This window comes from Stakelama portus (assembly GCF_003171655.1).
Classification (GTDB): Bacteria; Pseudomonadota; Alphaproteobacteria; order Sphingomonadales; family Sphingomonadaceae; genus Sphingomonas; species Sphingomonas portus.
In genome coordinates, this window is record NZ_QFZL01000004.1 from 1 (window position 1) to 57671 (window position 57671).

The 57671-nt window shown below is 64.8% G+C and carries 49 protein-coding genes and 1 tRNA gene (1 of these 50 running past the window's edge); 27 read left to right on the forward strand and 23 right to left on the reverse strand.

Annotated elements, in window-relative coordinates; translation table 11 throughout:
* Positions 1 to 80: 80 nt before the first annotated feature.
* The gene (locus tag DKB74_RS11410) at positions 81 to 1334 is read right to left on the reverse strand and encodes an NACHT domain-containing protein (RefSeq protein WP_161956852.1); all 1254 of its coding nucleotides are present in this window, start codon (positions 1332 to 1334) and stop codon (positions 81 to 83) included.
* 190 nt (positions 1335 to 1524) lie between these two features.
* Positions 1525 to 1615, reverse strand: a tRNA-Ser gene (locus DKB74_RS11415).
* 96 nt (positions 1616 to 1711) lie between these two features.
* Here DKB74_RS11415 and DKB74_RS11420 point away from each other — a divergent pair.
* A complete protein-coding gene (locus DKB74_RS11420; protein ID WP_109808311.1) occupies positions 1712 to 2572 on the forward strand; it encodes a peptidylprolyl isomerase in 861 nt (286 codons plus the stop codon).
* A gap of 16 nt (positions 2573 to 2588) precedes the next feature.
* On the opposite strand, the gene DKB74_RS11425 is transcribed toward DKB74_RS11420, so the two are convergent.
* Genes DKB74_RS11425 through DKB74_RS11440 form a run of 4 tightly spaced genes read right to left on the reverse strand, consistent with a single transcriptional unit; the run spans position 2589 to position 6063 of the window.
* Positions 2589 to 3170 (reverse strand): ABC-type transport auxiliary lipoprotein family protein, encoded by a 582-nt coding sequence (locus DKB74_RS11425; RefSeq protein WP_109808312.1) that lies wholly within the window; start codon positions 3168 to 3170, stop codon positions 2589 to 2591.
* A gap of 7 nt (positions 3171 to 3177) precedes the next feature.
* Entirely contained in the window at positions 3178 to 4146 is a 969-nt protein-coding gene (locus tag DKB74_RS11430) for an MlaD family protein (protein WP_109808313.1), read from the reverse strand.
* Between the two features lie 7 nt (positions 4147 to 4153).
* Positions 4154 to 4957, reverse strand: coding sequence for an ABC transporter ATP-binding protein (locus DKB74_RS11435; protein WP_109808314.1), 804 nt, complete (start codon positions 4955 to 4957; stop codon positions 4154 to 4156).
* Positions 4954 to 6063: an ABC transporter permease gene (locus DKB74_RS11440; RefSeq protein ID WP_109808315.1), complete on the reverse strand. Its 1110-nt coding sequence runs from the start codon at positions 6061 to 6063 to the stop codon at positions 4954 to 4956. The genes DKB74_RS11435 and DKB74_RS11440 overlap by 4 nt, the downstream gene beginning before the upstream one ends.
* A 61-nt stretch (positions 6064 to 6124) precedes the next feature.
* Between DKB74_RS11440 and DKB74_RS11445 the strand changes: the two genes are divergently transcribed.
* Both DKB74_RS11445 and DKB74_RS11450 read left to right on the forward strand, forming a co-directional pair.
* Positions 6125 to 6820, forward strand: coding sequence for an HAD family hydrolase (locus DKB74_RS11445; protein WP_109808316.1), 696 nt, complete (start codon positions 6125 to 6127; stop codon positions 6818 to 6820).
* 168 nt (positions 6821 to 6988) lie between these two features.
* The gene (locus DKB74_RS11450) at positions 6989 to 7234 is read left to right on the forward strand and encodes a hypothetical protein (protein WP_109808317.1); all 246 of its coding nucleotides are present in this window, start codon (positions 6989 to 6991) and stop codon (positions 7232 to 7234) included.
* A 6-nt stretch (positions 7235 to 7240) separates the two neighbouring features.
* Here DKB74_RS11450 and DKB74_RS11455 read toward each other — a convergent pair whose 3' ends face one another.
* Genes DKB74_RS11455 through DKB74_RS11465 form a run of 3 tightly spaced genes read right to left on the reverse strand, consistent with a single transcriptional unit; the run spans position 7241 to position 12922 of the window.
* On the reverse strand, positions 7241 to 8503 hold the full coding sequence (locus DKB74_RS11455; protein ID WP_109808783.1) for a DUF445 domain-containing protein: 1263 nt from the start codon (positions 8501 to 8503) through the stop codon (positions 7241 to 7243).
* Between the two features lie 31 nt (positions 8504 to 8534).
* Positions 8535 to 11699, reverse strand: coding sequence for an efflux RND transporter permease subunit (locus DKB74_RS11460; RefSeq protein ID WP_109808318.1), 3165 nt, complete (start codon positions 11697 to 11699; stop codon positions 8535 to 8537).
* Between the two features lie 29 nt (positions 11700 to 11728).
* Complete coding sequence (locus DKB74_RS11465) at positions 11729 to 12922, reverse strand: efflux RND transporter periplasmic adaptor subunit (protein ID WP_109808319.1); 1194 nt, start codon at positions 12920 to 12922, stop codon at positions 11729 to 11731.
* Between the two features lie 232 nt (positions 12923 to 13154).
* Here DKB74_RS11465 and DKB74_RS11470 point away from each other — a divergent pair, with 232 nt between their 5' ends.
* Positions 13155 to 13415, forward strand: a complete 261-nt coding sequence (locus tag DKB74_RS11470; protein WP_109808320.1) for a GlsB/YeaQ/YmgE family stress response membrane protein — start codon at positions 13155 to 13157, stop codon at positions 13413 to 13415.
* 101 nt (positions 13416 to 13516) lie between these two features.
* On the forward strand, positions 13517 to 14248 hold the full coding sequence (locus tag DKB74_RS11475; RefSeq protein ID WP_109808321.1) for an SIMPL domain-containing protein: 732 nt from the start codon (positions 13517 to 13519) through the stop codon (positions 14246 to 14248).
* Positions 14249 to 14311: 63 nt separating this feature from the next.
* On the opposite strand, the gene DKB74_RS11480 is transcribed toward DKB74_RS11475, so the two are convergent.
* The 3 genes from DKB74_RS11480 to DKB74_RS11490 form a co-directional block, all read right to left on the reverse strand.
* A complete protein-coding gene (locus tag DKB74_RS11480) occupies positions 14312 to 14575 on the reverse strand; it encodes a GlsB/YeaQ/YmgE family stress response membrane protein (RefSeq protein WP_109808322.1) in 264 nt (87 codons plus the stop codon).
* Positions 14576 to 14774: 199 nt separating this feature from the next.
* A complete protein-coding gene (gene sciP / locus DKB74_RS11485; protein WP_109808323.1) occupies positions 14775 to 15074 on the reverse strand; it encodes a CtrA inhibitor SciP in 300 nt (99 codons plus the stop codon).
* A 104-nt stretch (positions 15075 to 15178) separates the two neighbouring features.
* Complete coding sequence (locus tag DKB74_RS11490; RefSeq protein ID WP_109808324.1) at positions 15179 to 15460, reverse strand: hypothetical protein; 282 nt, start codon at positions 15458 to 15460, stop codon at positions 15179 to 15181.
* Positions 15461 to 15578: 118 nt separating this feature from the next.
* Here DKB74_RS11490 and mnmA point away from each other — a divergent pair, with 118 nt between their 5' ends.
* Positions 15579 to 16688 (forward strand): tRNA 2-thiouridine(34) synthase MnmA, encoded by a 1110-nt coding sequence (gene mnmA / locus DKB74_RS11495; RefSeq protein WP_109808325.1) that lies wholly within the window; start codon positions 15579 to 15581, stop codon positions 16686 to 16688.
* 178 nt (positions 16689 to 16866) lie between these two features.
* Here the strand turns inward: mnmA and pdxH are convergent, their stop codons facing one another.
* A complete protein-coding gene (gene pdxH / locus DKB74_RS11500) occupies positions 16867 to 17457 on the reverse strand; it encodes a pyridoxamine 5'-phosphate oxidase (RefSeq protein ID WP_109808326.1) in 591 nt (196 codons plus the stop codon).
* 90 nt (positions 17458 to 17547) lie between these two features.
* On the opposite strand from pdxH, the gene ku reads away from it, so the two are divergent.
* The 10 genes from ku to DKB74_RS11550 all read left to right on the forward strand — a co-directional run bounded on the left by ku (position 17548) and on the right by DKB74_RS11550 (position 29559).
* Positions 17548 to 18408 carry a non-homologous end joining protein Ku gene (gene ku, locus DKB74_RS11505; RefSeq protein WP_109808784.1) on the forward strand — a complete coding sequence of 287 codons (861 nt, stop codon included), beginning with the start codon at positions 17548 to 17550 and terminating at the stop codon, positions 18406 to 18408.
* A 6-nt stretch (positions 18409 to 18414) separates the two neighbouring features.
* The gene (ligD, locus tag DKB74_RS11510; RefSeq protein ID WP_109808327.1) at positions 18415 to 20838 is read left to right on the forward strand and encodes a DNA ligase D; all 2424 of its coding nucleotides are present in this window, start codon (positions 18415 to 18417) and stop codon (positions 20836 to 20838) included.
* A 103-nt stretch (positions 20839 to 20941) separates the two neighbouring features.
* Positions 20942 to 23428, forward strand: coding sequence for a circularly permuted type 2 ATP-grasp protein (locus DKB74_RS11515; RefSeq protein WP_109808328.1), 2487 nt, complete (start codon positions 20942 to 20944; stop codon positions 23426 to 23428).
* A complete protein-coding gene (locus DKB74_RS11520; RefSeq protein ID WP_109808329.1) occupies positions 23428 to 24318 on the forward strand; it encodes a transglutaminase family protein in 891 nt (296 codons plus the stop codon). The genes DKB74_RS11515 and DKB74_RS11520 overlap by 1 nt, the downstream gene beginning before the upstream one ends.
* A gap of 87 nt (positions 24319 to 24405) precedes the next feature.
* Positions 24406 to 25359: a DnaJ C-terminal domain-containing protein gene (locus tag DKB74_RS11525; protein WP_109808330.1), complete on the forward strand. Its 954-nt coding sequence runs from the start codon at positions 24406 to 24408 to the stop codon at positions 25357 to 25359.
* Between the two features lie 7 nt (positions 25360 to 25366).
* Complete coding sequence (locus DKB74_RS11530) at positions 25367 to 26323, forward strand: YihY/virulence factor BrkB family protein (protein WP_109808331.1); 957 nt, start codon at positions 25367 to 25369, stop codon at positions 26321 to 26323.
* Positions 26320 to 27123 (forward strand): enoyl-ACP reductase FabI, encoded by an 804-nt coding sequence (gene fabI, locus DKB74_RS11535; protein WP_109808332.1) that lies wholly within the window; start codon positions 26320 to 26322, stop codon positions 27121 to 27123. Before DKB74_RS11530 ends, fabI begins: the two co-directional genes overlap by 4 nt.
* Positions 27120 to 27656: a GNAT family N-acetyltransferase gene (locus tag DKB74_RS11540; RefSeq protein ID WP_109808333.1), complete on the forward strand. Its 537-nt coding sequence runs from the start codon at positions 27120 to 27122 to the stop codon at positions 27654 to 27656. Before fabI ends, DKB74_RS11540 begins: the two co-directional genes overlap by 4 nt.
* Before the next feature lie 283 nt (positions 27657 to 27939).
* Positions 27940 to 29019: a chorismate synthase gene (gene aroC / locus DKB74_RS11545; protein WP_109808334.1), complete on the forward strand. Its 1080-nt coding sequence runs from the start codon at positions 27940 to 27942 to the stop codon at positions 29017 to 29019.
* Between the two features lie 189 nt (positions 29020 to 29208).
* Complete coding sequence (locus tag DKB74_RS11550; RefSeq protein ID WP_145960960.1) at positions 29209 to 29559, forward strand: hypothetical protein; 351 nt, start codon at positions 29209 to 29211, stop codon at positions 29557 to 29559.
* 110 nt (positions 29560 to 29669) lie between these two features.
* Here the strand turns inward: DKB74_RS11550 and DKB74_RS11555 are convergent, their stop codons facing one another.
* Complete coding sequence (locus DKB74_RS11555) at positions 29670 to 30959, reverse strand: adenylosuccinate synthase (protein ID WP_109808336.1); 1290 nt, start codon at positions 30957 to 30959, stop codon at positions 29670 to 29672.
* A gap of 212 nt (positions 30960 to 31171) precedes the next feature.
* Here DKB74_RS11555 and DKB74_RS11560 point away from each other — a divergent pair, with 212 nt between their 5' ends.
* Positions 31172 to 32179 carry a fumarylacetoacetate hydrolase family protein gene (locus tag DKB74_RS11560; RefSeq protein ID WP_109808337.1) on the forward strand — a complete coding sequence of 336 codons (1008 nt, stop codon included), beginning with the start codon at positions 31172 to 31174 and terminating at the stop codon, positions 32177 to 32179.
* Between the two features lie 12 nt (positions 32180 to 32191).
* Here DKB74_RS11560 and DKB74_RS11565 read toward each other — a convergent pair whose 3' ends face one another.
* The gene (locus tag DKB74_RS11565; RefSeq protein ID WP_109808338.1) at positions 32192 to 32443 is read right to left on the reverse strand and encodes a hypothetical protein; all 252 of its coding nucleotides are present in this window, start codon (positions 32441 to 32443) and stop codon (positions 32192 to 32194) included.
* A 243-nt stretch (positions 32444 to 32686) separates the two neighbouring features.
* On the opposite strand from DKB74_RS11565, the gene DKB74_RS11570 reads away from it, so the two are divergent.
* From DKB74_RS11570 to DKB74_RS11580, 3 genes are all read left to right on the forward strand, one after another.
* Entirely contained in the window at positions 32687 to 33973 is a 1287-nt protein-coding gene (locus DKB74_RS11570; RefSeq protein ID WP_109808339.1) for a 3-methyl-2-oxobutanoate dehydrogenase (2-methylpropanoyl-transferring) subunit alpha, read from the forward strand.
* 80 nt (positions 33974 to 34053) lie between these two features.
* Entirely contained in the window at positions 34054 to 35058 is a 1005-nt protein-coding gene (locus tag DKB74_RS11575) for an alpha-ketoacid dehydrogenase subunit beta (RefSeq protein ID WP_109808785.1), read from the forward strand.
* Between the two features lie 2 nt (positions 35059 to 35060).
* Positions 35061 to 36404, forward strand: a complete 1344-nt coding sequence (locus tag DKB74_RS11580) for a dihydrolipoamide acetyltransferase family protein (protein WP_109808340.1) — start codon at positions 35061 to 35063, stop codon at positions 36402 to 36404.
* Between the two features lie 75 nt (positions 36405 to 36479).
* Here the strand turns inward: DKB74_RS11580 and DKB74_RS18705 are convergent, their stop codons facing one another.
* The 5 genes from DKB74_RS18705 to DKB74_RS19160 all read right to left on the reverse strand — a co-directional run bounded on the left by DKB74_RS18705 (position 36480) and on the right by DKB74_RS19160 (position 41009).
* Positions 36480 to 37424 carry a hypothetical protein gene (locus DKB74_RS18705; RefSeq protein ID WP_109808341.1) on the reverse strand — a complete coding sequence of 315 codons (945 nt, stop codon included), beginning with the start codon at positions 37422 to 37424 and terminating at the stop codon, positions 36480 to 36482.
* 95 nt (positions 37425 to 37519) lie between these two features.
* Positions 37520 to 38335, reverse strand: coding sequence for an SDR family NAD(P)-dependent oxidoreductase (locus DKB74_RS11590; protein ID WP_239987487.1), 816 nt, complete (start codon positions 38333 to 38335; stop codon positions 37520 to 37522).
* A gap of 31 nt (positions 38336 to 38366) precedes the next feature.
* Positions 38367 to 39026 (reverse strand): response regulator transcription factor, encoded by a 660-nt coding sequence (locus tag DKB74_RS11595; RefSeq protein WP_109808342.1) that lies wholly within the window; start codon positions 39024 to 39026, stop codon positions 38367 to 38369.
* A gap of 9 nt (positions 39027 to 39035) precedes the next feature.
* On the reverse strand, positions 39036 to 40832 hold the full coding sequence (locus tag DKB74_RS19155; RefSeq protein WP_239987488.1) for a hypothetical protein: 1797 nt from the start codon (positions 40830 to 40832) through the stop codon (positions 39036 to 39038).
* A gap of 27 nt (positions 40833 to 40859) precedes the next feature.
* A complete protein-coding gene (locus DKB74_RS19160; protein ID WP_239987489.1) occupies positions 40860 to 41009 on the reverse strand; it encodes a hypothetical protein in 150 nt (49 codons plus the stop codon).
* Between the two features lie 160 nt (positions 41010 to 41169).
* Between DKB74_RS19160 and DKB74_RS11615 the strand changes: the two genes are divergently transcribed.
* Together DKB74_RS11615 and DKB74_RS11620 are read left to right on the forward strand one after the other, a co-directional pair.
* On the forward strand, positions 41170 to 41589 hold the full coding sequence (locus tag DKB74_RS11615) for a PaaI family thioesterase (protein ID WP_109808787.1): 420 nt from the start codon (positions 41170 to 41172) through the stop codon (positions 41587 to 41589).
* A complete protein-coding gene (locus DKB74_RS11620; RefSeq protein WP_420822413.1) occupies positions 41586 to 41963 on the forward strand; it encodes a PaaI family thioesterase in 378 nt (125 codons plus the stop codon). Before DKB74_RS11615 ends, DKB74_RS11620 begins: the two co-directional genes overlap by 4 nt.
* 166 nt (positions 41964 to 42129) lie before the next feature.
* On the opposite strand, the gene pbpC is transcribed toward DKB74_RS11620, so the two are convergent.
* Both pbpC and DKB74_RS11630 read right to left on the reverse strand, forming a co-directional pair.
* Entirely contained in the window at positions 42130 to 44226 is a 2097-nt protein-coding gene (pbpC, locus tag DKB74_RS11625; protein WP_239987524.1) for a penicillin-binding protein 1C, read from the reverse strand.
* 170 nt (positions 44227 to 44396) lie between these two features.
* Positions 44397 to 50150, reverse strand: coding sequence for an Ig-like domain-containing alpha-2-macroglobulin family protein (locus DKB74_RS11630; RefSeq protein WP_109808346.1), 5754 nt, complete (start codon positions 50148 to 50150; stop codon positions 44397 to 44399).
* Between the two features lie 143 nt (positions 50151 to 50293).
* Between DKB74_RS11630 and DKB74_RS11635 the strand changes: the two genes are divergently transcribed.
* The 5 genes from DKB74_RS11635 to DKB74_RS11655 all read left to right on the forward strand — a co-directional run bounded on the left by DKB74_RS11635 (position 50294) and on the right by DKB74_RS11655 (position 56180).
* A complete protein-coding gene (locus tag DKB74_RS11635; protein WP_193504446.1) occupies positions 50294 to 51688 on the forward strand; it encodes a glycosyl transferase family protein in 1395 nt (464 codons plus the stop codon).
* A complete protein-coding gene (locus tag DKB74_RS11640) occupies positions 51685 to 52701 on the forward strand; it encodes a hypothetical protein (protein ID WP_109808347.1) in 1017 nt (338 codons plus the stop codon). The genes DKB74_RS11635 and DKB74_RS11640 overlap by 4 nt, the downstream gene beginning before the upstream one ends.
* A gap of 48 nt (positions 52702 to 52749) precedes the next feature.
* Positions 52750 to 53664, forward strand: a complete 915-nt coding sequence (locus tag DKB74_RS11645; RefSeq protein ID WP_109808348.1) for a sulfite exporter TauE/SafE family protein — start codon at positions 52750 to 52752, stop codon at positions 53662 to 53664.
* Positions 53661 to 54428, forward strand: coding sequence for a TIGR02186 family protein (locus DKB74_RS11650; protein ID WP_193504448.1), 768 nt, complete (start codon positions 53661 to 53663; stop codon positions 54426 to 54428). Before DKB74_RS11645 ends, DKB74_RS11650 begins: the two co-directional genes overlap by 4 nt.
* 75 nt (positions 54429 to 54503) lie before the next feature.
* Complete coding sequence (locus DKB74_RS11655; protein ID WP_109808350.1) at positions 54504 to 56180, forward strand: ATP-binding protein; 1677 nt, start codon at positions 54504 to 54506, stop codon at positions 56178 to 56180.
* Positions 56181 to 56244: 64 nt separating this feature from the next.
* Here DKB74_RS11655 and DKB74_RS11660 read toward each other — a convergent pair whose 3' ends face one another.
* On the reverse strand, positions 56245 to 57671 hold the 3' portion of the coding sequence (locus DKB74_RS11660) for a M23 family metallopeptidase (protein WP_161956853.1). The gene runs 79 nt beyond the window's last position; 1427 of the gene's 1506 nt are visible here — the last part of the coding sequence; the start codon falls outside the window, past its right edge; its stop codon occupies positions 56245 to 56247.

Genomic DNA, 57671 nt, shown 5'->3' on the forward strand with positions numbered 1-57671 from the left:
GCTGGGGCGACGACTTCCTAAAGCTCGCTTCACGCTTCGACGACGCAATAGCCGATTTGTAACCGGACGGACGTCCGGGATCAGCTAGGCATCGTCCGACGGGCCCAGTTTATGGGTTCACGGCCTAGATCTACAAAAGTTCGGCGGTTCGCGGTCTTGAGGATTTCATCCAATCCATCGAAGGCCAGATAGGCTTGACCGCTGGCGAGAAGACGCTCGACTACGGCCATTAGGACATTTTTGTCAGTGTAAGCAAAGCTTAGTAGCTCATTGGTGATATATTCCAAGATTGATAGTTGAGCGTTATTCAGTCGAGCACGCTCGAAGTCGCGCAAGACGATTCTGATCGGTACCACTACGCTTGCCGCAGCTGCGCCATCGTTGATCAGTTTTAAGGAATGGCTCCCGAGGTTATGGCAAATTGCCTGGAGTAAGGTGCTCTTCCCTCCTCCGGGATTACCAAGAACAACCACCCGGTGAAGACCGGTAATTTCGTCAATACTGACATTGGCAAACTGTTCTACCTGAGTTCTATCAGCTTGCAACAGTCTCTTCACTTTAACAGATGCAGAATGGCTTGATTCTATCCCAAGCATTTCGTCAATGGCCGGACGAATGTCCTCATGATTCCGAAGAGATAATTTTGGTGCGATGTATATTTTGGAAACCTCGACCTCCTTTCTCCCCTGGCTGGTCTCCACTCGAATGAATCTAGTGTCATTGGCCATGGCCCGAAGAAGCCTTGGTATTATCTCGCCGAGACATTTGCTCTCTATCGGCCTAGATATACCAACACGTATCGAATCAATTGAGGATTCAATTTCGGCAATTCTATCTATGATAAATTGATTACTTTGTTTGACGATCCTCGCTAAAACCGGGTCTTTACTTATCTGCGTGGTCGTTATTTCGTACGAGGTGGCTACTTCGTTATATATTGCCAAGGCTTCTCCCGCCTGCGCATCGACCTCTCGTTCGAACAATGCGACGAATGCCGCTTTGATGGCAGGGCTTCGCGCTCCAACAAGTGCGTCGTTAAACATCGCCGAATGCAAGCCGGAGGCCGAAAGGGCAGACAAAAATCCTGCAACACGCTCGTCATATTCGCCAAGCCAGGAGCCTTTGACGATGACAAAATCGCTCGCCGCTGCGGTGAGCATGTCATCGACATGTTGGTCAGATATGGCGTCCTTAATGCGCCGAAGCCGCGCTATCTTTTGGAAGATCAGTGAGGCGCCTTGCTGAACAGCAGGGGCTGTCAGTTTGAGAAGCGTGCCAGACGAAATCATGATTGCCACCCAAGCCCTGGAAACGAGTGCGGATAGAATAAACAAATTCTTCGCCGCGGCTAGACAAGATGGAGGCGCCATCGTTCATCCGTTTGGAGCGACGGCGCTCGTGTCGCTCTCCGCCGCGCCAACAAGGCGCCAGCGCATACGCTCAAGCACAATGTTGGTCATAATGTTGGTTCGTGGACCCCGGTAGGCACCAACATCTTGAAAAAAAATAATATTATTGGTTTGGTGGCGGAGCGGGAGGGATTCGAACCCTCGATACGGTTTTGCCGTATACTCACTTTCCAGGCGAGCGCCTTCGACCACTCGGCCACCGCTCCGCATGCGCTGGAAGGTCGTGTCCACTAGAAGCTGGCGCGCGCGAACGCAAGCAGCGGGATTGCGCCGGGCCGGACTGCGTGTCAGTCTCCGCAGCCATGTTCAGACCTCTTCACGCGCTCGCTGCGCTTGCCCTTCTCGCCGGTCCGCTTCCCGCCTGTGCGCAGCAAGCGACTCCCGATCCTGTCGCTGCCGACTGGCACGATATTCCCGATGACGAAATCATGGTCATCACGCTCACTGACGGGCGTCAGATCTTCATTCGGCTGGCCAAGCGATTCGCGCCGGGCCATGTCGCGAATATCGGCACGCTGATCAACGCGCATTGGTGGGACGGCGCGACCATCTATCGCGTTCAGGAAAACTGGGTGGCGCAATGGGGTGACGCGACCGAACAGAAGCCGCTGCCGCCCGAAATCCTGCGCCGTCCGCCTGCCGAATTCGAAATCGGCGCGTTCGAAGCTGCGCAGCGATTGCCGGTGCGCGACGCCTATTCGACTGCGTCGGGGGTGACCGCCGATGGCTGGCCGATCGCCACCGACGGCAGCGCGGCGTGGCTGACGCATTGCTATGGCTCGGTCGGCGTGGCGCGCGATTCGCTGCCCGATACCGGCACCGGCGCCGAGTTGTTCACGCCGATCGGCCAGTCGGCGCGGCGGCTGGATCGCAATTACACCGTGGTCGGACGCGTGGTCGAAGGGATGGACGTGTTTTCATCGCTGCCGCGCAGCGCCGCCCCTATGGGTGTCTATGCCACGGCAGCCGAGCGGACCGGCATCGCATCGGTGCGGCTGGCGAGCCAGTTCCCCGCCGATGAGCGCCCGCATTTCCAATATCGTGCGACCGATAATCCGCGCTACGCGGCGCTGATCGACAAGAAAATGAATCCCGACGCGCCGATGATCGCGACGGGGCTGGAGGTTTGCGATCTGGGGCCGGGGGTTCGGCGCCGGCCCTAGCCGCAGTCGCCAGTGATTATTTGCCGATCCAGTCGGCAACTTCACCGGCGACCTGATTGGCGGCCTGGTTCAATGCCTCGCCCACAGCGGTGCGATCGATTGCCGACACCGGCACGGTGGCAACGAAGCGGCGGCGTTCGAACACGGCGCTGTCCGCGCGACGCAGCGACGCGTCATAGATCACCGTCGCTTCGTTGGTGCGCGCGTCGACGCCAAAGGAGCGCAGTTCGCCGGTCAGCAGCGCGGCGGGTCGATCGATCGACTGGCGTTCGCTGATCGTCATACGCCCGGTCCGCGCCGTAACCGTATCGGCCAGCAGGCGCGCGAACATATCGGCGGGCTGCTCCACCCATTGCGCTTCCTTGACATAGGCGACGCTGGTGTCGCTCGTATGCACCGGTACGCGCACCGTCGCCAGTTCCTGCGGCGTTTGCGGGGTCTGGATCAGAATCGCCGCGCTGTTGGCGGAACCCTGAATTTCGCCCGCTGGAATCGTGGCTGCCGAGCTGAGCATCAGCAGCGCGGGCGGCGGTTCGGACCCGAATTTGATGCATGCCGTCAGCGGCAGCAGCGCGGCGACGATGGCAAGCTTCTTCATATCGGCCTCATTTCTTCGGGTCATAATCGGGCAGGCGCGGCGACGACAACAGCGAGCCGGCGCCTTCCCGGTCCAGCCGTTCGGCAATTTCGCCAAGCGCGATGGCGGTTCGGCGCAAATCATGGACCAGCTGTGTCGCCTGGGGCATCGTCTGTTGTGAGAATGCCTGAATACCCGGGCGCGCATCGCCGATCGCGGCGTCCAGATTCTCCATGCTCTGTTTTGCCGCCAGCACCGCCTGATTGAGGTTCTGCATCGCCGGATCGACGCTGTTGTCCATCACGTTCCGCGTCGAATCGGCTAGCGAACCGATCTGTTCGGCAGCGGCACCGATCCGGGCGACCGCCGTGCGCATTTCGGCGATGGTCGCCGCCATTTCCGGTCCGCGATCCGCCAGCGCGTCGGTCAGGCGGTTGGTATTGGCCAGGATGCCGGCAATCGACGCCTGATTCTTGTCGCCAAGCAGCTGCGTGAGCCGTTCGGTCAGGGTGGACAGCCGCTCGACGAGTTGCGGCGCGGAGTTCAGGATCGCGCCCAGGCCACCCGTCTTGGTGGGGATCACCGGCACGTCGAGCGGGCAGGCCGAGCGTGGATTTTGTCGGGGACAGGCGATTGCCGGAGCGCCCTTGATCGCGCCGTCGAGCTGGATCTGGCTGACGCCGGTAAAGCCGATGCCGTTGATGCTGGCGGTCGTGCCTTCCAGGATCGGGACATTGTCGTTCACCTTGATCCGCACGCGCACGAGCTTGGGATCGGGGGGCCAGAAAGCGATTTCCTTCACCTGCCCGGCCGGGACGCCGGAAAAGGCGACCGGCGAACCGGGGCTGATGCCGTCGACTGCCTGGGCGAAGAAAATGTCATATTCGCGGTCCGAGCCGTCGCCGAGCCGCGCGAGCCAGACGACGAAGATCGCCAGCACCGCCAGCAGGATCAGCGTAACGGCGCCCACGAGCACATGGTTCGATCGCGTTTCCATCAGTCCCTCATGCCCCCGCGGGCGCTTGCGCCCGGTCCGACCCGGCGATCGCGGCGCGACCGCGGGGTCCGTTGAAATATTCCTGGATCCACGGATGGTCCAACGCCAGCAACTCGTTGATGGTGCCCACCGCAATCACATGTTTGTCGGCGAGCACCGCGACACGATCGCAGATCGCATGCAGCGTATCGAGATCGTGCGTGATCAGAAACACCGTCAGCCCCAGTGTCCGCTGAAGCGATCGGGTCTGTTCGTCGAACGCCGCCGCACCGATCGGATCGAGCCCGGCAGTCGGCTCGTCGAGAAACAGCAGCTCCGGGTCGAGCGCAAGCGCACGGGCAAGCCCGGCACGTTTGCGCATGCCGCCCGACAGCTCGGCGGGATATTTGGGCCCGGCGTCGGACGGCAGGCCGGTCATCACCACCTTGTACGACGCGATTTCATCGAGCTGTTGCTGATTGAAGCCACGATAGAATTCGCGCAGCGGCACCTGGACATTTTCGGCGACGGTGAGCGTGGAAAACAGCGCGCCGCCCTGAAACAACACGCCCCAGCGTTTGCGGATCTCGGTCTGCTCGCCGGGGGTACCCGCCAGCATATCGTGCCCGAACACTTCGACCGATCCGGCATTGGGCGCCTGCAGTCCGATGATCGATCGCATCAGCACCGATTTGCCGGTGCCCGATCCGCCGACGACGCCCAGGATTTCGCCACGGCGCACATCCAGGTCGAGATCCTCGTGCACGACCTGATTGCCGAAGCTGTTTTTCAGTCCGCGGACGCGAATGATGATGTCGTCCTCGTCGCTCATATCCAGCCGACCCCGCTGAAGAAGACAGCGAAAAATGCGTCGAGGACGATGACGAGGAAAATCGCCTGAACCACCGCCGCGGTGGTGCGCGCACCGACTTGTTCGGCGTCGCCTTCGACCAGCATGCCCTGAAAACAACCGGCGATGGCGATGATCGCGCCGAACACCGGCGCCTTGATCAGGCCCACCCACAGGTCGGTGAGCGGCACGACTTCGCGAATGCGCTGAACGAAGGTGATCGGCGGCACGTCGAGCGAAATCCAGCAGAGCAGGCCGCCGCCGATGATTGCGATCAGCGAGGCATAAAAGCCCAGCAACGGCATCATCACGATCGCGGCCAGCGTGCGCGGAACCACCAGCGCTTCCATCGGCGAAACGCCGATCGTGCGCATCGCGTCGATTTCCTCGGTCAGCTTCATGGTGCCGATCTGCGCGGCAAAGGCGCTGCCGGATCGCCCGGCGACCATGATCGCGGTCATCAGCACGCCCAGTTCGCGCAGCGTGATGCGGCCGACCAGATTGATCGTATAGACTTCGGCGCCGAATTGTTTGAGCTGCACCGCCCCTTGCTGGGCAATGACGATCCCGATCAGGAAGCTCATCAGGCCGATAATGCCCAGCGCCGACACGCCGACGACTTCGAAACGCTGTACCGTGGCGTTGAGGCGAAAGCGGCGCGGTCGCGTGAACACGTTCCAGAATGCGATCACGGTCGCGCCCATGAAGCCGAGCAGGCCGTGCAGGGTGCGGAACGCGGAAATCACCGCTTCGCCGGTTTCCGCGACGATGCGCAGGAACAGGCCATAATCGGGAGCGGGCGCGACCACGGGCTGGTCGGCGGCGCGCGCCACTTGCTCATACAGTTGCGCTTCGTCGCCCTCCAGGCCGGATACCGGCACGTCGCGGGCAGTTGCGAAGCGGTGGATCATCCACGCGCCGACGGTGTCGATCCGGTCGACGCCTGCCAGATCGATACGATCGACCGGCGCGACGCCGGGCAGGCGTTCGGGCAGGTCGCCGATCGACGCAAGCGACAGGTCGCCCGTGAAGCGAAGCAGCGTTTCGCTGTCGGACTCAACCCTTTGAAAATCGGCCATGGCGGTCATTGGATGGGACATTGCTGGATTTGCGCTGGATCGGCAAGCGGATAGGCGCCACGATGCCGCAATGCAGTATATCGCAATCTATGACATGGACAAAACGATCACGCGCGCGCCGACCTGGACGACCTTCCTGGTCCACGCGGCAAAGCGCCGGGCGCCGTGGCGGCTTGCGCTGCTGCCGATCGCCGGGCTGGCGACGCTTGGCTATGGGCTGAAGCTGCTCGATCGCGGCGCGTTGAAACAGGTTACCCAGCGGCTGATGCTGGGCGAACGGGTGTCGCACGAAGCCGCGAGCGACCTTGCCCAAAGCTATGCCGATCAGGTCAGTCACACCAACACGCTCGAAGCCGCGCGCGAACGGATCGCGGCGGATCGCGCCGCCGGATACCGGCTGGTGATGGCGACGGCTTCGCATGGCTATTATGCTGAGGCGATTGGCGCGCGGCTGGGGTTCGACGATGTCGTTGCGACCCAGGCGCGGCGCAATGCGGAGGGGGATTTATTGTCGCTCATCGAAGGCGAGAACTGTTACGGCCCCGCAAAGCTCCGCATGGTCGAGGCATGGATGCAAAAAAGCGGCATCGCGCGGGGCGAGGCGCATGTCCGTGCCTATAGCGACCATGTTTCCGATGCGCCGCTGCTCGGCTGGGCGGATGAGGCGTTCGCAGTGAATGCGCATGGTCCGCTGCGGAAAATGGCAATCGAGCGCGGGTGGGAAATGCTCGACTGGCGAGGCGAAGGGGACGCTGTTGGTACATAGTGCCTTTCCGGTGGGGCGGGCGTACAATAGTGTGTCAGCGGCATTGCGAGTGGAATAGACGATGCGACAAGCATATGTTGTCAGCCTGAGCTTCATCGCGCTTCTGGTCCCTGCGGCGGCGGCAGCGCAAAATGTGGAGGGCCGGGCGTAACGCAAATCGCGCCGGGCGTGGCACGGATCGACGGCAGCAGCGTACCCAGCCAGCCGATCGACGCTGGTGAGCTCCAGGCGGCCATTAAAGCCACGCCATCGCTTCGTGTGATCAAGCGGCGGCTTGGCGAAGGGATTTCCTATCCCCGTCCCGACGGTGCCACCACCTATATGTACAAGATCCACGACACCGCGAGTGATGCAGATCGGGTCGTCATCCTCTTCGCCAAGCGCGATGCGATCGTCGACTATCTGATCGAGTAATTCGCTTTACAGCAATGTACCGAGTGTGTGGATCGCCACCCCGACCAGGCCGCCGACCAGCGTGCCGTTGATGCGGATGAACTGCAGGTCGCGGCCGACGGCGTTTTCCATGCGGCCGGTGATCGTTTCGGCGTCCCAGCTGCGCACCGTATCGGAAACCAGCCGGACGATCGCATCGCCATAATCGGCGGCGATGCCGACGGCGGCGCGGCGCACGAAGCGATTGACGGTGGCGGCCAGCGCGGGTTCGCGCTGAAGCGTCTCACCCAGCTGGCGCAGCGCCTCGCCCAGTTCGCCCTTGAATGCCGCATCGGGATCGCGCGCGAATCGGAGCAGGCCGGCGCGCGCCGATTCCCATATGCCCATCCACCACCGGTCGAGCGCGGGGTTTTCGAGCATTTCGACCTTGAAGCTTTCGACACGGCTTTGCGTCCGTTCGTCGAACTGCAGATCGGCGGCGAGCCTTGCCAGCCCCTCTTCGGCCTTGGCGCGCAGGGGATGGTGCGGATCGTCGGCCATGTCGGCGATCAGCCTGGCGAGGCCGTCGATGATCGCATTGGCAAGCCGTTCGTCCAGCCCGGTCCAGCGCATGATCGCGCCCGCGCGCTGATGCACCATTTCGCGAATCAGATGTTCGTTGGCGTCGAGCACGCGCGCCGCCCAGCGGATGATCCCGTCGAGCAGTGGCACGTGGCGATCTTCGGCAATTGCGCTGTCGAGCACGCGGCCGAGCGGCGTGGCGATCTTCATCGTGCGCAGCTGATTGCCGATCGCGCGCTTCGCCATCCCGCCCAGCCGGTCCTGATCGAGCGATTCGAGCATGTCGACCAACAGGCGCGCCGCGCCCTGCTGGACGCGCCCATGCGAGCCGCGCGGCTCGGTCAGCCATTTGCCGACGGCGCCCGCCACGTCGATCCTGCCCATGCGCCGCGCGACCACGCCGGGGGTGAGGAAATTGTCGCGCAGAAAGGTGGCGAGCGTGTCGCCGATACGATCCTTGTTGCGCGGGATGATCGCCGTATGCGGGATCGGCAGGCCGAGTGGATGGCGGAACAGCGCGGTTACTGCGAACCAGTCGGCCAGCCCGCCGACCATCGCCGCCTCGGCAAAGGCGCGGATATAGCCGATCGCGGGGTGCAGCCCCTGATAGCGCGTCGCGATGATGAAAGTGGCGGCCATCGCCACCAGCATGCCGGTGGCGATCCATCGCATGCGAACCAGCGCGGGGGGAGGCGGCTCGGCGGAGCGGAGGCGGGAACGAACTTTCATTCCCGCCTTAATACCCGAAACCGCCGCGAGTTCACTCCGCCGGGTGCGGTTCGTCGCCGCCCGGCTTGCCTGGATCATATCCGATACGCCCGCCCTGGCGCTGCTGCTCGATCTTGTCGGCGGCATTGTCGCCCGGACGATAGGTGAGCAGGCGCCGCGACAATTTCGGGCCGAGCCAGTTTTCGACACCCACCGCCAGGCTGAACGCCGCCGGGACGATGACGAGCGTCAGCACCGTCGAAAGGATCAGGCCGCCGATCACGACCACGCCCATCGGCGCGCGCCAGGAGGAGTCACCCGAAAGCGACAGCGCCGTCGGCACCATGCCCGCGACCATCGCGACCGTGGTCATCACGATCGGCTGGGCGCGCTTGTGTCCGGCGTCCATCAGCGCGCTGAACTTGTCGACGCCCTTCGCCATTTCCTCGAGCGCGAAGTCGATCAGCAGGATCGAGTTCTTCGCGACGATGCCGAACAGCATCAGGATGCCGATGAAAACGGGCAGCGAGAGCGGATAGCCGAGCGCCATCAGCGCGAGCAGCCCGCCCAGCGGCGCGAGCAGCAGCGATCCCATGTTGACCAGCGGCGCGATGAAGCGGCGATAGAGCAGCACCAGCACCGCGAAGACCAGGAAGATGCCCGAGCCCAGCGCGACGAAGAAGTTCTGGAGCATCTCCGCCTGCCATTTGGCCTGACCCACGGTCACTTCGTTCACGCCGACCGGCAGATCTTTCATCACCGGCAGTTCGTGGATCTTCTTCATCGCCTCGCCCGAAACATAGGCCTTGCCGGTTTCGGGGTCGGTGGCGAGGTCGGCGCCGACGACGATGCGCCGCTGCAGGTTGAGGCGCTGAATGCGCGTCGGTCCGGAACCGAAAGTGATGTCGGCGACGACGCCCAGCGGAACCGATCCGCCATTCTGAGTCGCGACCGGCAGGTTCTGGATCGTCGAAAGCCGCGCGCGCGCATCTTCCTCCAGCGCCACCCGGATCGGGATCTGGCGATCGGACAGCGAGAATTTGGCGCTGTTCTGATCGATGTCGCCCAGCGTCGCGATGCGGATCGCGCTTGAGAGCGCAGCCGTGGTGACGCCCATATCGGCAGCCAGATCGAGCCGCGGCCGGATGACGATTTCGGGCCGGTTGAGTTCGCCGGCGATGCGCGGCGCCACCAGTTCGGGCAGCGTTGCCATCTGATTGACCAGCTTGATTGCCGTTTCGTTGAGCAGCTTGGGATCCTCGCCGCCCAGCGTGATCGTCAGCTCGCGTCCGCTGCCGCCCCAGCCGCCCTGGGCATTGAAGCCGACACGTGCGTCCGGAATCGTGAGCAGATCGGGCGTAACCCGGCGAGTAAACTCGCTGCTGGTTTCGGAACGGTCGTCCTTCAGCGAGACGGTAACCCGGCCGCTGCCGACGAAGGAACGTTCATAGACGCTGGCGACATCGGGTTCCCTGGCCAGCCGCTCGGCCACGCGGCGAACGACGGCGTCGGTGTCCTCCAGCGTGGTGCCGGGGACCATTTCGATATTCGCCCGGACCTGATCCTCGTCCTGGGTCGGCTGGAACGTCATCGGCAGCGAAGCGAAACAGAAGATGGTGAGGCCGAACGCGACGCCGCTCCCGACCACGGCCGACCAGCGGTGCCGCAGCGTCCAGCGCAACACCTTCATATACATGTCGCTCAGCCAGCCTTCGCCATGCGAGCGATGGCCCTGCGCCTTGAGGAAATAGGCCGCGATCATCGGCGTCACCAGACGCGCGACGGCAAGGCTCATCAGCACCGATGCGACGACGGTCAGGCCGAAATTCTTGAAGAACTGCCCCGAAATGCCGGGCATCAGGCCGACCGGCAGGAACACCGCGACGATCGACATGGTGGTGGCGAGCACCGCGACGCCGATTTCGTCGGCCGCGTCGATCGCCGCCTGATAGGCGGATTTGCCCATACGCATATGTCTGACGATATTCTCGATCTCCACGATCGCATCGTCGACCAGCACGCCCGCGACCAGGCTGAGCGCCAGCAGCGTCATCTGGTTGAGCGTGAAGCCCAGCATGTCCATGAACCAGAAGGTCGGGATTGCCGAAAGCGGGATGGCGAGCGCCGAGATCAGCGTGGCGCGGAAGTCGCGCAGGAACAGGAAGACGACGATGACGGCGAGCACGGCGCCTTCGATCATCGCTTCCATCGCCGTGTGATATTGTTCCTCGGCGTAGCGGCTCCAGTTCGACAGAAGTTCGAAATGCACGCGCGGATTATTGGCCTCGAGCTGTTTCAGCTTGGCCACCGTTTCCTGATAGATCGCCAGATCCGACGCGCCCTTTGCGCGCTGGATGTCGAAGGAAACGACCGGCTTTCCACCAAAGCGCGCGGCGCTGCGCAATTCGCCATAGGAATCGCGCACCGAGGCGATTTCCGAAAGCCGCACAGTACGCCCGCCGCCAAGCGAAATCTGGGTCTGGCCCAGCGTATAGGCAGTGCTGGCATTGCCGAGCACGCGCACCGATTGTTCGAATCCGGAAATTTCCGCGCGGCCGCCCGCCGCGTTCAGGTTCACCTGACGAAGCTGCTGGTTCACCTGGCTGGCGGTAAGGCCATAGGCCTGAAGCTTGGCCGGATCGATCTGCACCCGGATTTCACGATCGACGCCGCCATTGCGGTTGACCGCCGACATGCCGGAAATCGAAAGCAGCTCCTTCGACACCGTATTGTCGATATACCAGCTCAGTTCCTCGACGGTCATGTCGGGGGCGATGGCGGCAAAGCTGGCGATATCATTGTCGCTCGCCGAATCGACACGGCCGATCTGGGGTTCCAGAATCCCGTCGGGCAGGTTGCCGCGAATCTGCTGCACGGCGCTGCGCACATCCTCGACCGCGCGATCGATCGGCGTACCGATGGCGAGCTGGACGACGGTGGTGCTGCTGCCTTCGCTGACGTTCGATGTGATCTCGTCGATGCCCTGCAGGCTGCGGACGGCCGATTCGACCTTCTGCGTGACCTGCGTTTCAAGCTCGCTCGGCGCCGCGCCCGGCTGTGAAATCGAAACCCAGACGACCGGGAAGTCGATGTCCGGACTGTTGTTCACGTCCATGCGCGAAAAGCTGAGCAGTCCCGCGATTGTCAGGAACAGGAACAGCACGATCGGGGGCACCGGGTTACGGATTGCCCACGCCGAGATATTGCGAAAGCTCATGGCATTGTCCCTGCGGAATTAACTCTGAATTACAGCTTCTTGAGCTCGGGCTTCACTTTCTGGCCCTCGTTCAGGAAGGCGCCGGCGGTCAGCACCACGCGCTCGGTTCCGTTCAGTCCCTCGACAATCGCGACGCCGGCGTCGGAAACCTCGCCGGTACGCACCGGGCGACGGACCGCTTCGTCCTTGTCGTTGAGAATATACACGAAGTTACCCCGTGCGTCGCTCTGGATCGCCGATTGCGGCAGCAACGGCGCGTCCGAAGCGCCGGCGATGATGCGGGCGCTGGCGAAACCGCCGGGGCGCAGCGCGGGATCATAGGACAGCGAGATGCGGGCGATGCCCTGGCGCGTCTGCGGATCGATGACCGGCGAGACCTGCCACACTTCGCCGTGGAAGGTGTGATCAGTGCCCACCGGCGTGACTTCCGCCGGAACGCCGACATGCAGCCGCTGAAGATCGCCTTCGGAAAGCTGCGCACGCAGTTCCATCTGGCCGCCCTTTGCGATGCGGAACAACGTGCCGCTGCCCGGGCTGACGACCTGGCCGGGCTCGACGCTGCGGGTAAGGATAAGGCCGGCTTCGGGCGCGCGAATGTCGAGACGGCGATTGCGTGCCTGTGCTTCGGCAAGCTGCGCCTCGGCAACGCGCACGCGCGCCGCCGCCGAATCGCGCGTGGCGGTCTTGCGTTCGACATCGGCCGCCGAAACGAAACCGCGACTGACAAGCTGCTGCGCGCGATCGAGTTCGGATTGCGCGATATCGGCGTCGGCGCGCGCCACGCGCACCTGTGCGGCGAGCGACTGGACGGTTTCGCTCTGCACCGAACGGTCGATCGTTGCGAGCACCTGCCCTGCGCGGACCCAGGCGCCCGGTTCGACCAGCACGCGAGTCACCATCCCGCCTTCGCCGACGACGCCGACCGGCATTTCGCGGCGCGCGGCCAGCGAACCGGTGGCCGAAATGGCGCGCTGGATCGATCGCCGTCCGGGAACCGCGACGGTGACCGTCGGAATCTGGCTGTCGGCCTGCGATTCGGACGCCGCGGCCTTTTCTCCCGTCGCCGCTTCCTTGTTGCCGCCGGAAAGCATCAGCGCCACGGCAACGATCGCGATCAGCGCAACGATACCCCCGATAATCCACCACCGCCGCCTGCTGCGGCGTTCTTCGCCGGGGAGCGCCATTCGATTGTCGTCACCGAACATCTGTGCCTCGTAATTCATGCGTGCATATCTCAAGCGTGCCGGCGGCTGCCGGAGACAGGATATCTGCTGTGTTAGATGAATAAGTCACCGACCGCAATGGTCGTTTTTCTAGCAGCGGCGCAATGCCGATAAACCGATGGTTTCGCAAGATACCGGATCGTTGCCGTCAAGAAACGGGTTGCAACTGCCGCGGCATCGCGCAACGCTTGCGAAAGGCTCTGCAACACGGGGCCGCAATCGGGAGGAAGATATGGAACGCGGTTGGTTTGGCTGGCTTCTGATCGGTCTGGTCGCCGGTGTCCTCGGCAAGATCATCATGCCCGGCAAGGATCCGGGCGGCATTATCGTCACGATCCTGATCGGTATCGCCGGAGCCCTGCTCGCAGGATTCGTCGCCCAGTCGATGGGCTATGCACTCGAAGGCGGCTTTGAAAGCTATGCGGCTGCGGTGGCCGGCTCGGTCGTGCTGCTTGCGCTGTATCGCATCGTGATGGTGCGCCGCGTGCGCTGACCGGAATTTCGTTCATCGGGCGTGCAAGCCCGAAACCCTAAAGCCCCGTGCGTGGTTTACCCAGACCCTGCACGGGGCTTTTTCATTTCCAGGAGAGAATAATGCGAACGATCATGGCTTCACTGGCGCTGGGCGCTGCAGCCGTCGCAATCGGCGCGGCGCCGGCGCGCGCGCAGGAAATGCACCATCCCATGGCGATGGGCGAACCTATGCAGGGCACGATACTCACGGTCGTGTCCGAAGGGCGGACGACGCGCACGCCCGACATCGCGACGATCAGCGCGGGAGTCGTCACACAGGCGCCGACGGCTGCCGAAGCAATGAGCCAGAACAGCGCGCAGATGGGCAGGGTCATCGCCGCGCTCAAACGCGCCGGCATTGCCGATCGCGATATCCAGACCGCCGATATCAGCCTTTCGCCGCAATATCGGCACGAGGATAATCAGCCGCCGGTGATTACCGGCTATCAGGCCGCGAACAGCGTTCGCGTGCGCTTTCGCGACATTGAAAAGAGCGGCGCGATCCTCGACCTGCTGGTGGCGCAGGGTGCGAACAACATCAACGGCCCCAGCCTGACCATCGATGCGATCGATAGCGCACGCGACGAAGCGCGGGTGGATGCGATTCGCACGGCGCGGGCGCGGGCGGATCTCTATGCCGGCGCGGCGGGCCTTAGCGTCGACCGCATCCTTTCGATCAGCGAAGGCGAAGCGCCGGGCAGTGGCCCGATGCCGGTTGCCTATATGTCGCGGATGGAATCGGCGGATACGCAAGTCATGCCGGGCGAACAGGACGTCACCATGACCGTGACGGTCCGCTTCCTGCTCAAGTGACGAAAAAAGGGGCCGCGAAACTCGCGGCCCCTTTTCAAGCGGGCATTGATTGCCGGTGCAGGATCAGCGCAGCGCGCCGCGACGCACCAGATTGACGATTGCCAGCAACAAAATGGCTCCGACCAGCGACACCAGGAACGTGGTGATGGTGATCGCACCGTCATTGATGCTGCCGCCGAACAGCCAGCCGCCGATAAAGGCGCCGACGATTCCGACGATGATGTTGAGGAAGATGCCCTGCTGAGCATCGGTTCGCATTACGATCGAGGCAAGCCAGCCGACAACACCGCCAACGACGAGCCAAACGAGAAGTCCAACAAGATCCATGTCTTAGTCCCTCCGTTTATGCCCGGCTGGTTCCGGGCTACCTTGCCCGGGGTCGTCCCGGGCTACGGAGGCTAAGACTCGCGACCAGGCCCCTTGGTTCCCGGCCCCGAAACGAACGGGCGCGGCGGGAACCGGGGCGTGTCAGGCGAAAAGGACGCATAACCGGGCTTTTCCGGTGCGATTCTGTTTGTGCTTTCCGTCAGAATTTCTGCTGACGTTCGTACAGCGAGCGATAATGCTGAATACGCGTGACGCGCAGCCCGGGCATGCCCGACCGATCGATCGCGCGTTGCCAGCCGGCGAATTCCTCGACGGTCAGGCCATAGCGATCACAGGCTTCGTCCACGGTCAGCAACCCGCCATTGACCGCTGCGACGACTTCCGCCTTGCGCCGGACGACCCAGCGGGTCGTGCTGGGCGGAGGCAGCGTATCCAGAGTCAGCGGCTCGCCGAGCGGACCAATGACCTTTGCGGGACGGATCTTCTGATTCTCAATCATTCACCAACCTCGATCGGGGCGGGGGGCCCCCTCTCTGATAACCGGAGACGACTTTAGGCACGCGTGATTCAACATTGCCTGAAACGGCAAGGTAAACAGCGTGTTCATTCGTGTTTCCAATCGCTTGACGCGAAACTGCGCGATGCGATGCGCGGCAGATAAGCCGCGCTCGATCGCAACAGCGCCAGCGCCGTCGGGCGATGAAAGGCACCGTGTTCGGGCGCAAGCAGGTCGACATGTGCTGCGGCCGCGGCAATCCGCGACTGGGCCGATGCCGTGGCGCTTGCTGCCTGCCGGGCCGCCACGCCGACCATCAGCACCGCCAGCTCCGTTGGCAGCGCGGTGACGGCGACGTTCCGATCCAGCCGGGCGAAACTCAGATCCACAAATACGCATCCGTTACTACTCGTCTTGAGCAGACATCAGTAGGCGCGAGTGCTGAAGGTCCCGTAAAGACCGAAGAAATTTTGCATCCCGGCATGCGAGACCCTATGTGCCGCGCCGATGAATGCCGTCGATTTCCAGCTTTCGGGGCCGCTTTCGGGGCGGCGTATCGTCGTCGCCATGTCGGGCGGCGTCGATTCGTCGGTCGTGGCCGCGCTTGCCGCGCGCACCGGCGCAGAGACGATCGGCGTCACGCTGCAGCTATATGATCATGGCGAAGCGGTGGGGCGCGCGGGCAGTTGCTGTGCGGGGCGTGACATTCGCGATGCGCGTGCCGTGTGCGACCGGCTGGGCATCGCCCATTATGTGTTCGACCATGAAAGCCGCTTTCGCGAATCGGTGATCGACGATTTTGCCGACGAATATCTCGCCGGTCGCACGCCGATTCCGTGCGTGAAGTGCAATATGGGCGTGAAGTTCACCGATTTGTTCGCGCTCGCCCGCGATCTGGGCGCCGATTGCCTTGCCACCGGTCATTATGTCCGCCGGGTCGAAGGGCCGGCGGGCGCCGAACTGCATCGCGCGGCCGATCCGGCGCGCGACCAGAGCTATTTCCTGTTCGCGACGACGCAGGACCAGCTCGATTTCCTTCGCTTCCCGCTGGGCGGCATGCCCAAGCCGCGCGTGCGCGAGCTTGCCGCCGAAATCGGCCTTGGCGTGGCGGGCAAGCCCGACAGCCAGGACATCTGCTTCGTTCCCGATGGCGACTATGCTTCGCTGGTGAAGAAACTGCGGCCCGAGGCCGAAACCGACGGCGATATCGTTGACGAGGCCGGCAACAAGCTGGGCGAGCATAAGGGGCTGATCCATTTCACTGTCGGTCAGCGGCGCGGACTGGAAATCGGCGGACAGGCCGAGCCGCTCTATGTCGTCCGGCTCGATGCCGCCGCGAAGCGCGTGGTGGTCGGGCCCAAGGCATCGCTGGCGGTGCAGGCGGCGCGGATCGAGGGGCTCAACTGGATCGGCGGCGATCATCGCGGGCCGCTGCTCGCCAAGGTGCGGTCGATGGCAAAGCCGGTTCCCGCGCGGCTCGAGGGCGACCGGGTGGTGTTCGACGCTCCCGAATATGGCGTCGCGCCGGGACAGGCCGCAGTGCTCTATGCCGGCGATCGCGTGCTGGGCGGCGGGTGGATTCGCGAAACCGAAGCGGCGCAGTCAGTCGCTGCCTGACTTCAGTCGGTGCGCGGAAAGCCGCCTGCGCTCACCGTGACGTAACTGCCCTCAGGATCGCCCGTGGATCGCCGCCGAGTCAGGATGCGAGCGGCATGACGGCGGCGCGATTGCCGGTGAACGGGCGATCGGCAAAGGCGTCGATCCGAACGCATGTCAGCTTTCCGGCCTGCTGACCTTATGGGAAGAGCAGCGTTTCGGACCAGTTTTCGCCGCCCGGCACGGTTTCGCGGCAGAACAGGCGGCGCTCATGCAGCCGGTGGGCGCGGTCCTGCCAGAATTCGATTCGTTCGGGGATCACGCGCCATCCACCCCAATGCGGGGGACGCGGCACATCCTGGCCTTCAAACTGTTCGGCCATCGCGTCGAATCGGCTTTCGAAGACGTCGCGGTTCGGCATTGGATGCGACTGGTCCGAAGCCCAGGCGCCAAGCTGCGAATCGCGGCCGCGCGTGGCGAAATAGGCATCGGCCTCCGCATCGCTGACTCGCTCGACCGGGCCCTCGATCCGGATCTGTCGCCGCAGCGACTTCCAGTGGAACAGCAACGCGGCGCAGGGATTGGCGATCAGTTCGTCGCCCTTGCGGCTTTCGCCATTGGTATAAAAGACGAATCCGTCCGGATCGTGCCCCTTGAGCAGCACCATCCGCACCGACGGCGCGCCGGAAGCATCGGCGGTGGCGAGCGCCATCGCATTGGCATCGTTGGGCTCGCTGGCCTGCGCTTCGGCAAACCATGCGTCGAACAGGGCAATCGGATCGTCCACCATGGCGCGCCCAATAGTTCGCCCTCGCGCCGGTGTCGAGGAACGAGTCCGCCGCCTGCGGATTGAATCGCGATTGCAACGAAGGAGATGCAGATGGCGGCGCGTGCCTATTGGCAGGGGCAGATCCGGCTGGCGCTGGTTTCGATACCCGTGGAAATCTATACCGCGACCAAATCGGGCGCGGCGATTTCGTTTCGCCAGATCCATGAGCCGACCGGCAAGCCGATCCATTATGAGAAAGTCGTCACCGGCGTCGGGCCGGTCGACACCGACGAGATCATGAAGGGGTATGAGGTCGAAAAGGGCAGCTATGTCCTGCTCGACCAGGATGAAATCGATGCCGTGAAGCTCGAATCGAAAAAGACGCTCGAGCTCACCCAGTTCGTCGATGCGCACGAAATCGACGTTCTCTATTACGACAAGCCCTATTTCGTCGTGCCGACCGATGATCTGGCCGAGGAAGCCTTCATCGTCCTGCGTGAGGCGCTGCGGCGGACGAAGAAAGTCGGGCTGGGCCAGCTGGCGTTGCGCGGGCGCGAATATGTGGTCAGCCTGAAGCCGTGCGGGCGCGGCATGGTGCTCGAAACGCTGCGCTATGCCGATGAAGTGCGCAAGGCGCAGGGATATTTCCGCGACATTCCCGATGACAAGCCTGACGAGGAACTGCTCGAACTGGCCGAATCGCTGATCGCGAAGAAGACGGGCAAATTCGATGCTGGCGAATTCCACAATCGTTATGTCGACGCGCTGCAGGATCTGATCGCGCGCAAACGCAAGTCCAAGGGCGGCAAGATCGTCGAGGATGCCGAGGAAACGGCGCCCAGGCGCGGGTCGAATGTCGTCGATCTGATGGCGGCGCTGAAAGAATCGCTCGAAAAACCCGGCAGCGGCGGCGCGAAGGGCAAAGGATCGGGCGGGAGCAAGGCCGCAGCCAAAAAGCGCGCCGCAGGATGATGCGTCATGGCCAAGGCCGATCTCCTCGCCACCTATAACGCCAAGCGCGACTTTTCGAAGACCGCCGAACCCAAAGGCGCGATCGGCGAGTCGGGTGGCAATCGCTTCATCGTGCAGAAACATGATGCGACGCGATTGCACTGGGATTTCCGGCTGGAGATCGACGGCGTCCTGAAAAGCTGGGCAGTGACGCGCGGCCCCAGCCTCGACCCCGCCGAGAAAAGGCTGGCGGTACGCACCGAGGATCATCCGCTGAGCTATGCCGATTTCGAAGGAACCATCCCGAAGGATTCCTATGGCGGCGGCACGGTGATGCTGTGGGATTCAGGGACATGGGAACCGGTTGAGGGCAAGCATGCCGAGGATATCGACAAGGGGCATCTCCATTTCCGCCTGAAGGGCGAGCGGATGCAGGGCGAATGGCTGCTGATCCGGTTGAAACCGCGCGGCAAGGAAAGGCGCGAGAACTGGCTGCTGCGCAAGATCGACGACAGCTATGCCGGCGGAACCGATATGCTGGTCGAGACCGGCCTGACCAGCGTGAAGACCGGGCGCACGATGCAGGAAATCGCCGAGGGCAAGAAGGCGAAATCGAAGACAGCTCGCAAGTCGGCGGTGCCACTGGCGCGGCCGGGCTTTCGCGATCTTCAGCTTGCGACGCTGGTCGATGCGGTTCCGGCGGGCGACCGCTGGCTGCATGAAGTCAAATATGACGGCTATCGCGCGCTGCTGGCGATCGGGAAGGGCGGGCCGCGCATCTATACCCGATCGGGACTCGACTGGACGGACAAGTTTCCCGGCATCGCCGAAGCTGCGGCCAGCGTCGCAGCGGGCAGCGCGCTGATCGATGGCGAGATCGTTGCGTTTCGCGAAGGCCGCCCCGATTTTTCGACGCTGCAGGACGCGATTTCGGCGGGCGGCGACGCGCTGACGCTCTTCGCCTTCGACCTGCTGGCATGCGATGGCGAGGATTTGACCGATCTGCCGCAGATCCAGCGCAAGGAACGGCTGCGTCCGTTATTGACCGATACCGACGATCGCATCCGCTTTGCCGAACATGTGCTCGGCGCGGGCGAGAAGCTGTTCGAGGCGATGTGTCGCGAAGGCTATGAAGGCATCGTTTCGAAACGCGCCGATGCGCCCTATCGCGGGCGGCGGACAAAGAACTGGCTCAAGGTGAAATGCACCCATCGCCAGGAATTCGTGATCGTCGGATGGCTGCCCAGTCCGGCAAGGGGGCGAGGCTTCCGTTCGCTGCTGCTCGCGACGCAGGGCAAGGACGGGCTCGAATATCGGGGCAAGGTGGGCACCGGATTCGACACCGACACGATGGACGATCTGCGCGGCACACTCGACCGGCTGGCGCGCAAGACTCCGCCCGCCGATGTTCCCAGGGCTGCCGCGAAAGGCGCCCGTTGGGTGACGCCCCGGCTGGTCGCCGAAATCGCCTTTGCCGAATATACTGGAGAAGGCGTGTTGCGGCATGCCAGCTTCCTGGGTCTGCGCGAAGACAAGTCTGCGGAGGATGTGGTGGACGAAATGGCCCGGCCCGTGCCCGAATTGCCGATATCCGATGTGAAAATTTCGAGCCGCGATCGCGTGATCTTCCCCGACGCCGGGATCACCAAGGGCGATCTTGCCGATTATTATGCCGCAGTTGCGCCGATCATGCTCCCCTGGACAGCCGATCGTCCGATAAGCCTGGTGCGATGCCCGCAGGGGCGCGGCAAGCAGTGTTTCTTTCAAAAACATGATGCGGGCAGCTTCGGGGACCATGTTCGCCATGTGGATATTCGCGAGAAGGACGGATCGACCGAACCCTATCTCTATATCGACGATGCCGACGGCATTCTTGCGTGCGTGCAGATGGGCACGATCGAATTTCACGGTTGGGGTTCGCGGGCGAGCGATGTCGAAACGCCCGATCGGATGGTGTTCGATCTCGATCCCGATGAAGGACTGGATTTCGAGGATGTGAAGAAGGCCACGGTCGACCTGAAACAGCATCTCGCGGATATGGGGCTCGCCAGTTTTCCGATGCTGACCGGCGGCAAGGGCATGCATCTGGTGGTGCCGCTGGCACCGAGGGCGCAATGGCCGGAGGTCAAATCCTTTGCCGAGCGATTTGCGCGCGCGCTGGCGCAGGCCGAACCGGACCGGTTTACCGCCAACCTGAAAAAAGCGAGCCGCAAGGGCAAGATCTTCATCGATTATCTGCGCAACCAGCGCGGATCGACGGCAGTGCTCCCCTATGTCGCGCGGGCGCGCCCCGGAGCTCCGGTGGCGGCGCCGGTCAGCTGGAGCGAATTGCGCGACATCGAATCGGCACAGCGATGGAACGTTCGCGACGCCGATGCGCTGATCGAACGTGCCGGTGCGCGCAGCCTTTCGGGCTGGGGCGAATCCGCACAGACGTTGCCCGACCTATAAGATTCATTGGAAGCACGGCCCACAAAAGCCTGTGGGTAATGTGCGATGCGATGTTGCGCGGCAGCATCGATTCGATCAATCTGGTCCCAAGGGGATTGAATCAATGGCGAGCCGTGCCGTGACGGGATTGTTCGACGCCGGCACTATCGCCGATCGCTGGATCGCGGATTATTGCGCGCCCGGCCGGGCGAGCGACACTTTGTGCGCGCGGGCGAGCGGTGACGAGGGCTGGACGGCGATGCTCGAAGAGCTGGCGGCGTTCGTCGGCGACGAGCCGCTCGACCATGCGCGTGAGCGGGCACAGCGCCATGCCGAGGATATCGGCACCGGATTCCGCATCGCCGGCGAAGGGGAGGAGCGCCCCTGGCCGCTGTCGCCCGTCCCGCTGATGATCCCCGCCACCGAATGGGAGGGCATCGCCAGCGGCGTGGTCCAGCGCGCCGACCTGTTCGAAGCGATTGTCGCGGATATCTATGGCGAAGGGCGGCTGGTAGCCGAAGGGCATCTGCCCGCCGCGCTGGTAACCGGCAGTCCCTTCTTCCTGCGCCCGCTGCAGGGCATGACGCCGCCGGGTGGCTATCATCTGCAATTCATTGCCGCTGATCTGGGCCGTGGCCCCGATGGCGAATGGCGCGTGCTTGCCGATCATGTGCGTGCGCCGGCGGGGGCGGGCTATGCGCTCGAGAACCGGCTCGCCATGTCGCGGATGCTGGGCGGGCTTCAGACGCGGCTCAACATCGAGCGGCAGGCGCCGTTCTTCGCGGCGTTTCGCGAAGGGATCGCCGCGTTATGCCGCCGTTCCGATCCGCGTATCGCGCTGCTGACGCCCGGCCGGCTCAACCCCAGCTATGCCGAACAGGCGCATCTGGCGCGCTATCTGGGGCTGTTGCTGGTCGAAGGCGCCGATCTGACCGTGATCGACGACCGGCTTTATGTACGGACGATCGCCGGGCTGAAACGTGTCGATGCGGTGTGGCGCCGCGTCGATCCGCGCCTGCTCGATCCGCTGGCGTTCGATTCGCATTCGACGATCGGCGTCGCCGGGCTGGTCGATGCACTGGCGGCGGGCAGCGTCGTCGTTGCCAATGCGCCGGGCACCGGCGTGGTCGAATCGCCTGCTTTCGCGGCGTTCCTGCCCTGGCTGTCGCAAGTGATGCGTGGTGAGGAGTTGCGGCTGCCGACCATCGCCACCTGGTGGTGCGGGCAGGAGCGGGAGCGCGAACGCGTCGCGGATCGGCTCGATTCGCTGGTCATCGCCCCTGCGTTCGGCGTGGCCGCGCGCGGCCTGCCCGACGGGCCCGCGCTGGGGAATGATCTGACCGAAGCGGCACGCGCCGCCCTGCTTGCCGATCTGGCGCGGCGTCCGCAGGATTATGTCGGGCGTGAGGTCGTGCGGCTTTCGACGATGCCGGTCGTGGCGGGCGATGGCCTTGAACCGCGTCCGTTCATTCTGCGCGTTTTCGCCGCGCGCGGCGCCGATGGGAAATGGACCGTGTTGCCGGGCGGATTTGCCCGCATCGGCGAACATCCCGATCCGCGCGCGATGGTGATGGGCGAAGGCAGCTGGTCGGCCGATGTCTGTGTGCACGGGCCGACATCGGTCGAGCCGGTAACGCTGCTTCCTTCGGGCGAGACGATGGCGCTGCGCCGCAATCCCGGCACCTTGCCCAGCCGCGTCGCCGACAATCTCTTCTGGCTGGGCCGCTATCTGGAACGCGGCGAAGCGTTGCTGGCGATGCTGCGCGTGCTGCTCGGCAATTCGATCAGCGCGGACAGCGGCGCGGCGCTGTCGGCCGCAACGGTGCGGCGGCTCGTCGATCTGGTCGTTGCGGGCGGCGCGGCGCCTGCGCCCGCCAGCTATCGCCGGTCCGATCTTCAGCAATTCGTGCGTGCCGCGCTGGAGGAAACCGACGGCTGGTACAGCGTGCGCTCGATCAACCGGCAGGCGCGGCTGATCGGTCAGATTTCGCGCGAGCGACTGGCGGCGGACATGATGCGCCTGCTCGACGCGCCCTTTCCGACGCGTGGCGGGCTGCTCGACAAGGCGGGCTCGCTCCAGCGCCGCTATTCCGCGCTGGCAGGGCTTTCCTCCGAACATATGGCGCGGACCGATGCCTGGCGCTTTCACGATCTTGGCCGCCGGCTCGAACGGGCAATGATGGTGACGCGCGTCGTGCGTGGCTTTTCCGGTGCGGACGTTACTGCCGACGATCTTTCGACATTGCTCGACCTTGCCGACAGCCAGATCAGCTATCGCCAGCGCTATCCCACCGGGATGGCGCGCGTGCCGGTGCTCGATCTGGTCGCGCTCGATCCCGGCAATCCCCGATCGATCGCGTTTCAGGTTCAGGCGATCGCCGATCATCTGGCGGGGCTGCCGGTGCTTTCCGACGATGGCATCGCCGAACCGCAACAGGCGCTCGCACGCGAGCTGGAGGCGATCGTTGCCACGGCGCGCCCGACGGAAATCGACGAGCCGCTGCTCGCGCGGATCGATGACGGGCTTGCACGCCTCTCCGATGCGATCGGGCGCCGCTATTTCCTGCAGGGGGCCGAACCGCTGCGCGCGGCGGGGCTGGTGCTGGCGTGATGCGCTATGCCATCCGCCATGTCACTCGGTTCGAATATGCCGAACCGGCGGCGTTCGCGCGCTGCAATCTGCGGCTCAAACCGATCGACTGGCCCGGCCAGCATCTCGAATCCTATCATTTGTCGGTCGAACCGGGCGGTCATACCTATCCCGCGCGCGCCGAAGCGGGGCTGGCGCATGTCGTGCGGCTGGTGGTGGCGGAGCCCGCCCGGACGCTGACGATCGAAAGCACTGCGACCGTGACGGTCGACCGGATGATTCCGGTGCCCGATGCAAGCGACCCCACATTGGGCGAAATCGCGATTGCCGCGCGTGCCAGCCGCGACATGTCTGCGGCCAGCCCGGCCAATTATCTCTTCCCCTCGCCGCTCATTCCGATCGATGACGAAATCGCGCAATGGTGTGCGCAGGAGCTTGCCCCCGATCGCGGCGCGCTGGAGGCGGGTATCGCGCTGGCGCGGCGGATCCAGAACGCATTCAGTTTCGACACCACGGCGACGTTGGTCGATACGACGCCGCACGAAGCCTTCGCCAAGCGCGGCGGCGTATGTCAGGATTTCGCGCAGATCATGATTTCGGGGATGCGCGCGGCGGGCCTGCCCGCGGCCTATGCCTCGGGCTATCTGCGCACGCTGCCGCCGCCGGGTCAGCCGCGCCTGGTGGGCGCGGATGCGACTCATGCCTGGGTATTGCTGTGGTGCGGGGCGGAGCGCGGCTGGGTCGGGCTCGATCCGACCAACGGCATCTGGATGGCGAGCGACCATGTGCTGATGGCGGTGGGCCGCGATTATGCCGATATTGCCCCGATCGACGGCATAGTGCTGGGATCGGGCGCGCAGAAGATGGATGTCTCGGTCGATGTCGAGCCGCTGGAGACCGTCGCCGCCTGATTCGGGCATCCATGGCGCGCGCGGGCGACAGCCCTTGCAACCGACCGTTTTCGCCCCGAAATAGCGCGCGGACGAACAGGAGACACAATGGCCGATCCTTATGCAACGCTGGGAGTAGCGCGCGGGGCAAGCGAAGCCGACATCAAGAAGGCGTATCGCAAGCTCGCCAAGGAGCTGCATCCGGACCGCAACAAGGACAATCCGAAAGCCGCCGAGCGTTTCAGCCAGGTGACGCAGGCCTATGACCTGCTGACCGACAAGGACAAGCGCGCGCGGTTCGACCGGGGCGAAATCGATGGCGACGGCAATCCGACCGCGCCCTTCGGGTTCGGCGGTGGTGGCGGTGGCGCGGGCGGTGGCGGCTTTCGCCCCGGCGGCACGCAGTTCGATTTCGGCGGAGAAGCCGCCGATCTGGGCGATATTTTCGAAGGGCTGTTCGGCGGTCAGGGCGGGCGTCAGCGCGGCGGCGGCGGTTTTTCGGGCGGTTTTGGCGGCTTTGGCCGTCGGCCCCAGCCCAAGGGCGCCAATGTCGCCTATCGCCTTGCCGTTCCCTTTATCGACGCAGCGACTCTGGCGCCGCAGCGGATCACGCTGTCCGACGGCAAGACGATCGACCTCAAGCTGCCGCCCGGTGTCGAGAGCGGGACGCAGATGCGGCTGGGCGGCAAGGGCCAGGAAGGCCCGGGCGGCTTTGGCGATGCGATCGTGACGATCGAAATTCAGCCGCACGCCTTTTTCGTGCGCGATGGCGACGATGTCCGGCTCGACCTGCCTGTCTCGCTCAATGAGGCGGTGCTGGGCGCGAAGGTACGCGTGCCCACGCCCGATGGTGCGGTCATGCTGACGGTGCCCAAGGGGACGAGTTCGGGCAAGGTCCTGCGCCTGAAAGGACGCGGGTTTCATCACAAGGGCGGCGGGCGCGGCGACCTGCTCGCAACGCTGATGGTCGACCTGCCGGCCGACGATGCCGAGCTGACGGCCTTTGTCGAAACATGGCCGGGTCGCGACAAAGGGAACCCACGCAGCCGTCTGGGCGTCTGACTCCTTCGTGGAGGAAGAGGATTTCTCGCCTGAAACGCCCGAAGCGCGGCGGCAAGGTCTTGGCGGTCGGATCCGGCGCAGGCTGGACGAACTGGGCCTGTCGCAACGCGTCTGGGAAGTAACCAAGCGAGTCGGCATCGGTACCTATACCGATGGCTTCACCTATGCCGGCAATCTTGCCTATCTTTCGCTGGTCACTCTGTTCCCCTTCTTCATCGTCGCCACGGCGGTGGCGCGGATTTTCGGGCATAGCGGTGAGGGGCTGCGCACACTCGAGGCGTTTCTTCAGACCGTGCCTCCCGATGTCGCCGAAGTGTTGCGCAAGCCGGTGCAGGACGTGCTTGCGGCGCGTTCGGGCAGCCTGTTGTGGTTCGGCGCGATTGTGGGATTGTGGACCACGGCGGGATTTATCGAAACGCTGCGTTCGATTCTGCGGCGCGCCTATGGCGTCAGCGGCGGGCGCGCCTTTTGGGAATATCGGCTGGGTTCGATCGGAATCATCATCGCATCGGTGATCCTGATGATGTCGGCATTCAGCTTTCAGGTGGTGCTGACGGGCGCGGAACAGTTCATCCTGCGCGTCCTTCCCTTTGCCCAGGATGCCGCGCAGGTGGTTTCGCTCAGCCGGATCGCGCCATCGGTCGCACTGTTCGTCGCTCTCTATATCCTTTTCTATTCGCTCACGCCCTTTCGCTATCGCAGCGGCCCCTATCCCAAATGGCCGGGGCCGTTGTTCGTGACGCTGTGGTGGCTCGGCACGACGACATTGTTGCCTGTGGTGCTGGGATCGCTCGTCAATTACGATCTGACCTATGGCAGCCTGGCCGGGGTGATGATCGCATTGATCTTCTTCTTCGTGATCGGATTGGGCATGGTGATCGGAGCCGAACTGAACGCCGCGCTGGCGGAAGAGCCCGCGAACGCGCTAGGGGCAGGGCCGGAACAGGAGGAACAGACGACGTGACCGGATTGATGCAGGGCAAGCGGGGCCTGATCATGGGCCTTGCGAACGACAAGTCGCTGGCCTGGGGCATTGCCAAGAAATTGCACGAACAAGGCGCCGAGATGGCATTCAGCTATCCGGGCGAAACCATGCTGAAGCGCGTGGCGCCGCTGGCCGAACAACTGGGTTCGGACAAGCTGATCGAATGCGATGTTTCGGACATGGCGGCGCTCGATACGGCGTTCGAAAAGCTGGCGGGATGGTGGCCCACGATCGATTTCGTCGTCCATGCCATCGGATTTTCGGACAAGAACGAGCTGCGTGGCCGATATTACGACACCAGCCTCGACAATTTCCTGATGACGATGAACGTGTCGGTATTCAGCTTTACCGCAGTGGCCAAACGTGCCCGCGAACTGATGCCGAACGGCGGCAGCCTGCTGACCCTCAGCTATTATGGCGCCGAAAAGGTTGTGCCCCATTACAATGTCATGGGCATCGCCAAGTCGGCGCTGGAAACCAGCGTCCAGTATCTCGCAGTCGATCTCGGCCCCGAAAATATCCGGGTGAACGCGATTTCAGCGGGTCCGATCAAGACGCTGGCCGCCAGCGGTATCGGCGATTTCCGCTATATCATGAAGTGGAACGAGCTGAATTCGCCGCTGCGCCGCAATGTGACGATCGAGGATGTCGGCGGCGCGGGTCTGTATCTGCTGAGCGATCTTGCCAGCGGCGTGACCGGTGAGACGCATCATGTCGATTCCGGCTATAACGTCATCGGCATGAAGGCCGAGGACGCGCCCGACATCGCCCTGTCGTGACCGGCGAGGCAAGCATCGCGATCCGGCGTGCGGCGCCGGGCGATGCCTATGACATCGACGATATCCTGACCGCGTGCTTCCCCCGCGCGGCCGAGGCGATGCTGGTCAAGCAACTCGCCATCGACGGCGATCTGGTGCTGGCGCTGATCGCGCGCGACGAGCGGACCAACGAAGCGCTGGGCATGGTCGCGGTCAGCAAGATGGATGTCATCATCGGCGGCGAGGAAGTGCCCTCGGTCGCGCTTGCGCCGCTCGCGGTGATGCCCGCCTTTCGCCAGACCGGCGTTGCCGAAGCGCTGGCGGGCGCGGCGGTGGAGGAAATGAAGCGCGCCGGGGCGCTGCTGATGTTCGTGCTTGGCGAGCCGGGCTATTATGGTCGTTTCGGCTTTTCGGTCGAAGCCGCCGAGGGGTTTGAAAGCCCCTATGCCGGGCCGTTCTTGATGGCGCTGGAGCTGCAGGGCGGCCTGCCGTGCGGCCCGCGTGGCAAGGCGGAACATGCCCCGGCCTTCGCGGCGCTGAGCGAAGAGGCGTGAGCGCGAGCGAATTTGCACTCGGCCAATTGGGCGCCCTTTTCCCTGGCCTATACTTTACGTTTGCCACTCGACGCTCGTCATCGAACTGGGCGTTCGCAGCGCTCGAAGGCGCGCGCATGTGGGGAATAACGGGTATTTCGGTGTGTACCGTTTGGGTCGCGCTTGCCGTGGACGAACCTGCATCGCGAATTGGCGCCGCGCTAATCGGCCCAATCATCTCCGCCATGATTGTAAACAATGGCTACCTTGCGTTGCACCGGCAAATCAGTCGAAAGAGCGCCGCATGAGCTACAACAGTTTCGGACGCGTTTTCCGCTTCACCACCTGGGGCGAGAGCCATGGGCCTGCACTGGGCGTGGTCGTCGACGGGTGCCCGCCGGGGATCGAACTGTCCGAGGCGGATATCCAGCCCTTCCTCGATGCGCGGCGCCCCGGCCAGTCGCGTTTCACCACGCAGCGGCGCGAGCCGGACGCGGTACGCATCCTGTCGGGTGTTTTCGAAGGGCGCACCACCGGTACGCCGATTTCGCTGATGATCGAGAATGTCGACCAGCGATCAAAGGATTATTCGGACGTAGCGCGGGCCTATCGTCCCGGCCATGCCGATTATGCCTATGACGCCAAATATGGCTTTCGCGATTATCGCGGTGGCGGGCGCAGCTCGGCGCGCGAGACCGCGGCACGGGTCGCGGCAGGTGCGGTGGCGAGGCTGGTCATCCCCGAAGTCGCGATCACCGGTTGGGTCGAAGCGATTGGCGGCGATGCGATCGATCCGGCTGCATTCGATGCCGGACAGATCGAGGCCAATGCATTTTTCTGCCCTGATGCCGCTGCGGCTGCGCGCTGGGAAACCCTGGTCGATGCTGCGCGCAAGTCGGGGTCCTCGCTCGGCGCCATCGTTGCCTGCACCGCGACCGGCGTTCCCGCCGGCTGGGGCGCGCCGCTTTACGCCAAGCTCGACAGCGAGCTGGCGGCGGCGGCGATGTCGATCAACGCAGTCAAGGGCGTCGAGATCGGCGACGGTTTTGCCGCCGCTGCGCTCACCGGCGAGCAAAATGCCGATGCGATGCGCCCGGGCATGGCAGGCGAGGGGCCGCACTTCCTGGCCAATCATGCCGGCGGGATCGCGGGCGGTATTTCTACCGGTCAGCCGGTGCATCTGCGCGTCGCCTTCAAACCGACCAGTTCGATCCTGACTCCGGTTCCGACGATTTCGCCGGAGGGCGAAGCCACCGAAATCGCGACCAAGGGCCGCCACGATCCCTGTGTCGGCATTCGCGGCGTGCCGGTGGTCGAAGCGATGATGGCGCTGGTGCTGGCCGATCAGAAGCTGTTGCACAGGGCGCAATGCGGCAAGGATTAAGCCGCCATTTCCCCGATATGCGCGGGACGGCGTAACGTCGCGCCCACGGCGCGCACTCGATTCGTCACGAATTAATCTCGGTTAAGTGTCAGGCAGCACTCCAGCTGCGTTGGACGGAGCCGAGCATGTTCGGCGGAATCGCATTCCGCACGTTGTTTCTACGCCTGCGACCCTTTGATGGAGTATGACATGCGTAGAATGATCATTACCGGATTGCTTGTTATCGGCGGTTCGACTGCGATGGCGGCAAACGCCGCTTCGATGGCACCGTGGCAGGATGTGCCGGGACAGGATGTCCCCACCACCGTGGCATCCCCCTGTCCCACGCCCACTCCGGGCGTGACGCCCGATACGGCGACCGATCCGAACGCGCCGTGCCCGGATCCGATGGCAACCGAATCGACCATGCCGGAAACCGATCCGGCCACACCGGCCACGGATCCGGTGATGGAGCCGGAAACGACCCCGGACGATATGACCACGCCGACCGAACCGGTCGAGCCCACCGACGGAAGCGAAACCGTTCCTCCGGGCCGCTGAGCCGCATTTCGTGGCGTTCGATCCTGCCGCCGTCGGGCCTGTGCCCGGCGGCGGCAGTGTCATGCGAAGCGCGATCCGATCGGTGGAGAGCGGCGCAATGAACCGCGTCGTCAGTCGGCGAAGGGATCGCGGACCAGGATCGTGTCCTCGCGTTCCGGGCTGGTCGAAACCAGCGCGACCGGGCACTGAATCAATTCTTCGATGCGGCGGATATATTTGATCGCCTGCGCCGGAAGATCGGCCCAGCTGCGCGCGCCGGCAGTCGATTCATGCCAGCCTTCGATCGTTTCATAGATCGGTTCGACCTGTGCCTGATCGGCGGCGTGCGCGGGCAGGTGATCGATTTCCGCGCCCCGCAGCCTGTACCCGGTGCAGACCTTCACTTCGTCGAACCCGTCGAGCACGTCGATCTTGGTCAGCGCGATGCCGGTGACGCCCGATACCGCGACCGACTGGCGCACCAGCGCCGCGTCGAACCAGCCGCAGCGGCGCTTGCGCCCGGTAACCGTGCCGAATTCATGGCCGCGTTCGCCCAGCCGCTCGCCGGTTGCATTGTCCAGCTCGGTCGGGAAGGGGCCGGAGCCGACGCGCGTCGTATAGGCTTTGGCGATACCGAGGACGAAGCCGACCGCGCTAGGGCCAAGACCCGAACCGCCCGCTGCCGTACCGGCGATCGTGTTCGACGACGTCACGAACGGATAGGTGCCGTGGTCGATGTCGAGCAACACGCCCTGCGCGCCTTCGAACAGGATGCGGCGTCCGCGCGAACGCGCATCGTTGAGCATCTTCCACACCGGCTGGGCAAAGGGCAGCACGAAGGACGCGATTTCGGCGAGGTCCGCGACCAGCGCCGCGCGGTCGATCGGCGGTTCGCCAAATCCCGCACGCAGCGCGTCGTGATGCGCGGTCAGGCGGTCGAGTTGCGGATCGAGCGTGTCGAGATGCGCCAGATCGCAGACGCGAATCGCGCGGCGACCGACCTTGTCTTCATAGGCCGGGCCGATGCCGCGCCGGGTCGTCCCGATCTTGCCCGCGCCGCTCGCATCCTCGCGCAGGCCATCGAGATCGCGATGGAACGGCAGGATCAGCGCGCAATTGTCGGCGATCATCAGCGTGTCGGGCGTGATTTCGACGCCCTGTCCGCGCAGCTTTTCGATTTCGGCCTTCAGCGCCCAGGGGTCGAGCACCACGCCGTTGCCGATCACGCTGGGCGTGCCGCGCACGATGCCCGAGGGGAGCAGCGACAGCTTGTACACTTTCTCGCCCACCACCAGCGTGTGGCCGGCATTATGCCCGCCCTGAAAGCGCACGACGACATCGGCGCGCTCGGCAAGCCAGTCGACGATCTTGCCCTTGCCTTCATCGCCCCATTGGGCACCGATCACTGCTACATTTGCCATGGTTGCGCGTCTCCCCCTGCCGGGACGGGCACCGGCCGCCCTTCGACAGGACTCGGCAACCGGGCGTGGACGGGTGGGGCGACGGAGCGGCCCCGCTTGCGGTCGCGGCGAATGACGTTCCGCACGCCTCGCGTCAAGGGCTTTCCTGTGTTGCTTTCGCTCGACACGCGCGTTGCGTGCCCTATGTCAGTCGAGAGAGGAGAAGGTCACAAATGAAACTAGCTAGCCTGAAGCATGGCCGCGACGGAAAGCTCGTCGTCGTTTCCAACGATCTCGCCTGGTATGCCGATGCGAGCGCGATCGCCCCGACATTGCAGGCGGCGATGGACGATTGGGACCGGGTGGAGGTCGATCTGCGCAACCTTGCCACCGATCTCGATCACGAAGCCATTCCGCGCGAACGGTTTCACGAACATGATGCGGCGGCGCCGTTGCCGCGTGCCTATCAATGGGCGGACGGCTCGGCCTATGTGAACCATGTCGCGCTGGTGCGTCAGGCGCGCAATGCGGAAATGCCCGAAAGCTTCTGGCACGATCCGCTGATGTATCAGGGCGGGTCGGACGGGTTCCTGGGCCCGCGCGACGATATCCCGTTGAAGGACGAAAGCTGGGGCTGCGATCTTGAGGCCGAAGTGGTGGTCGTGACCGGCGACGTGCCGATGGGCGTCAGTCGCGAGGATGCACTGGCATCGGTGCGGCTGGTGGGGCTGACCAACGATGTGTCGCTACGCAACCTGATCCCCGGCGAACTGGCCAAGGGGTTCGGCTTTTTCCAGTCCAAACCGGCCAGCGCCTTTTCCCCGGTATTCGTGACGCCCGACATGCTCGGCGACTGGTGGCGCGACGGCAAGCTGCACCGCAAGCTGCATGTCGATCTCAACGGCCAGCCCTTTGGCCGTGCCGATGCGGGCGAGGACATGACCTTCGATTTCGGTACGCTGATCGCGCATGCCGCCAAAAGCCGCAATCTGGGTGCCGGCACGATCATCGGATCGGGCACGGTTTCCAATCGCGACGCCGATGGCGGGCCGGGCAAGCCGATCGAGCAGGGCGGCGTCGGCTATAGCTGTCTGGCGGAACTGCGCACGGTCGAGACCATTCTGGATGGCAAGCCGACAACGAACTTCCTAAAGGCCGGCGATATCGTGCGCATCTGGGCCGAGGATGATCGTCATCACACGATCTTCGGGACGATCGAGCAGAAAGTCGTCGCTGCCTGAACGGCGCGGCGTTCAGCGTCGGGGGAAGGCGGCTTCGGCGATGCCGTCCGCGGTGCTCAGGATCGACCTGCGTGCCATTGGATAGACAAGCCGCAGCGCCTTCACCAGCCAGAGCAGGCCAAGAATGACGGCGATCGGCGTCAGCGCGAGGATGAGGAGCGTCAGCACCGTCAGTCCGAATGCGCGCCGCAGCCACACCAGAGTCGTCGGCATCGCCTGCCGCGGGTGATTCGCCACGATGATGCCATGCCGATTGCCGTGCATGTCTGCCCTCCGGAACATAGAAGAACATGCGCGGCTTTAAGCCATGGTGAACGGAGTATTCGGGGCTTCTCCCAAGGGGGAGGATGGCGGCCCCGGCGGTACGTTCGCAGGGCGCGATATGATGGCGATGGCCGTCGCCGCGCTACGGCCCCTTTCGCGCGCGCTTGAAATTTTATAACAAGGCACTGAACGCGGTCCGGGACGTTTGCTACCCATAAGGCCGCGACAGGATTTAGGAGAGAGATGCCGGTGGACGCCAAGCGCGCCAATCTTCCGCCGCTCAGCCTGCACGTGCCGGAACCGCAGTTCCGGCCGGGGGATGAGGTCGATTTTTCGGACGTGGCGGTGCCGCCTGCGGGCGAACAGCCGCGTCCCGATACCGCCGCCGATCCGGGGACGTTTCACGAACTGGCGTACACGCTGGTCCGCGTCCTCGACGAAGACGGCAATGCGGTCGGCCCGTGGAATCCGCGACTCGACGCCGACACGTTGCGCACGATGCTGCGCAATATGGCGCTGGTGCGGGCGTTCGACGAGCGCATGTTCCGCGCCCAGCGTCAGGGCAAGACCAGCTTCTATATGAAGTGCACCGGCGAAGAGGCGGTTTCGGTCGCCGCGACATCGGCGCTGGCCGCCGACGACATGTGCTTCCCCAGCTATCGCCAGCAGGGCATTTTGATCACGCGCGGTTATCCGCTGATCGAGATGATGAACCAGATCTATTCGAACAAGGGCGACAAGCTGCAGGGCAAGCAGCTGCCGATCATGTATTCGGCGCGCGATCACGGGTTCTTCTCGATCTCGGGCAATTTGACCACGCAATTCCCGCAGGCGGTCGGCTGGGCGATGGCGAGCGCGGCAAAGGGCGATACGCGGATTTCGGCAACCTGGTGCGGCGAAGGGTCGACGGCGGAGGGTGACTTCCACTCGGCGCTGACCTTTGCCACCGTCTACAAGGCGCCGGTGATCCTGAACGTCGTCAACAACCAATGGGCGATTTCCAGCTTTTCGGGCTTTGCCGGCGCCGAGGCGACGACCTTTGCCGCGCGGGCGATCGGCTATGGCATTGCCGGGCTGCGCGTCGACGGCAATGATCCGCTTGCGGTCTATGCCGCGACACAATGGGCGGCCGAGCGCGCACGGACCAATCAGGGCCCGACGCTGATCGAGCATTTCACCTATCGCGCCGAAGGCCATTCGACCTCCGACGATCCCAGCGCCTATCGCAGCGCGCAGGAATGGTCGTCCTGGCCGCTCGGCGATCCGATCAAACGGTTGAAGGACCATCTGATCGGGCTGGGCGAATGGGACGAGGATCGTCAGGCGGCGCAGGATCAGGAACTCGCCGAAATGGTGCGCAAGACTCAGAAGGACGCCGAAAAGAACGGCATCCTCGGCCATGGCATGCACCAGAAATTCGAAACGATGTTCGAGGGTGTTTACGAGGAAATGCCCTGGCATCTGAAGGAACAGATGCAGCAGATGCTCGATGAAGACGATGCTGCCGGTCATCCGGGGCCGAAACGATGAGCGATCCAGTGACTGATCCCAACGCCGCGAGCGAAGACCGCATCGCGCCGGTGCCCGAACGCGAAGGCGATACGGTGCGGATGAACATGATCCAGGCGATCAACAGCGCCATGGACGTGATGATGGACCGCGACCCGGCCGTGGTCGTGATGGGCGAGGATGTCGGCTATTTCGGCGGCGTGTTTCGCGCCACTGCGGGCCTGCAGGAAAAATATGGCAAAACCCGCGTGTTCGACACGCCGATCACCGAATGCGGGATCATCGGCGTGGCGATCGGCATGGGCGCCTATGGCCTGCGCCCCGTGCCCGAAATCCAGTTCGCCGATTATATCTATCCCGCGCTCGACCAGCTGGTCAGCGAGGCGGCGCGGCTGCGCTATCGCTCGGCGGGCGAATTCATCGCGCCGCTGACGGTGCGCTCGCCGTTCGGCGGCGGCATTTTCGGCGGCCAGACGCACAGCCAGTCGCCCGAGGGGATTTTCACGCATGTCTCGGGCCTGAAAACCGTCATTCCGGCGACGCCCTATGATGCCAAGGGGCTGTTGATTTCGTGTATCGAAGACAATGATCCGGTGATCTTCTTCGAACCCAAGCGCATCTATAACGGGCCGTTCAGTGGCCATTATGATGCGCCTGCGCGCAACTGGTCGAACCATCCGGGCGGCGAAGTGCCGACCGGCTATTATCGCATCCCGCTGGGCAAGGCGGCGGTCACGCGGCAGGGTGCGGCGGTCACCATCCTGACCTATGGCACGATGGTGCATGTCGTTGCGCAGACCGTCGAGGAAACCGGCATCGACGCCGAAATCATCGACCTGCGCACGCTGATGCCGCTCGACATCGATACGATCCTGGAGAGCGTGAAGAAGACCGGGCGTTGCATGATCGTGCACGAAGCGACGCGGACCCAGGGCTTCGGCGCCGAATTGTCGGCAGTGGTGCAGGAACGTTGTTTCTATCACCTTGAAGCGCCGATCGAACGCGTCACCGGTTTTGACACACCCTATCCGCATAGCCTCGAATGGGCCTATTTCCCGGGCCCCGTTCGCATTCGGCTGGCGCTTGAAAAAATCCTGAAGGACTGAGGATGGCCCGCTTTACGTTTCGCTTGCCGGATATCGGCGAAGGGATTTCCGAGGCGGAAATCGTCGCATGGCATGTCGCCGTCGGCGATCGCGTCGAAGAGGACGGCCAGCTGGCCGATATGATGACGGACAAGGCGACGGTCGAAATGGAATCGCCGGTCGCCGGCACCGTGGTCGAACTGGCCGGCGAAGTGGGCGATCAGATTCCGATCGGATCGACGCTGGTGGTCATCGAAACCGATGCCGAGGATGTTCCGGTCGACGAGGATGTCGAGGAAGAGGTTTCGGCGGAAACGCCCGGTACCGAGACGAAGAGCCCGGCGGAATCGGCCGAGGTCGGGGACGCCGAAGTCGGCGGAATCGATGATTCCGGGGATGCAAAACCCTCCGTTCGCCCTGAGCCTGTCGAAGGGCGCCGCGCCGCGAGTGCTTCGCCTGCGGAAGACGGGGCTTCGACAGGCTCAGCCCCAACGGTTGCAGATCACCCTGTTCTCGCCTCCCCGGCAGTGCGCGCGCGCGCCAAGGATCTCGGCATCGATCTGTCGCGGGTAAAGCCGTCGGAAGAAGGCCGCATTCGCCACGCCGATCTCGACTCGTTCCTGCGCTATGGCTCGGGCGAGGGATATCAGGCGCCGCATGCCAGCCGCGCGCGCGACGATCAGCCGGTCAAGGTGATCGGCATGCGCCGCCGCATCGCCGAGAATATGGCGGCGGCCAAGCGCAACATCCCGCACTTCACCTATGTCGACGAAATCGACGTCACGGCGCTGGAGGAAATGCGCAGCGACCTGAACGCCAATCGCGGCGATCGGCCCAAGCTTACCATGTTGCCGTTCCTGATCGTCGCGATTTGCCGGACAATTCCCGACTTTCCGATGATCAACTCGCGCTATGACGATGAAGGCGGCGTGGTGACGCGCCATGGCCGCGTCCATCTGGGCATGGCGACTCAGACCGATGCCGGGCTGACCGTGCCGGTGATCCGCGATGCGCAGGACAGAAATGTCTGGCAGCTGGCGACCGAGATTGCCCGGCTGGCCGAAGCTGCGCGCACCGGCAAGATCAGGTCCGAAGAGCTGCAGGGCGGCACGCTGACCGTGACGTCGCTCGGCCCGCTGGGCGGGATCGCGACGACGCCGGTGATCAACCGTCCCGAAGTCGCGATTATCGGCCCGAACAAGATCGTCGAGCGCCCGGTATTTCAGGGCGACGACATCGTCCGGGCCAAGCTGATGAACCTGTCGATCAGCTGCGACCACCGGGTGGTCGATGGCTGGGATGCAGCAAGCTATGTCCAGGCGCTGAAGAAGCTGCTCGAAACGCCGGTCCTGCTGTTCGCCGATTAAGGGGCCTTCGCCTGTCGAAAGGGCCGCCGCTCCGATCCGGGAGCGGCGGCCCTTTTCATGTCGCGATCTTGCGGGTTACCGGCTCAGTACGTCGCGGACCATTTCGCGGCCTTCGGTAAAGCGCGTCGTGGCCTTGCGATCGAGCGCAGCGATATCGCTGGCCGCCGCCTTGCGCTGTGCGTCGATCTCGCGGAATCGCGCCCAGTCGGCGGCATTGGTGAACCCGAAACGCGCGTCGTCGTTGCGCCAGCTCTTCTTCGCCAGCAATTCGCACAGCGCCTGCGTGCCGTCGAGAACCGCGTTCTGGCTGGTAATCGCCGGGTCGGGTTCGCCCGGTTCGCTGGTGGGCGCGATCATCAGGATGATGCCGTCCTTGACCTTGTCGGGCAAATTGGAGGCACGGACGGTCTGCGCCAGTTCGGCAGTGCGCTTGGCCTGACGATCCGCGTTTCCTGCGACCTTTTCCTTGAGCGTGCCGATCTCTCCGCAATGTTCCAGAACCTGCGGCGCCTGTTGGAGCAGATAGGGGCTGCTGAGCGTGCCCAGCTGCATCGCACCGACGGCATTTTCATAATCGCGCCGGTCCGCCGTCGCTTCGTTGAACGCCGTCACATAGCGTTTCGAAATCGGGCCGCGTGTATCCGCCCCGCGCGGCAATACCGGCTTGCCGTCGGGGCCGAGCTCCATCTCGGCAAAGGTGCTGGCATCGCGCGTGCTGCCGGCGTTGAGAAGGCGGCTGACGCCGAACCCCGCCAGCGCGCCAGCGGCGAGCAGGACGATCAGCGATCCGAATATCCATACCGGCCCGGCATTGCGCATCGCCACGGCCGCGCCGATCACCCAGCACAGCGCGCCCAGCGCAGCCCCGATCCCCAGCAGGACGGTCAGCGAAACCGGCGGCAGGAGATAGGGCGCGACAAGCGTAAAGCCGACCAGCACCGCAAGCCCCGCCAGCAATGCGAGCAGCGCAGGCGGTACCGGCGTGCCGACTTCTTCGGCACCATCATATTCTTCGGTCATGCTTCCCCCGGATCGCAATCAACTTTCCCCGTCGCATGGCTAACGTGCGTTACTGCGTAAAGACAATTGTTTTTCGAGGGATCGCGTCGGGCGTGTCAGGTCTTGCGGCGAAGCCGCTGGAACCGCGCCACGCCGCGCCGGACGAGCGCGCGCGGCGCGAAACGGACGACAAGCGGCGCCAGCCGGTTGGCGGCGCCGGGAATACAGATCGCCTTGTCGCGATCCCAGGCGCGCAACCCCGCCGCCACGACATCCGCCGCGCTTCCCGCCGCCGCCTGAAATGCCTTGCTGTCGGACAGGCCCGATACCGTTGCGAATTCGGTTCGGGTGGCGCCGGGGCATAGCGCGACGATGCGCACTCCCTTGCCGCGCACCTCCTCGCGCAATGCTTCGGTCAGGCTGAGGACGAACGCCTTGCTGGCATAATAGGCGGCCATCCACGGTCCGGGCACGAACCCCGCGACCGATGCGACATTGATGATGCCGCCACCGCGCATCTGCACCATGCCGGGGAGCAATGCGCGGCACAGTTCGGCAACGGCGCGGCAATTGAGGTCGATCATCTGACGGATCGCATCGGGGGACTGGTCGATAAAGGCACCGTGCAGGCCGAAACCGGCATTGTTGATCAGCAATTCGACCGAAAGCCGGTGCCGCCCGATATCGGCGATCAGCGTGGCGACGCCATCGGGTGCTGACAGGTCGCGGGGCAGTACCGTCACCGCGACTCCATGCGCGTCGCGCAGGCGCGTTGCCAGCGCCTCCAGCCGTTCGCCCCGCCGCGCGGTAAGGATCAGGTCATGCCCGCGCGCGGCAAGCGCTTCGGCGAAACAGATGCCCAGGCCCGCCGATGCCCCGGTGACCAATGCCGTGCCGCGCCGTTCCCCGCTGCGCATTGCCTTTTCCGCCATGGAGAGATGCTAGACGCAGGATGCAGGCGCTTCAACGGTCTGGCGCGACGAGCCGATATCCCTGTCCTTTTTCGGTGCGCAGCATCGCCGTTGCGAAATCCCGGTCCAGTTTGGCGCGCAGTCGCGAGATATGGACTTCGATCACATTCGTGCCGGGATCGAAGTTCAGTCCCCAGATCGCGCGGTGCAATTCGTTGCGACCGACGCATGCGCCGGGGCGCTGCGCGAGATAGAGGAGCAGCGCGAATTCGCGTGGCAGCAGCGCCAGCGACCGCCCCTCCCGCGTGGCGCGCCGGTGGAGCGTGTCGATCCGCAACGCGCCCAGCTTGATCGGCTGTGCGCCCTGGCTGCGCAGCCGCGCGGCCACCCGCGCTGCGATTTCGCCCGGGCAGGCGGGCAGCGCCAGCGCATCGTCTGCGCCGCCGTCGATGGCCTGCACGATATGCCGGCTGCTTCCCCCCGAAAGCAGCAGCATCAACGGCCCGCCCCAGCCATGGCCGCGGATGCGCGCGACGCATTCGCGCGGATCGCCTTCGCCCACGTCCCATCCCAGGATCGCCGCGCGTGCCGGCGCCGCGTCGAGATGGCGGTGCAATGCCCCGTCGCGCACCGTGACCAGTCGTAACCCGCGTGCGGCGATCGCCTCGGCAAGGCCGATGACGTCACAGGCAAGGGACAAGATCGCAGTCACCGGAAGAGACTAGCGATCGGTTGCCGCCATGATGGTGCCAATCATCTCCGTTTCGGATTCGGTTGCGCTCCGGACCAGCAGCGCGTCGATCCGCAGCCGCGCGCTCCCGGCGACAAAGGCGTCGGCGGCCATGGCGGCGGTTTCCAGTATCGCGAGCGCCGCCTGCCGGTCGGGCGCTGCCGATGCCAGCGCGGTCCATGCCGTCGCGCGCATTCGTCGGCTGGGGTGATGGCGCGCGAAATGCTCGGCCAGATCCTGTCCGTTGCCGAAATGCACTGCGAGGCTCAGCAAGGCTTCGGACGCGGCGCAGCTGAGACCGGCTTCGATCACGCCCCGCGCAATGTCGAAACGATATTGATCGATCCATGGCTGGGCGGGATCGATGCCGAGGATGTTGAGAGATACCGAAAACCGATCCGCCGGAATCTGGACATGTACATCGCGGCCGCTGCGATAGAGCATCAGCTTTTCTGGGGACAGGCGCGCGCGTTCGACAAAGCGTAGACCCGCTGCTTCCCCGGGCACCCCGGTCACCGCCGCATGGTCATATTCATAATAGTCGCTCCAGTAACCCGGCCCGAAATAGCCATAGGTCAGGAACGAGAAATTATGATCGTGCGGCATGTCATAGAAAAACGCAGCAGTGCCGCTTGTCCGCACCACCGGATCGTCGCGTGCCGGCCAGAAATTGGCGCGGATCAGATAGCGCCCGTCGGGAGGGTGCAGCAGGAAAACCTGGGGGCCATATCCGGCGGTCCGGCTTTGTCCGGCGCAGCGGTCCTTCAGTTCCGCAATTGCAAGATCGGCAAGGAAATCGGCGTTGCGCCCCAGCCGCGCGAGCAGCGGCCCGAGCGACGCGAAACTATCCTCGTCGCGGACATCGAACGGGCTGGCGTCGAGCGCCTCGACCAGCTGGTCGAGCGAGAGCGGGCCGCCTGTGCCCGCATCGATCAGGCGCGGCATGGCGTGGCGCCTGCCGTTTCGGGAGGGCGGATTCGAGCCACGGTCTGCAGCGCCGCCCGGCGCACATCGGGATGCGGATCGTCGCGCGCCATTTCGCGCAGGCGCGGCAAGGCGGCGTGGGCGTCGACGCGCAGCCACGCATGCATCGCCGACCAGCGGGTGTGGAACGCCGGGTCGCGCGTCGCTGCTGGCGATGGTAGATAGATGACCGTCGGCAATGCGATATTCGCGTATCAGCGGATCGGCATCGGTCCGCACCGTAAAGCCCAGCGTGACCACATCGGATTGCGCGCCGGCGAGCAACTGTCCTTCGACGCGTCCGTCGATCCGCACCACGGCGCCGTCGCACGGCGCCAGTTCCGGCTGGATCAGCGCCGGCGCGGCGTTGTTTGCGGAAAATTGGGTGGTCAGGGGATCGGTGCGCCAGCGACGGATCCGGACCCCGCCCGAGCGAATATAGCGCGTAACGCCGATCCGGCCGGGAACCACGACGGTCGGGGTGGGGGGCAGCGCCGCCAGAGCCGCAGCATCGACGACCGATCCGGTCAGCGTCGCGACGGGCGAGTCAAACAGGATCGCGCTGATGCGCAGCCTGTCGCGGCTGACCCGGAACGGGGGATCGAAAAACGGGTCGCCCGCCAATCCCGCAACAAGCGGACCGAGCAGCGCATCGACCCAGGGACGGTCGGAAAGCAGTGCCTCCGCCGCATCCGCCACTGCATCATGTCCCTGCGGTGCCGCTGCCGTCAGCGCGGCCGCGATCGCGCGATAGCCATCGGATTCATACCATTTCTGCGCGATCGCCCGGGACGGCGCCCCGGACGCGACTATCGCGGCGCGCATCCTTCTGGAAACGCTGCCCGGCATGCGTCAGTGGATGCCGAAAGTCACATTCGCGATGGCGACGATGATTTCGAATATATCGTCCGGGCCGATTTCATCGGCGCGCAGGCTGCCGCGCATTGCCACCGGCGTGGCGAGTTCGGCAATATCCGCCGGGTCCAGCTTCCATTCCGCCATATCGGCCTCCCTTGGGAATGTCGTCCTTTCGGACGCTAGGCCGGTTCGACGGGGCTGCTTAGTTAAATCCCTGTAATCTTGCGGTTTGCCGGCGGGATTTGCGCACCGGGATGCGCCGCGCTACGGCCAGGCAATGTCGGGTGGTTCGAAAACGGAAATCATGACCTTCGATCTGCAGGCGCTGGTCGCGCGCATGGAGGGACATGGCCGTCTGCTCGGCCTGCAATATCGCGCGCATGGCGACGATTGGGCGGAACTCGCGATTCCGTACGACCCGCGCCAGATCGGCCAGGTCGACAGCGGCGTGCTGGCGTCGGGACCGATACTGACGATAATGGATGTGGCGACCAGCGCGGCGGTGTGGCTGAAACGCGGTGCGTTCCTGCCGCATGCGACGCTCGACATGCGGGTTGACTATCTGCGGCCCGCGACGCCGGGGAAAACCGTAATCGGGCGCGGCGAATGCTATCGCCTGACTCGCAGTATCGGCTTTGTGCGGGGCCAGGCGCATGACGGCGATCCGGACGATCCGATTGCGCATGTCGCGGGAACATTCATGACGACGGCGGATATTTCGTGATCGATATTCCCTATGCACGGCTGCTCGGTCTCGACATCGAGCATGGCGAAGGCGCGCCGGTGCTGGTGATGCCGTTCGATACGGGCAAGCTGGGCAGGCCCGGTTTCCTGCATGGCGGCGCGATCGGCGGATTGCTGGAGATGGCGGCGGTCGCGGCCTTGCTCCAGCAGCTCGACGACGCGAGTGCGCAGTGGAAGCCGATCAACGTCACCGTCGATTATATGCGCGGCGGCCGCGAATTGCCGACGCGTGCGCGCGGGCGCGTCACTCGGCTGGGTAGCCGGATCGCCAATGTCGAAGCGATTGCGTGGCAGGAATCGCCGGAAAAGCCGATCGCCGCGGCGCGGATGAACATCATGATCAAACGGAAATAGGGCTCCGGGGGTTCGGCCGCGCCATCCCTGATGGCGGCGCGGCCGGTGCCCCTTGGCACCAGTCCCGAAAGGGGTAGGACCAACCGAAGAAACGCGTGGTGCGTCGATTGGTTCGATGGTCGCGGCGACAAAATTGGCCTTTGCCCTGGCGGCGCTGTTGCGCCGGTCAGCGGACCGTAAACAGCACCTGATCGACCACATTTCCTCCCAGATCGATCAGCCGCAGCCGGTGTCGGCCCGGCGGCGCGAGGATCAGGGGCCTGGCATCGGCTGCGCCCAGGTCGCGGCGGTCGAGTTCGAGCCGGTGGCCGGTCACTTCGCCCGACACCGATATTGCCAGCCGCTGCCGGTCGAGGGGAATATCGGGATCGAGTGCATAGACGCTGCCCGACACCGGATTGACGATGCGCGGGCGGCGCGATTCGGCGGGCGCGATGGCGACGGTGTCGAAACCGGTCCCGGTCAGGAAATATTCGGTGCGCGCCTGTTCGATATGGTCGGGAAAGGAGACATGGCGCGATTCGACGCCGCTCGGCCGTTCGGGCCGATGCCCCGGATGCCCGTCATGAATGGCCAGCATCACGTCGCGCCATACCGGTGCCGCGCCGCTGGTGCCCGATACGGCGCGCATCGGATCGCCTTCCAGATTTCCGACCCATACGCCGACCGTGTAGCGATCGGAAAAGCCGATGCACCAATTGTCGCGCATCGCCTTTGACGTGCCGGTCTTCGCCGCTGCCCAAAAGGGTAGCCGCAGTGCTGAATCGAGCCCGAACGTAACCGCCCGCGCATTGGGATCGGACAGCATGTCGCCGACGATCCAGGCCGCCTGCGGGCTCGTGATCCGGCGCAATGCAGCTTTTGGATCGGTTTCGGTCAGCCGTAACCGGCTCCAGCGCCCGCCGAGCGCCAGACTGCGGAACGCGGCGACCTGTTCCATCAGCGTGACTTCGGCGGATCCCAGCGCAAGCGAGAAGCCGTAATATTGCCCGTCCTCGGTCAGCCCGCGATAGCCGGTATCCCATAGCCGGTCGCGAAACGCATCGACGCCGGTCAGCAGCAGGGTGCGGACGGCGGGCACGTTCAGCGACCCGGCCAGCGCCGACCGCGCCGTCACCGGCCCCTTGAACGCACGGTCGTAATTTTGCGGCACATAGAGGCCCGAGGCCGTGTCGAGCTGCACCGGCGAATCATCGAGGATCGACGCGGCGGTGAGATAGCCCTTCTCGATCGCCATCGCATAGAGGAACGGCTTGAGCGTCGACCCTGCCTGGCGATAGCTGGACGCGCCATCGACGGCAGGCGCCGTCGAAGCGCCGCCGACCCCGCCGACATAGGCGAGCACGTCGCCGGTTCGATTGTCGACGACGATCACCGCACCGTCGCGCGCGCGGGTGCCGCCCAGCCCCTGAAGCTGGCGTTTGAGCGCCGTGATCGCAATTTCCTGAAATTGCTTGTCGAGTGTCGTCGTCACGCGCTGGCCGGGTTCGCGCAGCAGTTTGTTGGCAAGATGCGGGGCAAGGCCGGGATCGAGCTGCAGGCTGCGCGCCGGACCGATCATCGATGCCGCCGCGCCGGCGAAACGCGAGCAATCGCTTTCACCCGACAGCGCACAGGCGCGTGCGGCAATCGCCGGGGCGTCGGCCCCCGGATCGGGCAGCAGCGCGGCGAGCAACAGCGCATCGTCGCGGCTCAGCGTCGCCGGGGTCTTGCCGAACAGGCCGAGCGCGGCGGCGCCGATTCCCTGCGCCTCGCCGCGAAACCCGGCAAGGTTCAGATAGGCTTCGAGGATCTGGTCCTTGGTCCAGCTGCCGTCGAGTGCCATCCCTGCGCGCATCTGGCGCAGCTTGTCGCGGATGCCTCGCGATCCCGGCGCGGCGAGGTCGGGCGCGAGATAGGCCGCGACCTGCATCGAAATGGTGCTTGCGCCGCGTGCGCGTTTGCCCTCCCACCGGTCGCGAACGGCACCCGCAACCGCGATCCAGTCCACGCCGCCATGCGATTCGAACCGCTTGTCCTCGGCATGCATCAGCACGTCGCGCGCCGCCGGAGAGATTTTGTCGAGCGGCGTCCAGGCGAGCCGGCGCGCCTGAAAATTGATGCGCGAACTGTCGAGCAATTCGCCGTTGCGATCATAGAGCCAGCTTTCCGATGGCGCCCAATGGTCGCGCACCGCGGCATAGCCGGGCAGGGCGGGCGGCAACGTCGACCAATAGGCAGTGGCAAAGCCGGCAATCAGGATCAGCGCGACCGTCAGCGTCACGCGCGGCGGAGTGGCGATTCCGCGCCATCCGCGCGCGCGCCATTCGTCGCGGCGCGCATCGACAAATGCCCAGGCGCGCGCTTCGCTGCGCAAAGCGAGCACGACCGTTCGTCGGCGCAACCGCCGCAGCCTTCGCCGCAGGGCGGCGACATGCTGACGGCGGGCATCGGTCATCGTTGGGCGACGGTGACCGTCTGGTTGGGCAGCGCGGCGAAGATTTCCGGCGAGTACATCGCTTCCACCCGGCTGGGTGGCAGATGGAATTCCCCGGCATTGTTCAGCCGCATCACATAGGAAACGGTGAAGCTGCCGCGCGGGACCCAGCGGAAATAGGCGCGCCATGCGTCCTGACCGCGTTCGACATAGCTGGGCTGTACGCCCGAGCCATTGTCCGCCTGTGCGCGGAGCAATTGCGACTGGCCGCCAAGCCCGCCGAGCACCTGAGCGCCCGCGGGTACCGGGTCGCTGATCACCACCCAGTTGCGTTCGGCGGTCGCTTCGACCGTGATCGTCACCTTGACGACATCGCCGCGTCCCAGATGCGCGGGGTCGGCGGCCTGAACGACGCTGGTTTCGCGCGTCATCTTGTACCCGGCGCTCACGCTCTGTGTCAGCGGCACCGCAGCCTTGACCTGCACCATCGCCCAGGGACCCGAGCCGCCCGACTGGCGCATCTGCAACGGCGTGCTCGATGCCGGAAGCGGGAAGCTGAAGCTGCGCTGTGCCTGTGGCAGCGGCCAGTTGAGCGTGGTGGAACGTGTACCGAACTGAGCGATGGTGCTGCCCGCGACGGCGCTGGGCGGATAGGCGGCGTCGAACTTGCGCGCAGCCACCGTGCCCCAGGCATTGGCCGGGGTCGTGTCCCAATGGCCGCGCTGCTGACGCATCGAAACGCCGACCATCATCTTGGCCATTTCATCCTGCCAGCCGGGGCGTCCGATCGTCGCGATCAGTGCCTTGATCGCGGCTTCGTCGTCCGACGCCATCAGCCACCAGGGCATCTTGCCCTTGTCCGATAGGTCGATCCGCGTGCCTTCATAGACGAGGCGCTTGCGCAGTTCGGCTTCGCCCGCAGCACGCAGCTGTGCGCCGTTGGCAAGGCCGGGGACCTTGCCCAGCGCGACGAGATAATCGCCGAGCGAGGAAGTCGGCATGTCCGCCGGGGTGATGCCCAGCTGGCCGAGCATCGCCGCCGTGGCTTCGCCATTGCGTGCCAGCGCCGCAAAGGCGGCAAGCCGCTGAAGCCGGACATCGCCATAATCCTCGTGCCGCAACCGCCCGTCGAGCACGGCCTGCATCGCGGCGATCATCTTCGCCTTCGAATCCGCCGGGATCGGCAGCCCCGCTTCGGCAGTGATCGACAGGACATAGGCCGTTAGCGCTTCGGAGCCCTGCAGGCTTTCGAATGCGAAATAGCGCAACAGCCCGTCATCATCGAGGAAGGCGGGGATTTCGCCGGCCAGACGATTCCACGCGGCGGTGTCACCGGTGGCGATCGCCCGCGAAAGCCGCTGTTCGAAGCAATTATAGGGATAGCGCGTCATGTAATCGCGCACGCCCTGCAATGGCGGGCTGAGCGTGTCGGTCAGGCGGATGTCGACGCTGCCGCGGCCCGGCAGCGCACCGGCGGGCGGTGCGATCGGGAAATCGGCGGTATCGCCGACACGGGTCAGGCTCGCCGCCCAGGTTTCGACCGGAACGGCCCATGCGACTTGCTGAGTCACCGAAATCTGGTCGGTTGCCTTGCCGTCGGCAGAATGGGCACGCACGGTCCAGCGCAACGCACCATCGGCTTCGGGCGCCACCAGGTTCCACGACACCGGCACCGCGCCGCCGGCGGGCACATCAACGGTCAGCGACCGGCCGGTCGCGATCCTGGGGCTCAGTTCGACATCGGCGGTCACGCGCATCGGCTTGTCCGATCCGTTGCGCAGCGTGAACATCGCGCCGAATTTGTCGCCGGTGCGGACCATTGGCGGAATGCCGGCATAGATGCTCAGATCCTGCTGGGTGCGCACGCTTGCCTGACCGGTGCCGAACAATTGCGCGCCATCGGTCGCCACTGCGATCAGCTTGAACGCGCTCAGCGCATCGGAAAGCGGCACCTGCACGCGGGCATGGCCATTGGCGTCCAGATCGACATGGCCGCGCCACAACAGCACCGGTTCGAAATTGGTGCGGTTGAGCCCGGAAAGGTCGCCCGTGCCGCCGCCGCCGCCCGCAGCGACAGCCTTGCGACCATAATGACGCTTGCCGACGACCTGCATCTGCGCGGTCGATGTCAGCACCGACAGCGGACGCTCGCCCATCATCGCATCGAGTATGTTCCAGCTGTCATTGGGCGCGAGCTGCAGCAGCGCTTCATCGACTGCGACGAACGCCAGATCGGCCGAACCGGCGGGCTTGCCGTCCGGTGTCTTCACCGTGACATCGACGCTTGCCTGGCCACGCGGCGCATAGGTTTCGCTGTTCGCCTTTACCGACACGTCGAGCCGGTGCGATTGCCACCCGACTTTCACGCGGGCGATGCCCAGTCGATAGGCGGGTTTGGCAAGATCGACGGTAGCGGTCGGCTTTGCCGCGTCGCGGCGGAAGAAGGGCAGGTTCCAGTCGCGCGCGAGGTTCGACGACCATAGCGACCAGCCATCGACGCGTCCGCGTACCGCCAGCACCGAGACATAGACGTCCGGGGCATAATCGCCCGGCATCGGCACTTCGATCACCGGGTCCTTGCCCGACAGGCCGACGACGAAGCTCGACAACACGCCTTCGCGTTCCACCGTCACCAGCGCGGTCGCTTCGCGGAAGGGCATGCGCACCTGAAAGCGCGCGGTTTCGCCGGCGGCATATTCGGTCTTTTCGGGCAGCACGTCCATGCGGTCGCCATTGTCGCCGCCGAACCACCATTCATCCTCGCCCGCCAGCCACACCGACTGGGTGGCGCGCGCGACATGGCCGTTTGCGTCCTTGGTCGATGCCACGGCATAGACTTCGCCCGAAATGCCCGGATCGAGCGCGCATTCGGCAAAGCCCAGATCGTTCGTCGTCGCCGAGCAGGTTTCGCCCAGCTTCGTCGTCTTCATCTGGTTGTCATAGGCATAGAAGCCGCCGATCAGCCGCCGTCGCGCGGTAAGGATTTCGCGGCTGTAGAGATCGACCTTGATCCGCTGATTGGCGATCGGCTTGCCATCGGTATCGACCGCAACGAATTTCAGCCGCAGATCGTCCTGCTGCATGATCCAGCCATCGGTTCTGATGCCCAGCCGGACGGCCGAGCCATAGATCGGAATCCGGCGCGACGCGGTCAGCACTTCGCCATTGGCGTCGGGATAATCCATCTCGACCACCATCTGCGTATCGCCGTCGATCGTCGCGGGCACGTCGACCGAAGTCCGCGCAGTGCCGTCACGCCCCAGCGTGACCGGGATCGTCTGGGTCGGCGGCAGATCGGGTGTCACATCCTCGCCGTCGCCGTCCATCGGGCGCACGCCCTCGGTCATTTCGCGACCGCCGAAATGATAGCCGTCATAGCCCGAAGGCGCGCTGAGGCCGTCGAAATAGCCGACGCGCACTTCGACCGGCAGATTGGGCGCGGCGCCGCCAGACAGATAACCGACGTACAGATCGACCGGCAGCGAACGTGGCTGCACGGCGGCTTCATCGGGACCGCTGACCGTGGCGCGCATGGTCGGCAGGCGGAATTCATCGACCCGGATCGATTGGTCGGTCCAGATCGTGTCGTCGCCATTTTCGACGATCAGGTCATATTCGCCCATCGGCGCGCCCTGGGGCACGTTCCAGGTGGTTTCCCCGGTGCCGTTGGCATCGATGGTGAGCGGCAGTTCGAACTTGGTGTCCGATCCGCGATGCGAAAGGCGCAGCGTGCCGGTAAAGGCCTTGCCGCCCGCAAAGCCCGCCGCGACCGGCTGGCGCACGATATGTTTCATGTGCACCGTTTCGCCCTGCCGCGCGAGCGAGCGGTCGAAGATGGTGTGAAAAATCTCGCTCTGCGGCTGCCAGCCATAGGGCAGGTCGAAATCATAGGGGCGGATGCCGTCGCCCCAGCTGGTCAGCGAAAAGCTGAAATCGCCGTCCTTGCGCGCCGTGACGATCAGCGGATGGCTGTCCGAATATTCTTCGCAATTGCCCCAGGTTTCCGGCTCGGGCAGGCCCGGCGGCACGGCAAGGCGGCCCGATGCGTCGGTCGTCCCGCGCGCAAGCAACTGGCCGGTGCAGCTGTCCGAAATCTGGACCTGCGCCGATCCGACACCGCGCCCGCCGTCGAGCGATGTCACCCAGACGAGTGACTGGTCGCGGCCCCATTTGAAATGGACCGTCATATTGGTGACGAGCGCGGCGGCAGCGACATAGCGCGGCGTGTCGCGCCCGAGCAGCGCCTGCCCCAATCGGGGGCTCGCCAGCTCGACGACATAGAAGCCGGGGTCCTTGAGCGGGATGCCGACGACTTCGAATTCCTTGCCGCCGCCGGGCAGAGCGATGTCGAACGGACTGCCCGCATCGCCGGTCAGGATCGGCTTTTCACCGGTGTGGTTGATACGGATCTGCTTGTCGCCACGCTCGACGGTTTCGACATTGTAGTCGTCGGCGCTCTGCACCGTGCGCAGCCAGCGCGCGACTTCGGCATCCGATCCGTCGACGCGCAGCCTTTGCCCGGCGACCGAGCCCATCTGCCCGCGCAGCTTGGGTTCGACATTGCGCACCGTAACCGGCAGCACGCCGCCTTCGTTCAGCTCCAGAATGCCGAAATCGGCAGCGAATTTGACCAAAGGCGGTTGTTCGTCGAACCGCACTTCGAGCGGGAAGCGCTCGGCATTGCCCAGCGTGCGGCCGCTCTCGTCGCGGATCCCGGCGGGCATCACCAATGTGGCGGTCGTGTCGGCAGGCAGCGGGCCGGCGAAGCTGATGCTGGTCAGTGTCTGATGACGCTGATCCTCGTCGCTCAGCTTGGGGGCGATTTCCGTGCCGTCCGCAGTGCGCAGGCGGACGCCCGCGGCAAGCTCACGCGGCACCGGCGCGGTAAAGACGACACTGGCGTCCTGAACCGGATTGCACCCCGCCTGCGGATTGACGCGCGAACATTGCCAGCGCGCGGTAAAGGGTTCGCGCACGGTGAAATCGAACCGCTGATCGGTTCCGGCGGTGCGGCCCGACGGGCTCTTGATATCCTTGCCCCATACCAGCGAGACGTCGCGACCGGGCGGCAGCGGGCGGCGGCATTTGAGCGCGGTCACGGCCTGCATCGCCTGGGCGCGATCGGCTTCGTTCTCGGGCAATGCCTCGGGCAGGCCGGCATCGTTGAGGAAGCTGCGCACTTCCCAGCGATCGGTGCCGAGTTCGGAAATCAGCCGCGCGGGCACGCTCTTGTCGAGGACATCGACCGGAATCCGCTCGCCGATCCCTTCGACGGCGCAATAGGCATTGGCGCCGACCGACTTCGCGTCGGCGGGCAGGTTGGACGCGACGAGGAACACCTGATCCTCTTCGATCTGGCCGCCCCAGCGGCTCGGCAGCACCGCGCGTGCGATCGGCCCGCCGCTGTCCACCGTAAATTTGGTCTGCCCCTCGAGGGCATAGCCCGACAGGCTTTTCAGCCCGTCCTTGATCGTGAAGGTACAGGTGACGCCGCCGGGAAGGGGGTTGGCGAATTCATGGACGAAGGTGCGCTGATCGACCCAGCGCCCCTGTCCCTCGACCGGGCAGCTGATGTCGAAGGGGCCGGCCGCGCGCGGATCGCCAAGGGGAACCATCGGCTCGTTGAACCGCACGGTGAAGCGTTCGATCGCCCCGTCGCCGATGCCGGGTGTTGCCACCACCACTTCGGGCGCGCTGTCGCCAAAGGCGGCCACTGCGCCGAACGGCGCCAGAAAAAGCGCCAAAACGGCGGCGCGGGTTGCGAGCTTCATGGAAAACCCCTCCCGAAAGGTCGCGCGAAGGTAAATGGCGGCAGGGCCAGGTGTCCAGCCGGATTTCGCGGATCTGCAGGACGGCTCTTGATCGTTACGCAATCGATAAGGATGATATTGCTTCCGAATCGGGGGGAATTCGCGTGCAAAACGGAGGAGACTGGATCCTCTGGGTCGATATCGTTGCGCGCGAAGTCACGCTTTTCGCGTCGATCTGCTTTCTGATCGGCGGTATCGACGATCTTGCCGTCGATCTGGTTTTTGCCGCCGGTCATATCCGGCGCCGTATCGTGCCGGTGCGCGGCGACCGGGCCGGCGAAGGCGCGGGCGACCAGATCGGGCCGATCGCGATATTCGTTCCCGCATGGGACGAATCGGCGGTCATCGGCGCGATGCTGCGTACGGCGTTGTCGCGCTGGGGCGATGGCGATTTCCTGCTCTATGTCGGCACCTATCCCAATGACGCGGCGACGATTGCGGCGGTGGCCGAAGTCGCGCAGCAGGATCGTCGTGTCCGCCTGGTGATCGGCCCGGTACCTGGCCCCACGACCAAGGCCGATTGCCTGAACAGCCTGTGGCGCGCGCTGCAGCGCGACGAAGCGGCGGAGGGGCATTGTGTCGGGGCCGTGTTGCTGCACGATGCCGAGGATGTGGTCGACTCGCGCGAACTCTTGGTGTTCGCGCAGTATCTGGCGCGGCACGATGCTGTGCAATTGCCGGTATTGCCGCTGCCGCATCCGGACTCCCCGCTGATTGCCGGGCATTATTGCGATGAATTTGCCGAGGCGCATGGCAAGAATCTGATGGTGCGGCGCATGCTGGGGGCGGGCATTCCGCTGGCCGGCACCGGCTGTGCGATCCGCCGCGCGATGATTCAGCGCATTGCCGACGGGCGCGGCGGGGCGCCGTTCGATGCGACCAGCCTGACCGAGGATTATGAGCTGGGGCTTGCCATGGCGGCGCTGGGCGGGAGCACGGCACTGCCGCGTGTCCGCGATCGGGAAAACGGGCTGGTCGCGGTACGCGCCTATTTCCCCGCGACGTTGCGGGCAGCGGTCCGGCAAAAGGCGCGCTGGCTGACCGGAATCGCACTGGCGGGATGGGACCGGACCGGCTGGGCGCCGCCCGCGGCGGTGGCCGATCACTGGATGCGGATGCGCGACCGGCGGGCGACGCTGGCGATGCCGGTGCTCGCGCTCGCCTATATCGCGCTGCTGCTGTGGAGCGGCGCGTTCGGCGTGCATTTGATCACGCGCACGCCGCCGCTGCTGCCCGATGCGGCGCTGCGCGTGCTGCTTGCCTGTAATCTTGCCAGCCTGCTCTGGCGGACCGGGATGCGTGCGGGCTTTACCGGCCATTGCTATGGCTGGCGGCAGGCGCTGTTGTCGCTGCCGCGCGCGATCGTCGCCAATGCGATCGCCCTGCTGGCGGCGCGGCGCGCGGCCTTTGCCTATGCGCGGATGCTGGCGGGGGCGCCGCCGCAATGGGACAAGACGCGGCATCAATTCCCCGACGATCCGGAACAGGCGCGGGCATGACCCGGCGCGGTCGTCCGCTCCGCTTTCTGGTGCTGGTCTGTACCGGCTGGATCGGGCTGCGTGTCGCGTTGCTGTGGCATGCGACCGGATCGCTGACTCAGGCGATCGAAACGATGGTGCCGTTCGCGCTGAACGCAGCGCCACCTGCCGCCCCGCCGAACGGCGCCCCGGCATTTCCGGTTGCGGTCGCTGCTGCATTCCGCCCGACGGCAAGCCCGCCGCTGCGACCGGTGGCGGCGGTCGCACGACACTATCGCGACCCCTATGACGCGCGCAAAGCGCAGCTCGCGATGGTGGCGCTGATCCGGTACGGCGATCCCGAATATGCCGGTGGTCCGCGCCAGGCCGCGCCGGTCCGGATAGCCGATCCCGGCACGCCGCCGTCGCTGGGCTGGTCTGGCGCTCTGTGGGTGCTCGGCCGCCGGAGCGGATCGCACGCGGCGGCCCCCGGCGCGGCGCAGCTTGGCGGAGGCCAGGCGGGTATCCGCATCGCCTATGGCACCGGTCCGCGTGGCGCGCTCGCCTTTGCCGGGCGGCTGACCAGCCCGCTGGAGGGGCCGGGGCGCGAAGCATCGGTGGCGATCGAATGGCAACCCACCCGCCTGCCGGTGCGGCTCGTGGTCGAACGGCGCGTTTCGCTCGATGGCGGCAAGGGTGGGCCGGGAGCGGGCCTGGTCGCCGGCGTCTATTCGCAAATCCCCTCGGGTTTTCGGATCGAAGCCTATGGCCAGGCCGGGGTGGTGATGCGCGAACAGGCCGAACCCTATGCCGATGGCGCCGCCCGCATCTTGCGCCCCGTGCGCGAACGACGCGGCGCGAGCGTCGCGCTGGGCGCCGGAAGCTGGGGCGGTGCGCAGCGCGGGGTCAGCCGTCTTGATATCGGGCCTGCGGCGGTGCTCGATTTCCCCGCGGGCGAAACGCATATGCGTCTGGCGGTCGAATGGCGGCAGCGCGTGGCGGGGAACGCATTGCCCGGATCGGGGCTCGCCGTGACGCTCGGCGCGGATTTTTAGCCCCGCGGCGCTTTTGCCGGAGCGCAGGACGGGCTACGCATCGCGACAATGGATATCTATCTTCCCATCGCCAACCTGTCGGTGAACGCGCTCATCATCGTGTTCTTCGGCTTTGGCGTCGGCATGCTTTCGGGCATGTTCGGCGTTGGCGGCGGGTTCCTGATCACGCCGTTGCTGATCGTCTATGGCATTCCGCCCACCGTTGCGGCGGCATCGGCGTCGAGCCAGGTCACCGGCGCCAGCGTTTCGGGGGTTTTCGCGCATCTGCGGCGCAAGGGCGTCGATATCAAGATGGGGCTGGTGCTCGTTTCGGGCGGCGTCCTGGGCAGCCTTGTCGGGGCATGGCTGTTCGCGTTGCTGCAACAAAGCGGCCAGATCGATACCGTGATCGGCATTCTCTATGTCGTGCTGCTGGGGTCGATCGGCGGGCTGATGCTGACCGAATCGGTGCGCAGCATCCGCGCGCAGCGATCGGGCATTCATCCGCGCGCACGCCGCCGGCGACACCATCCGCTGGTCAGCTGGCTGCCGCTGCGTTGGCGCTTTTATGGATCGGGCCTTTATATTTCGCCGCTCGCGCCGCTGATGCTCGGCTTTTTCACAGGCATTCTGACGGTGCTGCTCGGCGTCGGCGGCGGGTTCATCCTGATCCCGGCGATGCTCTATCTGCTTGGCATGGGGCCGACGGTGGTGGTCGGAACCTCGCTGTTCCAGACCCTGTTCACCACCGCGGCGGCAACGATGATGCACGCCACGACCACCAAGGCGGTCGATATCGTGCTGGCGGTGCTGCTGCTGATCGGTTCGGTCACCGGCGCGCAGATCGGCGCGCGCGTGGCGATGAAAGCGCCGCCCGAATATCTGCGTCTCGCGCTTGCAGTGATCGTGCTGCTGGTTGCGGTGCGGATGTTCCTGGGCCTCGCCTGGCGGCCCGATGAAATCTACTCGGTCGAATTGTCGTGACTGCGCTCCGGCTGTTCTTTGCGCCGCTGGCGCTCTTGCTGCTGCTCGGCGCCAAGCCGGTGCTCGTTCCCGATGTGTCGCAGCGCGAGATCGAAATTTATTACAGCTTCACCGGTGCCGAATTGCTGTTGTTCGGGGCTATCGTCTATCCCGATGGCGAGCCGGTGGCCGATGGCGAGGACCCCGCCGATATCGTGGTGGTGGTGAAGGGCCCGCTTCAGTCGATCCAGCTGCGCGAAAAGGAAAAGATCGCCGGCATCTGGGTCAACGCCAATCGCATGCGCTATCGGTCGGCGCCGTCCTTTTACGCCATCGCCTCTTCGCGCCCGATCGGCGATCTGGTCGATGACCGGACGCGCGCAATCTATGAACTGGGGCTCGACAGTATGCAGATGTCGCCGGCGTCCGGCGCGGCGCCCGATGTCCAGCATCGCTTCGATGCCGGGCTGGTCGATCTGCGCCAGCGTGCCGGGCTTTATTACGAAGCCCCCGGCGCCGTGGAGATCACCGACGGCGTCCTGTATCGCGCGCGGATCACCATCCCCGCGCGCGTGCCGGTCGGGCGGTTCACGGCCGAAACCTTCCTGATCCGCGACGGACGCGTGCTGGCCGCTGCCGTTCGCCCGATCGAAATCCGCAAATCCGGCTTCGAACGATTCGTCGCCAATGCAGCGGAGCAGCATTCGATACTCTATGGCCTGACGGCGGTGGCGCTGTCGGTGCTGTTCGGATGGGGCGCGGGCGCGATCTGGCGGCGCAATTGACGGTTCGCCCGATCGCAGCGGGAACCTTATATTTACTCGGCTGCGGCATTATCCCCCGATAACGGGGAGTTGTCGATGGAAGGCCAGTTTTCCGCGCGCGAATTTTCCGACGCGCCGGTTTCGAACGACGCGGCGCCGGTGCCTTCGCATTCTGCGGTGCAGCCGATCGGAATCGTGCTGGAAGTCGCAGGCGCGTCGAGCAAGGTCATACTCGATGCCGACGCGATCGAATCGCTTTGCGGCGATGCCGATCCCGCAATCGCTCAGGCCGGTCAGGTGGGCGCGCAGCTCAAGATGCGCGTCGGATCGACCTGGCTGATCGCCAATGTCCGCGCGATGCGGATGGTGGATCTGGATTCGGGACGGCTGTCCGCCGATATCGATTTCCTGGGCGAAGGCGACGAGGAACGGCTGACCGGCAAACTCTATCGCTTTCGGCGCGGCGTCACGCGCTATCCGGTTCCGGGGACCGAAGTGTTTCCGGTTTCGACCGGTGATCTGCGCCAGATGTACGCCGCCGATGAGCGCGCGAACATCGAAATCGGCAATGTCTATCCGACCAAGAATATCCGCGCCGCGCTCTATGTCGATTCGATGCTGGGCAAACATTTCGCGCTGCTGGGATCGACCGGCACGGGCAAGTCGACTGCCGCAGCGCTGATCCTCCACCGCATCTGTCAGCTGGCGCCGCAGGGTCATATCGTGATGATCGATCCGCACGGCGAATATGGCGCGGCGTTCCGGAACAGCGGCGCGTTGTTCGATGTCGGCAATCTGGCGATGCCCTATTGGCTGATGAATTTCGAGGAACATTGCGAAGTGTTCCTCACCTCTTCGGGTTCGGATCGCCAGGTCGATGCCGATATCCTCGGCAAATGCCTGCTCGCGGCCAAGGCCAAGAACCGGCTGGCGGCGGAAATCCCGAAAATGACCGTCGACGCGCCGATCCCCTATCTGCTGTCCGACCTGTCGAACCTGATCCAGCTCGAAATGGGCAAGATGGACAAGGCGACCGACAGCGCCCCCTATCTGCGCGTCAAGGCGAAGATCGACGAGATCAAGGCCGATCCGCGCTATGGCTTCATGTTTTCCGGCATGCTGGTTTCGGACAGCATGGCCAGCTTCCTTGCCCGCATCTTCCGCCTGCCCGGCGATGGTCAGCCGATTTCGATCATCGACGTGTCGGGTGTGCCGTCGGAAATTACATCGGTGGTGGTCGCGGTGCTCAGCCGCATGGTGTTCGATTATGCGATCTGGTCGCGCGGAGAGGCGCAGCGCCCGATCCTGCTCGTATGCGAGGAAGCGCATCGCTATGTCCCCAACGAACGCAATGCCGATGGCTCTTCGGTCGGGCGCATCCTCAGCCGGATCGCCAAGGAAGGCCGTAAATATGGCGTGTCGCTGGGGCTGATCACCCAGCGTCCGTCGGATCTTGCCGAAGGCGTGCTTTCGCAATGCGGCACGATCCTGACGATGCGGCTCAACAATGATCGCGATCAGGCGTTCGTGCGCGCCGCGATGCCCGAAGGTGCGCGCGGGTTCCTCGATTCGATCCCCGCGCTGCGCAATCGCGAATGTATCGCGGTGGGTGAGGGTGTGGCGACTCCGGTGCGGCTGCTGTTCGATTCGCTCGACGAGGATAAACGTCCCGCATCGGGCGATCCGATGTTTTCCGAGCTGTGGCGCGAAACCGGCGGCGAGGATCAGAGCATCGCGCGCACCATCCGTCGCTGGCGTTCGCAGGCGCGCTGACGCGCCAAGCGGCTGTTGCCGGGCGGGATTTCGGGAATCGACGCTGTGACGATGCGCAGGCCGGTTATTCGGCGGGCGCTTCGCTTTCCTCGGCCTTGTACACCGGCACCGCCCGCAGGCGCGTGACGTTGGAACGGAAGGACGAAAGGTCGCCGCCGCTCAGCCGGCTCTGCGACATGAACGACACCGAGTTGGGATTCACCGCCACGCCGTTGCGATACAGTTCGTAATGAAGGTGCGGACCAGTCGAAACGCCGGTCGATCCGACATAGCCGATAATGTCGCCGCGACGGACGCGCGCGCCGTTGCGCACCGCGATCCGGCTCATATGACCATAGCCGCTGGCCAGATTGCCCGAATGGCGGATCTTCACGAAATTGCCATAGCCGCCGTTGCGACCGGCATAGATGATGACGCCATCGGACACCGCGTGGATCGGCGTGCCGCTGCGAGCGCCGAAATCGATGCCCTTGTGCATGCGGCGACGGCCGAGCAGCGGGTGCATGCGCATGCCGTAGGACGAGGTGATGTGCCCGTTCACCGGCCGCGAGAGCGAACCGCGCATTTCGCCCTTGCCCGCCATGTCGAACCATTCGGTCCGGCCCTGATAGGTCCAGGAAGCAAGTTCGATCTTTTCCGAACCCTTGCGGATGCCGCCGTACAGGACATTGCCGAAGCGGACTTCGCCGGTTTCGGCGCGGTCCTGGGCAACGATGATTTCAAACTCGTCATCGGCACCGACCCGCGACATCGGAATGCGCGTGGCCATCGCCCGGATGAACGATTCGACCGCCTTGGCCGGAGCGCCGGCGGCGCGGGCCGAGCGATAGAGGCTCGATCCGACCTTGCCGCGGATACGCAGCGGGGTCGAATCGACCGCGATCGGAATCTGGCGCAATGCCAGCGTGCCGTCGGCGCCGCGCTGCACTTCGACGCGCAGGTCGAACCGTGCGCGGAAGGCCAGCTGTTCGAGCGGGCGCGGCTGCGACTTGTCGGTACGACGGCCAAGCCGCAGGTCGAACGGCGTACCCGCCTGCAGATCCGTCAGCGGGATCGCATTGCCGATCAGCGATACGGCCGACGTTGCGTCGGTATCGCCGACGCCCGAACGCTTGAGCGCGCCGAGCAATGTGCCGCCCGACGAAATCTTGGTGGTAAGGTCGATGACCGGGCGCTCGGGCGTGTCGGTCAGCGGCGCGACCAGCCCGGTCGGCGCCATATTGTACCCGGTCTTCGCCCCATCGGCGAGCGGCGTGATCGCCTGAACCCGTGCGGCTTCCCATTCCTGGCCCTGCAGCGCGGGGGGAACATAGCCATAGATCGGATTTTCGAGGCCCGGTGCCATGAACAGCGTGACGGCGCACAGTCCGACACAGGTGGCGACGCCACGATACCATTGCAGGGTGCCGATGCGCGAACCCAGGTCGGGCACCAGTTCGAAATCGGGGAAGCGTGCGCGCAGCCGCTGCGCCAGCCCGGCGCGCGTGACTG

What these genes read in the sequence shown, in the direction of transcription:
- DKB74_RS11420 (WP_109808311.1), top strand. Translation starts at nt 1,712, where the DNA reads ATGTTCAGACCTCTTCACGCGCTCGCTGCGCTTGCCCTTCTCGCCGGT.
- DKB74_RS11425 (WP_109808312.1), bottom strand. Translation starts at nt 3,170, where the DNA reads ATGAAGAAGCTTGCCATCGTCGCCGCGCTGCTGCCGCTGACGGCATGC.
- DKB74_RS11430 (WP_109808313.1), bottom strand. Translation starts at nt 4,146, where the DNA reads ATGGAAACGCGATCGAACCATGTGCTCGTGGGCGCCGTTACGCTGATC.
- DKB74_RS11435 (WP_109808314.1), bottom strand. Translation starts at nt 4,957, where the DNA reads ATGAGCGACGAGGACGACATCATCATTCGCGTCCGCGGACTGAAAAAC.
- DKB74_RS11440 (WP_109808315.1), bottom strand. Translation starts at nt 6,063, where the DNA reads ATGACCGCCATGGCCGATTTTCAAAGGGTTGAGTCCGACAGCGAAACG.
- DKB74_RS11445 (WP_109808316.1), top strand. Translation starts at nt 6,125, where the DNA reads ATGCAGTATATCGCAATCTATGACATGGACAAAACGATCACGCGCGCG.
- DKB74_RS11455 (WP_109808783.1), bottom strand. Translation starts at nt 8,503, where the DNA reads ATGAAAGTTCGTTCCCGCCTCCGCTCCGCCGAGCCGCCTCCCCCCGCG.
- DKB74_RS11460 (WP_109808318.1), bottom strand. Translation starts at nt 11,699, where the DNA reads ATGAGCTTTCGCAATATCTCGGCGTGGGCAATCCGTAACCCGGTGCCC.
- DKB74_RS11465 (WP_109808319.1), bottom strand. Translation starts at nt 12,922, where the DNA reads ATGAATTACGAGGCACAGATGTTCGGTGACGACAATCGAATGGCGCTC.
- DKB74_RS11470 (WP_109808320.1), top strand. Translation starts at nt 13,155, where the DNA reads ATGGAACGCGGTTGGTTTGGCTGGCTTCTGATCGGTCTGGTCGCCGGT.
- DKB74_RS11475 (WP_109808321.1), top strand. Translation starts at nt 13,517, where the DNA reads ATGCGAACGATCATGGCTTCACTGGCGCTGGGCGCTGCAGCCGTCGCA.
- DKB74_RS11480 (WP_109808322.1), bottom strand. Translation starts at nt 14,575, where the DNA reads ATGGATCTTGTTGGACTTCTCGTTTGGCTCGTCGTTGGCGGTGTTGTC.
- sciP (WP_109808323.1), bottom strand. Translation starts at nt 15,074, where the DNA reads ATGATTGAGAATCAGAAGATCCGTCCCGCAAAGGTCATTGGTCCGCTC.
- mnmA (WP_109808325.1), top strand. Translation starts at nt 15,579, where the DNA reads ATGAATGCCGTCGATTTCCAGCTTTCGGGGCCGCTTTCGGGGCGGCGT.
- pdxH (WP_109808326.1), bottom strand. Translation starts at nt 17,457, where the DNA reads ATGGTGGACGATCCGATTGCCCTGTTCGACGCATGGTTTGCCGAAGCG.
- ku (WP_109808784.1), top strand. Translation starts at nt 17,548, where the DNA reads ATGGCGGCGCGTGCCTATTGGCAGGGGCAGATCCGGCTGGCGCTGGTT.
- ligD (WP_109808327.1), top strand. Translation starts at nt 18,415, where the DNA reads ATGGCCAAGGCCGATCTCCTCGCCACCTATAACGCCAAGCGCGACTTT.
- DKB74_RS11515 (WP_109808328.1), top strand. Translation starts at nt 20,942, where the DNA reads ATGGCGAGCCGTGCCGTGACGGGATTGTTCGACGCCGGCACTATCGCC.
- DKB74_RS11520 (WP_109808329.1), top strand. Translation starts at nt 23,428, where the DNA reads ATGCGCTATGCCATCCGCCATGTCACTCGGTTCGAATATGCCGAACCG.
- DKB74_RS11525 (WP_109808330.1), top strand. Translation starts at nt 24,406, where the DNA reads ATGGCCGATCCTTATGCAACGCTGGGAGTAGCGCGCGGGGCAAGCGAA.
- aroC (WP_109808334.1), top strand. Translation starts at nt 27,940, where the DNA reads ATGAGCTACAACAGTTTCGGACGCGTTTTCCGCTTCACCACCTGGGGC.
- DKB74_RS11550 (WP_145960960.1), top strand. Translation starts at nt 29,209, where the DNA reads ATGCGTAGAATGATCATTACCGGATTGCTTGTTATCGGCGGTTCGACT.
- DKB74_RS11555 (WP_109808336.1), bottom strand. Translation starts at nt 30,959, where the DNA reads ATGGCAAATGTAGCAGTGATCGGTGCCCAATGGGGCGATGAAGGCAAG.
- DKB74_RS11560 (WP_109808337.1), top strand. Translation starts at nt 31,172, where the DNA reads ATGAAACTAGCTAGCCTGAAGCATGGCCGCGACGGAAAGCTCGTCGTC.
- DKB74_RS11565 (WP_109808338.1), bottom strand. Translation starts at nt 32,443, where the DNA reads ATGCACGGCAATCGGCATGGCATCATCGTGGCGAATCACCCGCGGCAG.
- DKB74_RS11570 (WP_109808339.1), top strand. Translation starts at nt 32,687, where the DNA reads ATGCCGGTGGACGCCAAGCGCGCCAATCTTCCGCCGCTCAGCCTGCAC.
- DKB74_RS11575 (WP_109808785.1), top strand. Translation starts at nt 34,054, where the DNA reads ATGAACATGATCCAGGCGATCAACAGCGCCATGGACGTGATGATGGAC.
- DKB74_RS11580 (WP_109808340.1), top strand. Translation starts at nt 35,061, where the DNA reads ATGGCCCGCTTTACGTTTCGCTTGCCGGATATCGGCGAAGGGATTTCC.
- DKB74_RS18705 (WP_109808341.1), bottom strand. Translation starts at nt 37,424, where the DNA reads ATGACCGAAGAATATGATGGTGCCGAAGAAGTCGGCACGCCGGTACCG.
- DKB74_RS11590 (WP_239987487.1), bottom strand. Translation starts at nt 38,335, where the DNA reads ATGGCGGAAAAGGCAATGCGCAGCGGGGAACGGCGCGGCACGGCATTG.
- DKB74_RS19155 (WP_239987488.1), bottom strand. Translation starts at nt 40,832, where the DNA reads ATGCGCGCCGCGATAGTCGCGTCCGGGGCGCCGTCCCGGGCGATCGCG.
- DKB74_RS19160 (WP_239987489.1), bottom strand. Translation starts at nt 41,009, where the DNA reads ATGGCGGAATGGAAGCTGGACCCGGCGGATATTGCCGAACTCGCCACG.
- DKB74_RS11615 (WP_109808787.1), top strand. Translation starts at nt 41,170, where the DNA reads ATGACCTTCGATCTGCAGGCGCTGGTCGCGCGCATGGAGGGACATGGC.
- DKB74_RS11630 (WP_109808346.1), bottom strand. Translation starts at nt 50,150, where the DNA reads ATGAAGCTCGCAACCCGCGCCGCCGTTTTGGCGCTTTTTCTGGCGCCG.
- DKB74_RS11640 (WP_109808347.1), top strand. Translation starts at nt 51,685, where the DNA reads ATGACCCGGCGCGGTCGTCCGCTCCGCTTTCTGGTGCTGGTCTGTACC.
- DKB74_RS11645 (WP_109808348.1), top strand. Translation starts at nt 52,750, where the DNA reads ATGGATATCTATCTTCCCATCGCCAACCTGTCGGTGAACGCGCTCATC.
- DKB74_RS11655 (WP_109808350.1), top strand. Translation starts at nt 54,504, where the DNA reads ATGGAAGGCCAGTTTTCCGCGCGCGAATTTTCCGACGCGCCGGTTTCG.